This is a genomic window from Nocardioides sp. NPDC057767, assembly GCF_042798275.1.
Lineage (GTDB): Bacteria > Actinomycetota > Actinomycetes > Propionibacteriales > Nocardioidaceae > Nocardioides.
Map to the genome: position 1 here is coordinate 165,314 of NZ_JBHVKJ010000002.1, position 48,609 is coordinate 213,922.

The window sequence follows — 48,609 nt, forward strand, 5'->3', positions numbered from 1 at the left end:
CGACCAGTGACACCGAGAGCGCGCCCTTCAGATCCAGGAACGTCTCGGCGGTCGTGGACGCGAACCGGACGCGAGTGTGGCTCCGGAAGGTCTCGGGGCCGGTGAGGTCGAGATCGAGGGTGTAGGAGAGAGAGCTGATCACGCCGGCCCGTGCGCGGGCCTCGTCGAGTGTGAGGGACACGACCTCCAACGTACGTCCTCGCAGGTCAGCACGCGCGCGCATTTCGCTGTGAGCGTGATCCGGGGATAGTCTGTGGCAGTTGCCTCGGCGAGGGAGCGCCTCGCGCTCCGTGATCGACAAGGTGGACGTCTCCTCACAGGGACGCCGTGCCTTCGTCGCACGGCCTTCGTTGGACCAGCCGGGCGCCATTGACGTCAGCACCACTCATCGAGGAGTTCAACGCATGTCCAGCGAGAAGATCGTCGCCGAGAAGCGCACCGAGTTCGGCAAGGGTGCCGCTCGCCGCATCCGCCGTGAGAACAAGATCCCGGCGGTCGTCTACGGCCACGGCGCCGACCCGATCCACCTGACCCTGCCGGGCCACGCCACCATGATGGCGCTCAAGCACCACGGTGCCAACGCGCTTCTGGAGCTGGACATCGACGGCAAGACCCAGCTCGCCCTGACCAAGCAGGTCCAGGTCGACGACGTCCGCCGCGTCATCGAGCACGTCGACTTCGTCGCCGTCCGCGCGGGCGAGAAGGTCACCGTCGACATCGTCGTCAACGTCGTGGGTGACGCCGCCTCCGGCACCATGGTCGTCACCGACGCCAACACCCTGACCGTCGAGGCCGAGGCCACCCACGTGCCGGAGAGCCTCGAGGTCAGCATCGAGGGTCTCGAGATCGGCACCCAGATCCTGGCCGGCCAGGTCGAGCTGCCCAAGGGCACCACCCTGGTGACCGACCCGGAGACCCTGGTCGTCAACATCACCGAGGCCCGCACCATCGAGGAGCCCGTCTCCGAGGAGGCCGCCGAGGGCGAGGCCGCCGAGGGTGAGGCCGCTGAGGCCACCGACGCCGAGTGACTTCTGACTCGGTGACCGACGGCGTCTGGCTGGTCGTCGGCCTGGGCAACCCCGGGCCGACGTACGCCGGACACCGTCACAACATCGGCTACCTCGTCACCGACGAGCTGGCCAACCGGCTGGGCAGCAAGTGGCGTGCCCACAAGTCCGGCCGTGCTGACGTCGTGGAAGGGCGCCTCGGGGGGAACACCCCCGGGGTGCCCGGCCCACGCGTCGTGCTCGCCCGCTCCCGGACCTACATGAACGAGTCCGGCGGGCCGGTCAAGGCGCTCGCGACCTTCTACAAGGTCCAGCCCGACCACGTGATCGCCATCCATGACGAGCTCGACATCGCCTTCGACACGATGCGGGTCAAGCTGGGCGGCGGCGACAACGGCCACAACGGGCTCAAGTCGATGCGGTCCTCTCTCGGGACCGGCGACTTCCACCGGGTGCGCGTCGGCATCGGCCGCCCGCCCGGTCGCCAGGAGGTGCACGACTTCGTGCTCTCCAACTTCTCCACCACCGAGCGCAAGGTGCTGCCTTTCGTGGTCGACACGGCCGCCGACGCCATCGAGACGCTGATCACCGAGGGCCTGGAGAAGACCCAGCAACGGTTCAACTCCTAGGGTCAGCTCCTCGGCGGCCGCAGATACCGGTCGTACGCCGCGACCGCGGCCAGCTGGGACCCGACCCCGAACTTGCGCAGGATCGACTTCACCTGGGTCCGCACCGTCGTCTGCGCCACTCCGAAGCGTTCCGCGATCTGGGCGACGGGCGTCCCGTCGTACAGCAGCTCGAGCACCTCGCGCTCGCGCATCGTCAGCGAGCCGACGAGCCCGCGCATCCTCTCCAGCCCGTCCCGCATCAGGTGCCACTGCGCGACCAGGCCCTCGACCTCTGCCGGGGAGTGTCCCGGGCGACCCTCGGCGGCGTCGCGCAGCGAGCACTCGATCGTGTCCGAGTCGGAGGCGGCAGGCAGCACCTCGACCGCCCCGGCCTCGATCAGCGCACCCCACAGCCCGCCGCGGGGAGCGGTGGTGAGCGCCACCCCCGGCAGACGTACGCCACGCACCAGCGTGCACACCCGGTCGAGCTGCGCCCAGTTGTCGATGTCGGTGACGACCAGCCAGGCCGCGGGGTCCCCCAGGAGAAGGGAGGCCGGGTCCGCGTCGGTGGCAGCGGTCGCCGTCACGATGATGCCGCGCTCGTCGAGCGTGACCCTCACCGCGTCAAGGGTCATCGTCTCGTCGGCGGAGACAGCCACCCTGAGTCGTACGGTCGTGCCTGCCATGTCTGGTGTGCCGTTCGGTCGTCTCGGGCCCGGCCAGATATCCCTGGGGGTATACCCATTCTGGTGGTCGGGCGAACCGTATCGGGAACCTGTTCTACGATCCCCCAAGTTTGGGGATGACCTGGGACAACGCTTCCCGCACTGTAGATTGCGGACGACCCCGGAAATCTATGACTCCTCAATTCTCGGTATTGGCCCGAAATGCGGTCGCGCGACGATAACGTGCTGATTACGTTTCCTTCAGCGAAGGATTCGGTCACAACATTCATATTGGGACGGCCCGACAAACTCGGGCTGGGGGAGCAGGGCCTGCACAAGGCCGATCCGGGACTCATACCTCACTGGCCGACCCGTCCTGGGGAGCAGTATGTCTACGTCCATTTTCAAGCGGATCAACTCGGGTTGGTTAACCACCGCGTACGCAACCACGACCGCCGTCTTCATCGGCGTCCAGAGCTTTCTCATCGCCGTCCTCCAGGGCCCCTGGGTCTCCTTCCACACCCACGGAGCGCTCCTCTGGGTCCTGCTCACCGCCATCGTCGTCGCCACGTCGCTGGCGGCGTCCGCGGGCCTCCTGCACGGTGCCGTCCGCATCTACCGGCGCGTGTGCGCGGCGGAGGCGAAGGCGGCCGACGAGATCTACCTCGACCTGCTCAGCGCCCGGGAGACGCAGCGCCTCCAGCGGGCCCGGATGCACGAGGTGACCTCGACCCTCGCCGGTGTCCGCTCGGCCAGTGAGCTGCTGTGCAACTCCGAGACGCTCGACCCGGAGCGCCGGGTCGCGATGCTGACCATGATGGGCAGCGAGCTCAGGCGCCTGGAACGCCTCGTCCGGGCCCACCGCGGCGGTGCCGACACGGTGCCGGTCGACAACGGCGTGATCGATGTCGACGCGGTGATCCACAACCTCGCCCTGGCTCACGAGGCCAGCGGCACCACAATCGTCCACCATCCCAGCAACGCGCTCGCCGCCGGCAGCTCGGACGCGGCGGCGGAGATCGTCAACATTCTTCTCGACAACGCGGCCAAGCACGGCTCCGGCGCTGTCGAGGTCGTGGTCCGGCACGAGCCGGGCGGGTCCGGCCAGATGGTCGTCGTCGAGGTCTCCGACGACGGCCCCGGAGTCGCCCCCGAGGTTCGCGACCGGATCTTCGAGTGGGGTGTCCGTGGTCCGGACTCGGCCGGCCAGGGAATCGGGCTCAACGAAGCCCGCACCGTTGCCGAGCGGATGGGTGGGTCGCTCCGCCTCGCCGCCGGGGAACGCACGACCTTCGTGGTCACCCTTCCCAGTGCAGTGATCGAACGCTCCGGGGTCGGAGCAGAGAACGAAGGTGCCTCCGATGGCGTTGTCGCCGCGTAGCCAGTACCGAGTCGTCATCGTCGAGGACCACGTCCTCTTCGCCGAGTCGCTCGAGCTCGCCGTCTCGATGGAGGGATACGACGTACGCCGCATCCCGATGCCCAGCGAGCCCGTCTCCACCGCCACGATGGTCTCCGTCGTGCTCCGCAACAAGCCGAAGGTCGTGCTCCTCGACCTCGACCTGGGCCGCTACGGCGACGGTGTGCGTCTCATCGAGCCGCTCGCCAAGGCCGGCGTCGACGTGGTCGTGGTGACCGGCGCGATCGAGGAGGCGCGCTGGGGGCAGGCGCTGCGCAACGGCGCCCGCACGGTGCTGTCCAAGTCCCGCCCGCTCGGCGAGATCCTGGGCACCGTCAGGCGCCTCTACCAGGGCGCCTGCGTGCTCGCGGTCAGCGACCGCGAGCGGCTGATCCGGATCTGGTTCGAGCGCCAGCACGAGGTCGCCGAGCTGAGTCGCCGCATCGAGCTGCTCACCAAGCGCGAGTCGCAGGTGCTCGGTCACCTGATGCTCGGCCGCACCGTCCACGAGATCGCTGTCATCGGTGTCGTCTCCGAGGCGACCGTGCGTACGCAGGTGAAATCCATCCTCGCCAAGCTCCAGGTCACCTCCCAGATCGCCGCGGTCGGTCTCGCCCACCGCCTCGGCTGGCGCTCGCCCCAGTCCGTGGAGTGAGTCGACTGGTCTGGACCAGTGGGTTCCGGTTCCCTCATTTGGTCTAACCGGACCCCCATCGGCCCCCACCGACCGCTTTCGTCCCGCATTGTTCTGGCATGAAGTAGCGTTCGGGCGCCCAGCACCATGGGGGAGATGAATGACGATAGAGCTGGCGTCGGTGGAGACAGTAGTCCCGCTCGACATCAACCGCCGGAGGGTGTCCGCGAAGGCACCCTCTCTTCGGTTGCAGGCCTCGATGCTCGACGGGCTCGCATTGATGGTCCTGGCGCCGCTTCTCGTGGGACAGGAGATCGTCCACGCGCTCGTGTGGGGGTTGGTCTGGGGTCTGGTCACCAGGATCACCGCGCCGAAGATCCTGCCCGGTGCCGAGCGCCTGCGCGCGACGGTCTCCGGAGTCTTCAAGGCGTTCATGGCCATGAGCATGGCCACCTGGCTGCTCGGTGCGCTGGTCGAGCTGCCGCAGGCGCAGCTGGTCGTGCAGACGATCCTGGGGCTGGTGACCGCGCTCGCGTTCCGGGTGGGGGGCTACATCTTCAGCTCCCGGCCACGCAACCCGTTGCGGGTCGTCGTGGTGGAGGCCGCGCATGACCACGGCCCGATCCCGGAGTGGACCCACCGGCTCAGCGGCGGACTGATGGAGGCGGCGGCGGTCTGCCGCGCCGACGGGCTCTCCGGGGCGATCGCCTCGGTCGCGCCCGACGCCGTGCTGGTCGTCCCCGGGCCCGACCTGGCCGGCCGGGAGATCCAGCGGCTGGCCTGGACGAGCGAGTCCTTCGGGCTCCCGCTGCTGGTCAGCACCCGGATGCAGGACGTGACCCCGCAGCGTACGTCCTCGATGAGGCTCGGCTCGATGACCCTTCTCTATGTCGACGAGGCCCTGCGAGCCCGGCTGACCCGGGTCGCCAAGTACGTGTGGGAGTGGCTGGCCGCGGTCGCCGCCGCCACCCTGCTCCTCCCGGTCTTCCTGGCCATGGCGGCCGTGATCAAGCTCGACTCACCGGGGCCGGTCTTCTTCCGGCAGGTGCGCGTGGGCCGCAACGGCAAGCAGTTCCGGATCTGGAAGTTCCGCACCATGGTCGTCGACGCGGAGTCGCTGCTCCGCACCCTCGACCACCGCCCTGGACACGTGCTCTTCAAGCTCCGCGCCGACCCGCGGGTGACCCGGGTGGGGAGGGTGCTGCGGAAGTACTCCCTGGACGAGCTGCCCCAGCTGTTCAACATCGTGCTGGGCCAGATGTCGCTGGTGGGGCCGAGGCCTGGACTGCCGAGCGAGGTGGCCATGTACGATCGGGACTCTCATCGCCGACTCGCAGTTGCTCCCGGTCTGACCGGGCTGTGGCAGGTCTCGGGGCGTTCGGACCTCTCCTGGGAGGACACGGTCCGGCTCGACTTGGACTATGTCGACAACTGGACACTTCTGCGGGACTTCGGGATCGTCGTTCGTACGGTAAAAGCCGTTGTGCGTGGCTCTGGCGCCTACTAGTGAGTGTCCCCTAAACTCCCTGGCCGTTGTGTGAGCAACCCAACACGAATGAACAACTGGATCCTCGACGGGAACGTCCCCCATGCAAACCTCCCCCCACCCCAAGATTGCCGGCCGATATGAGCTGCACCGCCTGATCGGGCGTGGCGGTATGGGCGAGGTATGGCAGGCGATGGACCTCACCCTGCAACGCTGGGTCGCGGTCAAGGTCGTGAGGACGTCGGCCGACCCGACCATGATCGAGCGTTTCCGTCGCGAGTCGCTCTCGACCGCCGCCGCCAGCCACCCCGGCACCGTGCAGGTCCACGACGCCGGGATCGAGCGCACCGGCAACGGGCCGATGGCCTTCCTCGTCATGGAGCTCCTGACCGGTCCCGACCTCGGCGAACGCCTGCGCTCGCACGGCCCGCTGATCGCCCGGGAGGCCGGCGAGGTCATCGTCCAGGCCGCGCGTACGCTCGCCGCGGTCCACGGCCAGGGGATCGTCCACCGCGACATCAAGCCGTCCAACCTCGTCTATGACAGCGACCGCCGGATCAGGATCGTCGATTTCGGGATCGCTCAGCTCGCCCGGCTGGGCGACCAGCGGCTGACCTCCACCCACGATGTCGTGGGCAGTCTCGGCTATCTCTCGCCCGAGCGCGGCTCGGGCGGTGAGGTCGGGCCGGCGAGTGACATCTACTCGCTGGGCTGTCTCTTCTACGAGATGCTCACCGGGCGCACCCCCTACTCCGGCGGTGCCCCGGCGACGATGGTCTACCAGCACGCCACCGCGCCGATCCCGCGGGTCAGCAGCATGGTGCAGGTGCCGGGGATCATCGACGACCTGGTCGCGATGATGATGGCCAAGGAGCCCCAGCAGCGGCCGAGCGCGCAGGACGTGGTCGCGGTGCTCACCGGCTCCGGTCCGCTCCCCGTCTTCGACGCGCAGATGCCCCGGCCACGCGCGACGCACGCGTCCGGCCCGATCAGCACCTCCGGTGCCTTCGAGGCGTACGCCGGCAGCGGCTCGTTCCCGGCCGCAGCCGCTACCGGGTCGACCGGTGGGTTCTCCACGATCGGCGCGAGCGGCCCGATCCCGACCGGCGCGGCGGCGCGCGCGGAAGAGCGCCCCGGTGGTGCCCGCCGGGCGGTGAGCATCCTGCTGGCGATCGCCCTGCTCGGTGTGGCCGTCGGCGGCTGGGCGACGTTCGCCGCCTTCCAGAACGCCTCGGAGACGGGCCGGGCGGCCGCGCTCAGCGAGTCGCTCCCGGAGACCATCGAGCTGGCCGTCGACGTGATCTTCGAGCGGGACGCGCTGCAGCCGGTCTCGCAGGCGCCGGTCAACGTGCGCTCCACCTACCTGCACACCACCGACATCGCGGTCGAGAAGTGGCAGACCGCGTCGGCCGAGATCGACGTCGACGGCGACGCCGAGCTGCGCACGCTCCACCACGACATCAACGAGGTGCTCACCGACTTCGAGCTCTACCGGGTCGAGATGCAGGAGGGCGACAAGGCCAGTCAGGACGCCGCCCGCGAGGTCTACACGGGCCTGGCCAGCAACCTGCTGATGCTCGCCGCGCAGCTGCCCGAGCTCGAGGACGACGAGACCGCCGACCAGATCCGCAACCTCAGCAACCTGACGGCGGCGGCAGAGGCGTTCAGCATCGAGCGCGAGCTCATGGTCGTGGCGCTGTCCGAGAACGAGATCAGCACCAAGTCGGTCAAGGACCTCACCGACGCCGAGGCCGAGTGGGTCAAGGCGTCCTCGGCGTTCTACTCGGGTGCCTCGCCAGAGCTGCAGGCCGAGCTCGACCAGGTCTCCGACGGCACCTTCGACAAGGGCTCGGGTGCGATGATGGTGCAGCGTACGGTCCGCGACGTCGCCGCCAAGGGCGGCATCGACGGGGTCGCCAAGGAGATGCGGGCGGCGTCGAAGGGAGAGCCGATCGTACGCACCTGGTCCGACGGTGCCGTCGAATACATCCAGAGCCTGCGCGAGGTCATCCTGAAGTCGACCGAGACCATGGCCGACGCGGTCACCGACGAGCACGAGCGTGCCAAGACCGGGCTGATCCTGCGCGCGGTGCTCACCGGAGTGGCGCTGGTCGCCGCGATCGGGCTCGGCTTGGGCCTGTACCGGGCTCAGTATCGGGCCGGTCGCAGGTCTCGCTAGAGTGCCGCGGGTGACCTTTGATGCGCCCATGCCCGAGATCCTCGCCTCCGACCACCTGCTGGCCGCCTGGCTGGCCGAGACCGCCGGCCGGCGACTGCTCGAGGTGCGCGCCACCTCCGGCCTCGAGGGCAAGGCGCTCAAGGACGCGGGCGACCTGGCCGCCCACGAGCTGCTGATGAAGCTCGTCGCCGAGTACCGTCCGGAGGACGCGGTCCTGTCCGAGGAGGGCAAGGACTCCAAGGAGCGGCTCACCAAGGACCGGGTGTGGATCATCGACCCGCTCGACGGGACCCGCGAGTTCTCCGAGCCGCCGCGCGACGACTGGGCCGTGCACGTGGCGCTGTGGGGCTCCTCCAACGGCGGTGAGCTGATCGCGGGCGCGGTCGCGCAGCCGGCGCTCGCGGACGCATCCGTCCAGAGCACCTTCCACACCGGCGCGGCCCCGGTCGTGCCGCCCTCGACCTCGCCCCGTCCCCGGATCGCCGTCTCCCGCAGCCGCCCGCCGGCATTCGTCGAGGCGCTGGCCGAGGAGCTCGGCGCCGAGCTGGTGCCGATGGGATCGGCCGGCGTGAAGATGATGTCCGTCGTGCGCGACATCTCCGACGCGTACGTCCACGCCGGTGGGCAGTACGAGTGGGACTCCGCCGCTCCGGTGGCCGTCGCCGCCGCTGCCGGCCTGTTCACCTCGCGCATCGACGGCTCGCCGCTGCGCTACAACCAGGACGATGTCTATCTGCCTGATGTGATCGTGTGCCGGCCGGAGCTCTCGGAGCAGATTCTCTCGTTCATCAAGCGGCACGGGGTGGAGTGAGGCGGTTCCGGCGGTCGGTTTTCGCCGCCGGTTCGCGACTGTGTTTTGGTCGGCTGTGGGCCGCCGACCCTGTCGTCGAGTGTTTCTCGACCTGCCCCGGAGTCAAGGAGGGCCTGCGGCCGCCGGCTTCGCCGGTCGCCTTCGGCGATCCTTGACACCGGACCATGTCGAGAAAGATTTGGCTGGCTATCAGGGGCGGCGGCCCCAGTGTGGCCGCGGCACAATCACCTACGGGAGAGGGCTGCTCCACGCCGATAGCACCCCCGGGTCTCCCGGTGAAAGAAAAGTTTCTTTCACCGGCGCCCACCCCCTTTTGGCGAGGGCTGCAAGCCGGGGCGAACGAAAATTCGTTCACCCCGCCGGTAGTCCCAGCGACGGCCCCAGATCGACGACCCCAGATCCCAAGCCCCCACCTAACCCGGATCGACGCGCCAAACCCCTGCCGCCGACCCGATAACCAGCCAAAATTCTCAGCGACGGCCGGTGTCAAGGACCGCGAAGCGGCCGGCGAAGCCGGCGGCCGAAGGCCGTCCTTGACTCCGGACGCCGCTGAGAACACCCTCCCGTAACGGGTCGGCGGCAAACAGTCCCCCGAAAACACAGCAGCCAATGCGCGCCGAAAGAAGAAGCCGCGCAAAAAGATCAGGCGCCGACCAACAACCCCTCGAGCGCCTCCAGGCTCTGCCGCGCGTACCCCTTCCACATCCACCCGAAAACAGGCATCGCGAACGAGGCGGCAGACGAGGTGGGAGTGACGTCCCAGGACCAGGCGACCCGGGTGCCGGTGCCCGCCGGGGCGAAGGACCAGCGGCCGGCGACATGGCCGACCAGGAGCTTGAGGGGACCGGAGAGCGGCGTGATCTCGTAGGAGAACGACGTCGGGGCGTCGACGGCGGTCAGGGTCTCGCGCATCGTGGCACCGTCGGAGAGGACGATCGTGCGGGTCTCGCCGGCGGAGTCCCAGCCGCCGGCCTGATCGCGGACCTCGGCGATCGGGCCGATCGCGGCGTACCGGCGACCGAAGATCTGCGGTAGGGGAGCCGGTGGGACGCGGGCGAGGGCGGTCTCGTAGGCGATCGGGATCGCACGGGAGGACTCGAGGTGCAGCGCTTCAAGGTGCTGGGTCATGACTACGAGCATGGCAGTAGCGTGAGTGGCGTGGTTGAGCAGATCGAGATCCAGACTCCCGACGGCACCGCCGAGGCCTACCTCGCCCGGCCCGAGAGCGCCCCCAAGGGTGGTGTGCTCGTCTACATGGATGCCATCGGCCTACGGCCGCGGCTGGCCGAGATGATCGAGCAGGTCGCGTCCTGGGGCTATGTCGTGCTCGCGCCCAACGTGTTCTACCGCGACGGCGGCGTGGCCGAGTTGGCGCCGACCGCCGACCTCCGCGATCCGGCGGCCCGGGACGCGTTCTTCGGGAACGGTGCGATGGCGCGGGTTCGGAGCCTCACCGTTGCCCGGCTGGCGGTCGACATCCCGGCGTACGTCCAGAAGCTCCGGACCTACGTCGCCGGCCCGCTGGCGACGCACGGCTACTGCATGGGAGCGCGGATCGCGGTGCGGACCGCGGGACGGTTCCCCGACGAGTTCGTCGCGGTCGGCGGGTTCCACGGCGGCGGGCTGGTGACCGCGGACGAGGCCTCGCCGCACACCTGCATCGCCGGGACGAGGGCGGAGTACTACTTCGGGCATGCCGACCACGACCGCTCGATGACTCCGGAGAACGTCGCCGATCTCGGCCGGGCGCTCGACGACGCCGGGGTGACCTACACCAACCTGATCTACCCGGACGCCCCGCACGGCTACACGATGGCGGACACCTCGTCCTACCAGGAGGCGGGGACGCATCGGCACTTCACCGACCTCGAGCTCCTCTACGCCCGTACGATGGCCTGATGGCGAAACCGGTGCTGGTCGTGATGGGTGTCTCGGGTTCGGGGAAGTCGACCATCGGTGCGGCGATCGCAGGCAGGCTGCGGGTGCCGTTCGAGGATGCCGACGACCTGCATCCGCCGGCGAACATCGAGAAGATGACCGCCGGGATCGCGCTCGACGACGATGACCGCTTCCCCTGGCTGGAGGCCGTGGGGGAGTGGCTCGCCGGGCATGAGGAGCGCGGCGGCGTGATGAGCTGCTCGGCGCTGAAGCGGAAGTACCGGGATCAGCTCCGCCGGCACAGCGCCGGAGTGACCTTCCTCCACCTGGAGGGCACCCGCGAGGTGATCGCGAGGCGCCAGGCGAGCCGGCCCGGCCATTTCATGCCGGCCTCGCTCCTGGACAGCCAGTTCCGCACGCTCGAGCCGCTCGAGCCGGACGAGGCCGGGTTCGCCATCGACGTCGATCAGCCGGTCGACGCGATCGTCGAGGAGTACGCGCGCCGCATCGGTGCCTAGCGCCGAGAGGCGGCCGACACGCGCCCATCTCGGGTTAGGCGTTGCGTGCCGGCCGCGGCCACACCCGGGTGAGGGACCAGCGGGCGGGCCCACTTTCGACGGTAACTCAGGATCCCCCGGCACAACAGAGGGTTTGCGGCTATCGCTGCAGGTCAGAGCGTAAAAAGACGTCCGGGACCTCGGACGCTTTCGAGGTGAACTCCGGGGCCCGCTTCTCCAGGAATGCGGCGACTCCCTCCTTGCCGTCGCCGACAGAGGCGTAGAACATCGCCAGCGAGTCGCTCAGGTGCGCCTCGAGCGGGTGGCGCACGGAGGCGTTGCGGGTGATCAGCTGGCGTACGAGCGCGGTGCCGACCGGCGACCGGTTCTGGGTGAACCTCCGGGCCAGCTCGAAGGCGGCGGGCAGGAGCTCGTCGGGCAGGTGGATGCTGCGGACCAGCCCGCCGTCGAGCGCCTGGTCGGGGTCGAGGATCTCCGCGGTGTAGAGCCACTCCAGGGCCCGTGGTACGCCCACGACGCGCGGCAGGAAGTAGGACGAGCAGGCCTCGGGGACGATGCCGAGCTTGCCGAAGACGAAGCCGATCTTCGCCTTGGAGGAGGCCAGCCGCGCGTCCATCGCGCACAGCATGGTGGCTCCGATCCCGACCGCCGGGCCGTTGACCGCGGCGATCACCGGCTTCGGGAGCGCGTGGATGGCGAGGGTGACCTTGCCGCCCGTGTCGCGTACGCCCTCGGCGTACTCGGGGTGCTTGGCCGGGTCGGCCAGGTGCTCGGCGAGCTTCTCGGGCGTCGGGTGCAGCGACTCGTCGAGGCCGAAGACGTTGCCCTCGGCCGAGAGGTCCATGCCCGCGCAGAAGGCCCGCCCCGCACCGGTCACGATCACCGCGCGCACCTCGTCGGCCATCGCGTCGGTGGTGAACACCTCCTCCAGCTCGCGTGCCATCGTCACCGTGAACGAGTTGAGCGCGTCCGGTCGGTTGAGGGTCAGGAGCGCGATGCCGTCGGCGTCCACGTCGAAGGTCAGGGTCTCGTAAGCCATGGGTCACAGTCTGCACCGGTGGTCGAGCTTGTCGAGACCCCCGGTCGTGGATTGCCTCTGTTCAGCCGCGTAAGGGCCGGTCTGCCTACTGACGAAAGTCGGTACAGCCGAGGTGAGACGGCAACTACGGTGATGAGCGTGAGTCTGCTGCGCGTGCCCCGGGTCTGGGAGCCGATCCTCTCGGCACTGCTGATCGCCGCGGTCGCGGCCGAGCACCTCTACATGAGCGGCGCCGGCCATCCGCAGTGGTCGGGCTGGTCGGCGGTGGCAGGCGTCGTCGGAGTGGCGCTCGCCATGTGGCTGCGGCGGCCGTATCCGGCGGTCTCGGTGGCGCTGGTGTGCGTGCTGGTCGGCGGCACGGTGGTGGCGAACGACGGCTGGATCCTGATCAACTACGTCGCGTTCGCGGCCCTGGTGAGCTTCCTCGTCGGCAGGTGGGCCGATCAGGCGTGGCCGTCGATGGCGGTGGTGGGCGTGGCCGTGGTGGCGTTGACCGTGCTCGACGCCACCGTCAACGGCGGCGGGGTGCAGGTCGCGATGGCCGGCAACATGATCATCTTCATGGCGCTGCCGTGGCTCAGCGGCCGCTACCTGCGCCAGGTTGCCCGCCACCACTCGACGGCGATCGAGCAGGCCCAGCTGACCGAGCGGGCCCGGATCGCTCAGGAGATGCACGACTCCCTGGGCCACGAGCTGAGCCTGATCGCGCTGCGCGCCGGGGCGCTCGAGGTGGCGCCGGGGCTCACCGCGACCCACCAGAAGGCGGCCGGGGACATCCGCGCGGCCGCCGCCGGGGCCACCGAGCGGCTCGGCGAGATCGTCGGCGTCCTCCGTCCCGCCGATGAGGAGGCGCCGCTGACCCCCGCTGCGACCGGGATCGCCGACCTGGTCGAGCGCGCGCGTGAGTCGGGGATGGACGTACGTCTGGTCGGCTCGCTCACCGAGGGCACCGCACCGGTCCGGGACACCGCTGCGCACCGGATCGTGCAGGAGGCGCTCACCAACGCCGCTCGGCACGCTCCGGGGTCGTCGGTGACGGTCTCGGTGGAGGAGCGCGAACCCGAGGGCGTACGCCTCTCGGTGAGCAACGGCCGAGCGACCCTGCCGCCGGGTGCCGGAGCGACGACCGGACTGGGCCTGGCCGGGCTGGAGGCGGCGGCCCGTGCCGCCGGCGGCACGCTGCGCCACGGCCCCGTCCCTGGCGGAGGCTTCGAGGTGGTCGCCGACCTGCCTGCCCATCAGCGGCGAGAGGCTGTGCTGTGATCCGGGTGCTGCTCGCTGACGACGAGGCGATGGTGCGCGCCGGCGTACGCGCGATCCTGGAGACCGACGAGGCGATCGAGGTGGTCGCGGAGGCCGCCGACGGGCGCGAGGCGGTCGACGCCGCCCAGCGCCACCGACCCGACGTGGCGCTGCTCGACGTCAGGATGCCGCGGATGGACGGCCTGGCGGCCGCGGCAGAGATCGCCCGGACCGCCCCGGAGACCGCGCGGGTCATACTGACCACGTTCTCCGAGGACGCCTACATCGCCCGGGCGCTCGGCGACGGGGCCAGCGGCTTCCTGCTCAAGTCGGGTGACCCCCGCGAGCTGCTCGCGGGAGTGCACGCGGTCGCCGACGGCGCCGCCTTCCTCTCGCCGCGGGTGGCCCAGCGGGTCATTGCCGAGCTCGGCGCCGGGGCGGGTGATCGGATGTCGCGGGCCGCCGACGCCCGGGCGAAGGTCGCCACCCTCACCGACCGTGAGCGCGACGTGATGGCACTGGTCGGCGCGGGGCTCTCCAACGCCGAGATCGGCCGCCGTCTCCATCTCGTGGAGGGCACCGTGAAGGCCTATCTGAGCAGCGCCTTCGGTCGTCTCGGCGTACGCAACCGGGTGCAGGCGGCGGTCCTCGCCCACGAGGCAGGGCTGGTGGCGCCATCGGTGGTCGAGCTTGTCGAGACCTCCAGGACCGAGAGCTCGACCACCGACGGGGATCAGGCGTCGCGCCGGCGCAACACCAGGTAGCCCGCCACCAGCGTGACCACCGACCACGCGGCGAGGAGCCCGAGCCCGCCGTTGCGGCCGTAGGGGAGCCCGTCATCGAGCCCGAAGAGGGTCGCGATCCCGATGCCGAGATACTCCGTGCCACCGGTGCCCGGCAGGTAGTAGGACACCTCCGTCATCAGGTCCATCCCGCTCATCATCAGCACCATCGGCAGCAGGAAGAGCGCCAGGAAGGCCACGACCAGCGCCCCCGCGGTGCTGCGCAGCGCGACCGCGAGCCCGATGGCCAGCGCGACGACCACGCCCAGGTAGACGCTGATCTTGCCGGCCACCGTGGCCACGGCGGAGGCGTCGAAGACGCCGTAGTCACCTGCAGTCAGATAGCCGAGACCGGCCCCCAGGAGCGCGAGGAGCGCGCCGGCGACCAGTGCGACCACCTCGACCACGACGAGCTTCGCGACCAGCACCCGGCCGCGCCGGGGCTCGCACTGCAGCGTCGTACGCATACTGCCGGAGGCGTACTCCGAGGTCACCGTCAGCAGCGCCAGTGCGATCAGCGCGAACTGGGTGAACAGCAGGCCCGCGGTGGCGACGTCCTCGACGTGGAGCAACTGGTCGGCGTGGGACAGGTCCGGGTTGGGCTCGGCCGCGTCGAAGCCCAGCGGGACCGAGTAGAGCGCCATCAGCGCGGCCGCGCCGATCAGGCACCACCAGGTCGAGCGGACCGACCAGAGCTTGATCCACTCGGACGAGATCGTGGCCAGGAACGGGCTCAGCATCAGGCCACCTCCCCGGAGTACTCGACGCTTCCCGCCGTCAGCTGGAAGTAGGCCTCTTCCAGCGAGGAGTGCCCGGCGACGAACGAGGCCAACGGGGAATCCGCGAGCAGCCGCCCACGACCCAGCACGACCAGATGGTCGGCGGTCTGCTGCATCTCGCTCATCAGATGGCTGGAGACCAGGACCGTACGCCCCTCCGCGGCGAGCGACCTCAGTAGCTTCCGGATCCACAGCACCCCGTCGGGGTCGAGCCCGTTGACCGGCTCGTCGAAGAGCATCACCCGCGGGTCGCCGAGCAGCACCCCCGCGATCCCGAGCCGCTGGCTCATCCCGAGCGACAGGCTCCCCGCCCTCCGCCGGCCGACCCCGGTCAGGCCGACCCGTTCGAGCACCTCGTCGACCCGGGCCACCGGGATCGAGTTGCTCCGCGCCATCGCCACCAGATGCGTACGCACCCGGCGACCGGGGTGCACCGCCTTGGCGTCCAGCAGCGCACCGACCTCGCGCAGCGGGCGGCGCAGCGAGGCGTACGGGCGCCCGTCGATGGTGGCGGTCCCCGACGTCGGCCGGTCCAGGCCGAGGATCATCCGCATCGTGGTCGACTTCCCGGCACCGTTGGGGCCGAGGAACCCGGTGACCCGGCCGGGCTGTATTCGCAGGGTGAGATCGTCGACCGCGGTGGTCGCGCCGTATCTCTTGGTCAGGTGGTCCAGTGTGATCATGCGTCGAACCTAGGGACGTACGCAGCCCGGGAGAGTGGACGAAAAGCAGCCGTCCCTACCGACGAAAGTCAGTAGGGACGGCTACGGATGGTTCGGACTACCCGGGCAGACCGGTCGGCGTGCAGATGTCCGCCGGGATCTGGTCGACGGTGTCCGCCTTGATGTGGCCGAACATCGTCAGCGCGTCGTCCTTGCGCCAGTTGACCGCGAAGTCCTTGATCGGGACGCCGCAGGTCATCGCGGAGCCGCCCGCGAGCGCCTTGAACGCCCACAGGAACTTCGCGCCGCCGATGACGCTCATGCCCTTGCCGACCTTGAGCCCCTCGGCGCCGCTGCCCATCTCGGCCAGCTTGGCGGGGTTCAGCAGGGTGCCCACGCTGGTGGCCTTCTTGCCGATCGCCGAGATGACCTCGGTCTGGTTGGCGCCACGGCCGAGGTCGCCGTTCTCGGCCGCGTAGCGGGAGCGGGAGTAGGCGAGCGCGGTCACGCCATCTACCTCCTGGCAGCCCTTCTTGATGTTCAACCCCGCCTTGGGGTCCTTCATGTCCTTCTTCGGGCAGATCTCGATGCCGCCGACGCCGTCGACGAGGCGGGCCAGGCCGCCCATGCCGATCTCGACGTAGCCGTCGATGCGCACGCCGGTGTTCTGCTCGATCGTCTGCACCAGCAGCTCGGGCCCGCCGTAGGCGAAGGCCGCGTTGATCTTGGTCGTGCCGTGGCCCGGGATCGGGACCAGCGAGTCACGGGGGAGGGTCACCACGATCGTCTTGCCGGCGCCGGTGTGCAGCAGCTTGATGGTGTCGGTGCGGCTGCCCGCGGCGTCACCGGTGGAGAGCTTCTTCTTCTCCTCGGCGGTCAGGCCTTCGCGGGAGTCGCTGGCGACGATGAGGTACGTCGTGCCCGGCTGGTCCGCCGGCCGCTCGCCCGCGGTCGGCTCGTAGGCGACCTTGTCGACCTTGTTCCAGGCCGAGATGCCGATCCAGGCCACCGAGCCGACCAGGATCAGGATCGGGATCATCACGATGATGACGAACTTGCGGAACGGGTGGCGCTTCTTCGGCCGGGACTGACGGCCCCCGCGACCGCCGCCGTAGCCGTTGCCCGGGCCCCCGTAGCCGCCGCCGTTGCCGCCGCCGTACTCGCTCGGCTGGCTCCAGCCCTGGTTGTAGCCCTGGTTGTAACCCTGGTTGCCGTAGCCGCCCTGCCCGGGCGTCGGCGCGATCTCGCCCGGCTGGGGCAGCGGCCGGTCATAGCCGCCACGCGGCGGCGCCTGGGGAGGCGAGCCGGCGGGAGGCCGACGGACGGTGGGCATGACGTTGGTCGGCTCCGGGCCCGAGTTCTGGGCAGGCTGGCCACCGCCGTACGCCCAGCCGTACTGCTGCGACCGGGGATCGTTCGGGTTGCCAGGGTTGCGGGGGTTTGGCATGGGCTCAAACGTACCGTGCCCGGCGACTAGAGTTGGTCGGCGCGTCGCGTCACTCTGTTACGTGTGTGACTAGTGATACTGGCGATGCAAACTCTTCACCCGAGGGACCGAGATGGCTGACCAGAACTACCGGCCGCAGCGTACGGCCGCCGAGCGCGCCTCCCGCGTGCGGTTCCGCCGCGCGATGGCGTTGCTGCTGATCACGCTGCTCCTGCCCGGGTCGGCCCAGCTCGTCGCCGGCAACCGCCGGGTCGGCCGGATCGCGATCTGGACCGTCATCGGTCTCGCGGTCACCGCCGGGCTGGTCTTCGTGATCTCCCTGTTCTGGCACGGCCTGATCTTCCAGCTCGGCACCAGGCCCTGGCTGCTCGGCCTCTTCCGGATCGCGCTCATCGCGGGTGCGATCGCCTGGGCCGCACTGTTCATCGACGCCTGGCGGCTGGGCCGCCCGCTCGAGCTCGACCTCAAGCAGCGCCGGGTCGTGGTCGCGATCGGCGGCGCACTGGCCTTCTCCGTGGGCGCGACCCTGATCTTCGGCGCCCACCTGGTCGGTGTCCACAAGGGCATGGTCGAGGCGATCTTCGCCGGCGCGGAGGCCGCCGAGGCCCACAACGGCCGCTTCAACGTCCTGCTCGCCGGTGCCGACTCCGACGGCGGGAAGACCCGCTGGGGCCTGCGGCCCGACTCTCTGACGGTCGCCTCGATCGACGCGGTCACGGGTCGCACCGTCCTCATCGGCCTGCCCCGCAACATGCAGAACTTCACCTTCGACGACGGCTCCCCGATGGACAAGGAGTTCCCGCGCGGCTTCGACTGCGACGGCTGCTACCTCAACGGCGTCAGCACCTGGGCCGGAGAGCACAAGGAGCTCTACAAGGGTGAGAAGGACCCCGGGATGGCCGCCACCGTCGACGCCGTCGAGGGCATCACCGACCTGCAGATCAGCTACTACGCGATCGTCGACCTCAACGGCTTCCAGGAGATCGTCGACGCCATCGGCGGCGTCACCCTGAAGGTCCGCCAGCCGATCCCGGTCGGCATCCCCTCCGACAGCTTCTACACCCACATCCAGCCCGGCACCAGGAAGCTCGACGGCTGGGAGACCCTCTGGTACGCCCGGGCCCGTCACGACTCCGACGACTACTCCCGGATGGCCCGTCAGAAGTGCGTCCTGAACGCGATCCTGCAGCAGACCAGCCCGGCCGACGTCGTACGCCACTACCAGGATGTCGCGAAGGCGACCGGATCCACGATCACGACCTCCGTCCCGCCGAGTGAGATCGAGCGGTTCTCGGCGCTGGCGCTCAAGGCGAAGTCGCAGAAGATCTCGACGCTCTCGCTGGTGCCGCCGCTGGTCGACACCGCCGACCCCGACATGTCCGACATCCACGCCGAGGTTCGCAAGGCGGTGAAGAAGGCGACCCCGAAGAAGGAGGAGGTCTTCGCGTCCCCGAGCACCGGCGACGACGGCGAGACCAAGGCGCCCGCCCCGAAGAGCAAGCCCAAGGCCTCCGGCGACTCCGACAAGGGCGGCCCCGTCACCGGCGGTTCGCTGGGCTCGCGCAACAAGGGCTACCAGGCCAACGAGACCGACGACCTCGCCTCCGCGTGCTGAGCCACCGTCGGTCGAGCCGCGAGCGTCAGCGAGCGTGTCGAGACCAACACAGCACGTACGCGACCGTGTTGGTCTCGACACGCCCCCGCCCAGCGGCTCCGGCGGCTCGGCCAGCGGGGTCCTGCTCGAGCGTGTTGAACAACGCGTTAACGGGGCGTCACGACGACTCGCTGATTCCCGGGATACCCCGCGGTCGCGGCTAGTCTGGATCCGTGCCAGGGAGTAATCGTGTCGCCGCCGTGGTGGTGACCTTCAACCGTCTCGAGCTGCTGCAGCGACTGCTGGAGCGGCTCGACGTGGTCGACGGGCTCGACGAGGTGATCGTCGTCGACAACGCCTCCACGGACGGCACGTCGCAGTGGCTCGCCGAGCTCGACGGCGCCGATGGGGTCTCGACAGGCTCGGCCACCAGAAGCGCGGTTCCGGTGGTCGCGCGCACCCTGCAGCGCAACAGCGGTGGTGCCGGCGGCTTCCACGACGGCCTGGAGCTGGCGATCGAGCGCGGCGCGGACCTGGTCTGGCTGATGGACGACGACGGCCTGCCCGATCCAGACTGCCTGGCGCTTCTCCTCAAGCAGACCGACCTCGACTTCTGGGGGCCGCTCGTCGTCGACGAGGGCGACCCCGGCCGCCTGGTCTTCCCGATCCGGCTCCCGGGCCGTTCGAAGGTCGTGCACCAGCTCGCCGACGTCGAGGCGGCGGCCACCGATGGCCTGATCAAGGACATCGTGATCCCGTTCAACGGGGTCCTGGTCACCCGCGACCTGGTGGAGCGGATCGGCTACCCCCGGGCGGAGTACTTCATCTGGGGCGACGACCACGAATACCGCCTCCGGGCCGAGAAGGCCGGGGCCCGGATCGCCACCGTCGTCGGGGCTCAGGTGCGCCACCCGGCCGTCGGTGACCTCGGCACCCCGATGGCGTGGGGGAGGGCGACGTACAACCACACGCCCAGCGACCTGAAGCACTACTGCATGGCGCGCAACAACCTGCTCAACCTGCGCGACTACCGAGGGTGGCCCTTCGCTTTGGCTTTCGTGGCCAAGACTCTATGGTTCTACCTGCTCACCAAGCCGCAGCCGAGCCGCATCCGGCTGTCGGTGCAGGCGTGGTGGGCGGCTGTCCGGGGGGACTTCAGTGGACACGAGAGGTTCCTTCGTTGAGCACCACCCGTGAGACGGTCGCGATCGTCGTCGTCACCTACAACCGCGCCGACATGCTGCGTGGGCTGCTCGACGGGCTCACCAAGCTCGACCAGCCCGCCGACGCCGTGATCGTCGTCGACAACGCCTCCACGGACCACACCGCGCAGGTCCTCGCCGAGGCGGTCACGCCCAACCTCCAGGTCATCGACAGCCCCGAGAACCTCGGTGGCGCCGGCGGCTTCCACCTCGGCGCCAAGGCCGCGGTCGAGCAGGGCTGGGACCGGCTCTACCTGATCGACGACGACGTCGTCCCGGCCCACGACTGCCTCGAGGTGCTGCTCGCCCAGGACGAGGACTGCCTCTTCTCGGTGCGCGAGGACCGCAACGGCAAGCTGATCGAGCTGGCCGCGCTGAAGTTCGACCTGCGCAACCCGCTCGCGATCAAGCCCAAGACCGCCGCGGTCATGGACACCTACCCGACCCGCGACGCCATGCCCGAGCGGGTCCCGGTGGAGAACGTCGCCTTCGAGGGCTTCATGATCCGCCGCACCGTCCTGGAGGAGATCGGCCTCCCCGACCCCACCTACTTCATCTTCTACGACGACGTGGACCTCGCGATCCGCGCCCGCCGCGCCGGCCGCACCATCTGGGCCGTACGCGACGCCGTGCTCGTGCGGCAGCTCGACTTCAGCCAGCAGCACGACCTGGCCGGCTGGAAGGGCTTCTACATGTACCGCAACCTCTTCGTCGTCCACTTCCGCTACGGCGAGAACGTCCTCGTACGTCTCAAGCCCTGGCTCATCACCGCGGCTGTGGTCCTCCTCAGCCCGCTGCGAGGCGGCAAGCACGAAGCCGTCAACGTGATCAAGGCCCTGCGCGCCGCGCGGGGTATGCGAACCCTGCCCACACCTTGACCCTCACCTCCTCCTGACCGACCCCTTACCCACAGAGACCTAGACTGAGCGATCGTGTCCTCCCCTGAAACCACTCCTGACCTCGTCGTCGTCGGCTCCGGCCTCTTCGGCCTCACCATCGCCGAGCGCGCCGCCTCCGAGCTGGACAAGAAGGTGCTCATCATCGAGCGCCGCCCCCACATCGGGGGCAACGCCTACTCCGAGTTCGACGAGGAGACCGGCATCGAGGTGCACAAGTACGGCACCCACCTCTTCCACACCTCCAACGAGAAGGTGTGGGACTACGTGCGGAAGTTCACCGACTTCACCGACTACAAGCACAAGGTCTTCGGCAAGTACAAGGGACAGGTCTACTCCCTGCCGATGAACCTCGCGCTGATCAACCAGTTCTTCGGGAAGTCGCACACCCCCGACGAGGCGCGCGCGCTGATCGCCGAGCAGGCCAGCGAGTTCAAGACCGAGGAGGCCCAGAACCTCGAGGAGAAGGCGATCTCGCTGATCGGCCGCCCGCTCTACGAGGCGTTCATCAAGGGCTACACCGCCAAGCAGTGGGAGAAGGACCCCAAGGAGCTGTCGCCGGACATCATCACGCGCCTCCCGGTCCGCTACACCTTCGACAACCGCTACTTCAACGACAAGTACGAGGGTCTGCCGGTCGACGGCTACACCGCGTGGCTCGAGCGGATGGCTGACCACCCGAACATCACGGTCATGCTCGACACCGACTTCTTCACGGTTGTCGACGACTACAAGGGCAAGGTCCCGATCGTCTACACCGGCCCGGTCGACGAGTACTTCGACTTCTCCGCCGGCAAGCTGTCGTGGCGCACCGTGGACCTCGAGTCCGAGATCCTCGACGTCGACGACTACCAGGGCACCGGCGTGGTCAACGCCAACGACCCCGAGGTCCCGTTCACCCGCGAGCTCGAGTTCAAGCACCTCCACCCAGAGCGTGCCGACCGCTACAAGCCGGGCAAGACCGTCGTCGTGAAGGAGTACAGCCGCTTCGCCCAGGAGGGCGACGAGCCGTACTACCCGATCAACACCGCCGACAACCGCGAGAAGATCCTGGTCTACCGCGACCTGGCCAAGAAGGAGCCGATGGTGCTCTTCGGTGGCCGCCTCGGCACCTACAAGTACCTGGACATGCACATGGCGATCGCGTCCGCGCTCACCATGTTCGAGAACAAGCTCCGTCCCCACTTCGAGGACGGCACCCCGCTCACCTCCGGAGGCGTTGACGAATGAGCGTGACCCGACTGCTCCAGCGGCAGATCCTGCCCCTGGACCGTGACTCCGACGTACTCCCGCTCTACGTCGATAACCAGGCTGCCATCCTCGACGCCGACAAGTACGAGGTCGGCTCCGACAAGACGGCCCAGGCGCTGAACAACGCCCAGATCCGCCAGTCGATCAACGACGGGACCCAGATCCACCCCGACCAGATCGAGTCGCGTACGGCGCTGCGGATCCTGAAGAGCGAGCGGCTCTCGCTCGGCACCTACTTCAACGCGTTCCCGGCCAGCTACTGGCGCCGGCACACCGTGGTCGACAGCGTGAAGCTGACCGTCGCTCTCCAGGGCCGTGGTGCGAGCGTCATCGTCTACAAGTCGATGGCCAACGGCCGCTCGCAGCGCGTCGATGCCGCCGACACCGGCACCAACCCCGAGGGCACCTTCACCTTCGACCTGCCGCTGAAGCCGTTCGTCGACGGCGGCTGGTACTGGTACGACGTGGTCGCCTCCGACGAGGACGCCGTCATCACCTCGGCCGAGTGGACCGCGGAGGTCCCCGACGACCGTGCCGAGCACGGCACCGTCGACATCTGCGTCACCACGATGAACAAGCCCGACTTCTGCGCCAAGCTGCTCGCGCAGATGGGTGAGGACGAGCAGCTGCGTCCCTACCTCGACACCGTCTTCGTGATGGAGCAGGGCACCAAGAAGGTCGTCGACGACGTCGAGTTCCCGGCGGCCGAGAAGGCTCTGGGCGACCTGCTGCACATCATCGAGCAGGGCAACCTGGGCGGCTCCGGCGGCTACGCGCGCGGTCAGCTCGAGTCGCTGCGCAAGGGCACCGCGACGTACGCTCTGATGATGGACGACGACGTCGTCTGCGAGCCCGAGGGCATCATCCGCGCGGTCACCTTCGGTGACCTGGCCAAGCGGCCGACCATCGTCGGCGGCCACATGTTCTCGCTCTACGCCAAGTCCCGCCTGCACTCCTACGGCGAGATCGTCCAGCCGTGGCGGTTCTGGTGGCAGTCGGCCCCGGGCGTCTTCGGCGACTGGGACTTCGGTGCCCGCAACCTGCGCTCGACCCGCTGGCTGCACAAGCGCGTCGACGTGGACTTCAACGGCTGGTTCATGTGCCTGATCCCGCGCAAGGTGATCGAGGAGATCGGGCTCTCGCTGCCGGTCTTCATCAAGTGGGACGACTCCGAGTACGGCCTGCGCGCCAAGGCGGCCGGTTTCCCGACCGTGTCGTTCCCGGGGGCGGCCGTGTGGCACGTCCCGTGGACCGACAAGAACGACGCGCTCGACTGGCAGTCCTACTTCCACCAGCGCAACCGCTTCGTCGCCGCGCTGCTGCACTCGATCTACGACGACGGCGGCCGGATGGTCACCGAGTCGTTCTCCCACCAGATCAAGCACCTGGTCTCGATGCAGTACTCGACCGTCCTGCTGCGCCACCAGGCACTGCTCGACGTGCTCGCCGGCCCTTCGATGCTCCACGAGACCCTCGCGACCCAGCTTCCCGCCGTACGTCAGATGGTCAAGGACTTCCCGGACGCGCAGCTCAAGGCCGACCGTGACGAGTTCCCGCCCGTGCGTCGCCACAAGCCGCCGCGCAAGGGCAAGGACGACACCGACGTGCCGACCAACCGCGAGGTCAAGCTGGCTGCGCTCAAGGCGCCGATCCGGCAGCTGATGAAGCCGCGCAAGCTCTCCACGGAGTTCCCCGAGGCCGAGCTCGCCGCGATGGACAACCAGTGGTACCGGATCACCAAGTACGACAGCGCCATCGTGTCGATGAACGACCAGCAGGGCGCTGCCTTCTACCGCCGCGACAAGAAGCTCTTCAACCAGATGCTGCGTGACACCATCAAGGTGCACCGTCAGCTCAAGCGTCGCTGGCCCAAGCTGGCCGAGGAGTACCGCTCCAAGCTGAGCGAGTTCACCTCGCCGGAGGCATGGGAGAAGACCTTCGAGCCGTGGAAGGTCGCTGAGGAGAAGGGGACCGATGGCAACCGGAGTTGATGAACGTCCCGTACGGATCGTGGACGCGCCGCTGGCACCGCCGGCGGAGAACCTCGGGCTGCTGTCGGTCTTCAAGCGCCGCTATCTGCTCAAGCTGCTGGTGCAGCGGGAGATCAGCGGCCGCTACTCCAACTCGATCCTCGGCGTCTTCTGGTCCTACATCAACCCGCTGACGCAGTTCTGCGTCTACTGGCTCTTCATGGGCAAGATCATGGGCGCGGACAAGGGGATGGAGTACTACCCGATCCACCTGTTCGCCGGGCTCGTCATCGTCCACTTCTTCACCGAGACCTTCGGTGCCGGCACTCGATCCCTGCTCGGCAACAAGGGTCTGCTGAAGAAGATGGCGATGCCGAAGGAGATGTTCCCGGTCGCCTCGATGCTGGTATCGCTCTACCACCTGGTGCCGGCGACCCTGATCCTGGTGGTCGTCTGCCTGCTGAGCGGGTGGACCCCGACGTGGGAGATGGTCCCGTCGTTCCTGCTCGCGCTCGGCATCGTGATGGCGCTCGGCACCGCTCTGGCGCTGGTCTTCAGCCTCGCGAACGTCTTCTTCCGGGACTTCGGCAGCGCGGTCAACATTCTCACCAACTACATCCGGTTCGGTGTGCCGATGATGTACCCGTTCTCCATGATCGAGGAGTTCCTCGGAGAGAAGTCCTGGATCTACCTGCTCAACCCGATCTCGGAGGCCGTCCTGCTCTTCCAGCAGGCGTTCTGGATCGGGGTGACGGACAACCCCGAGGCGACGGCCGCCAAGCATCTGCCCGAGAATCTGTGGACGTGGGGCTTGGGAGCGTTCGGGGGATCGTTGGTGCTGCTGGTGATCGCGCAGCTGATCTTCAGCAAGTACGAGAACAAGATTCCGGAGCGACTGACATGACCGCCGACTCGATCGTGGTGGACGGGGTCACCAAGAACTTCACGCTCCGCTACCACCGCAGCATCAAGGACATCACCGTCGCCAAGATCAAGGGGCAGGCGGTCTCCAACACCTTCAAGGCGCTGGACGACGTCACCTTCACGATCAAGCAGGGCGAGTCGGTCGGCCTGATGGGCCTCAACGGCTCCGGCAAGTCGACGCTGCTCAAGCTGATCAGCGGCGTGATGCGCCCAGACCAGGGCGTCGTGAAGACGCGTGGCCAGATCGCCGGCCTGATCGCGACAGGGGCGGGCTTCCACCCGCAGCTGTCGGGTCGGGAGAACATCTTCCTCAATGCGGCGATCTACGGGCTCTCCGCCGAGGAGACCGCCGAGATCTACGACGACGTGGTGCGCTTCGCCGAGCTCGGTGACCACCTCAACTCGCCGGTCGGCAACTACTCCTCGGGGCAGTACTCCCGGCTGGGGTTCTCCGTCGCCGTCCACATCGACTCCGACATCTTCCTCGCCGACGAGGTCCTCGCCGTCGGTGACAAGCCCTTCAAGAAGAAGTGCATGGAGAAGATGGAGGAGATCCGCGACAGCGGCCGCACCGTGGTCTACGTCAGCCACGCCGCCGGCTCGGTCAAGCGGATGTGCGACCGCGTCATCTGCCTGGAGAAGGGCCGCCTGGTCTTCGACGGCGACGTCGACGAGGGCATCGAATACCTCCACTACGGTGAGGACGACGCCAAAGGGTCGGCCAAGCTGAAGCAGCTCGAGGCCGCCGACAGTGCCCTGGGGGCCGAAGTCTGATCCTGCGACCAAGTCGCAGGGTCGCAACGCGAAGAGATCGAACCCGCGAAGCGGGTCGAGATCCCATTGCCCGGCACATGAGCCCGCGAGGAATTACAGACATGTAGTTCCTCGCGGGCTCTTCCGTCCTCTGTTGCTGATGTGAAAGATGTTCCCTGGTGTTACGGAACCAGGGGGATCCACGCATGATTTCGCAGGCTGAACAGGACGAGTCGAACGACGCTCAGCGTGCTCGGTCCCGCTACGTGGCCTCGACCCAGCAGTTGCTCGTGCTCGGGGTCGTCCTGGCCGCCCTGGTCCCGGCGAGCACCGTCGTCGACCTGAAGGTGGTCCGTCCTGGCGACGCCCCGGTCTCGGACAGCACGGTCGTGTCGGCCGCGGCCGAGGTGCCCGCGGACCCGGTCGATGCCCGCCTGAAGGAGATCTCGTTGACCGCGCCGCTGGCCAAGGGTCGTGAGTCCGGCCGTGGTGTGACCGGCCGGATCACCACGCAGGCCAGGAGGGCAGCCTCCGCCGCCGATGCGGTGACCGTCACCAGTCTCCCGCAGCCCGTGAACGGCTTCGGCACGGTCGGGCTCACCTGGGCGCCCGGCGCGGTCGTCCCGGAGGAGTCGGTCGGGGCGGACGTACGCACGTCGGTGGACGGGACGTGGAGCGACTGGCAGGCGTTGGACGTCCACGTCGACGACCACGCTCCTGACCCCGCGTCCGCAGAGGCCGCGGGGGCGCGGCCTGGAACCATGGAGGCGATCGTCGGCGAGGTCGAGCAGGTCCAGGCACGACTGCGTCTCAGCGGCGCCGAGGTCCCCGCCGACCTCCGGCTGGCGGTGATCACCCCTGGCGAGGCGAGCTCGACGCGCAGCGAGTCGCCCGAGATCGAGACCGGGGCCGACGACGCCCCGGAGGCGGCTGAGGAAGCCAGGGACGTCGAGGGTGCCGAGGGTGCTGAAGAGGGCGACGCGACGCTCTCGGCGGCTGCGTACACGCCCAAACCCAGCATCTACAGCCGTCGCCAGTGGGGCGCCGACGAGAGCGTGCGCGAGGCCGGCCCGCCCGACTATCACGAGGTGCGCGGTGGGTTCGTTCATCACACCGTCAACACCAACTCCTACACCAGGGACCAGGTGCCCGGAATCATCCGGAGCATCTACACCTTCCACGTGCAGAGCCGCGGCTGGCGCGACATCGGCTACAACTTCCTGGTCGACAAGTTCGGCCGGATCTGGGAAGGCCGCTACGGCGGCGTCGACCGCCCCGTGGTCGGGGCCCACACGTCGGGCTACAACAGCTACAGCTTCGGGGCCTCCGCGATCGGCAACTTCGACAACGTCGCGCCCCCGAGCGCACTGGTGAACGCCTTCGGCACCCTCTTCGCGTGGAAGCTCTCGCTGCACGGCGTACGCGGCAACAAGGGCTCCACCAGGATCGGCGACCGCACCTTCGCGCACGCGATCATGGGACACCGCGACGCCGGCTCCACCGCATGCCCGGGGCGCTACCTCTACGCCCAGCTGAGCACGATCCGCTCGCAGGCGGGCTCGAAGCAGGCGAGCTGGGCCGCACGGGAGCTGCAGTCGCAGATCAGCGGCCGTGGTTACCCCGACCTGGTCGCGCGGAGGGCCTCCGACAAGCGGATCGTGGTGATCCGCACCGACGGCAACGCCCGCTTCGGTACGCCGCGGGCGACCAACCTGATCGGCGGCAGCTCGGCCACGCTGATGAATGCCGGTGACTGGGACCGCGACGGCGACGGCGACATCCTGATCCGGCACACCGACGGGACGATCCGGGTCTACCGGGGCAACGGCACCGAGACCTTCGCCGCGGGCGTCATCATCGGGCGCAACTTCGACTCGCTCGCGGTACTCGATGTCGTCGGCGACATCACCGGCGACGGCTGGCCCGACCTCCTGGGCAAGCACCCCACCGGCGAGATCCGGGTCTGGCCCGGGCACGGCACCGGTGCGCTGGGTGGCTCCTACCGGATGCGCAGCGCGGTGAGCGGTTCGACCCAAGTCATCGGAGCGGGCCGCTTCTACGCCGACGACGGCTCACCGGAGGCGATCTTCAGGGTCTCGAACAAGCTGCTGATCTTCCGCACCAACGGTCCCGGTGGCCTGACCACCTACTCCGACCCCGGCATCGACACCAGCGCCTTCGACTTCATCCTCGCGACCAAGGACCTGCGCGGTGCCTCCACGGGCGGCGACCTGCTGCTGCGTCGCAAGTCCGACGGGATGTGGTTCGCCTACGAGCACAACCAGAGCGGTGGCTGGGACCGGAAGTCACAGATGGGCGTCATGCGGGGCTACGACCAGGTCGGATAGCGCATGTCACGGACGTTATCGCGGAAATTCCGAGCATTTCATGGACAGCGTCCGTTAGATGTGTCTAACGTGTTTTTCAGCGAGTTTGCGGCAGGGAGGACGCAACACGCTTCTCTGCCGATCACCGGCTCGCATTTCTAGGGTTTCTCGGGAACTTGGAAAGGAGTCTGCTCATGTCTGATCCCGGCATCATCGAGGCGATCATCCAGGCGGTGATCGATTTTCTGAACAGCCTGTGACCCGCCCAAGATGCCTCGCAGCGCGGCGGGCGGCGCCTTCGATCGACTACGGAGTCCCAGGACAGCTCACCCCTTCCTCGAGTCCGTAGGGCGCCGCACCACCGCACTTGTCGGGCGTCCTGTCGGTGCCGGCCCGGATTACGAATCCAGGGCTGGCGCCGATTCATCGTTGTCGGGGCAGCCTGAATTCAGCGGAGGATATCCGCGTGAGAAATGGCGTTATCGAGTGCCGATAACCATGCGGTGTGGAGAGATCACGCGCGCTCCGGGAAATGCGTTGCGCGCTCGTTCGAGGCGAGGGCATCGAGCCGGTCCTCGGTCGCGTTGGCGACCAGCACCAGCGAACCGCCTCCCGCAAGCAGGCCGGCCAGGAGGTCGGTGCCGGGCGGTGAGGCCGGAGGGACGGTCGTGAGCAGTCGCGCGCCGCTCCCGTCGCCCCCGAGCAGGTCCGCGTGGCTCGTCTCGACGCCGGCCCACGAGGTGGCGGCGTCGTCCGCGGCCGGCGGGTCCCAGGGCGTGAAGGCGTCGGGCTGCCCCCAGACCTCGATGCCGACGTCGTGCACGCCCTGCGGGAGCGGGTCGGCGAAACGTACGCCGAACGGCAGCAGGGAGCAGGCCAGCGTCGGCCGCTTCCCGGCGCTGTCCGCCCAGGCCGGCAAGGTGTCGGGGCCGCAGACGACGGCATCGGGACTCTCGGAGTCGGTGACGACGAGCCCGGTGTTCCAGGCGGCACCGAGGAACACCGCGGCCAGCCAGTGGGTGGGCAGGTCGATACGGATGCTGTCGCCCCGCTCGAGGCCGTGCTCGTCGAGGAGCAGGCCGGAGGCCTTGGCCACCCAGTTGGCGTACGTCGCCGTCGACAGCTCCTGGCGCTCGCCACTGGCCTCGTCGTAGAAGGTCACCAGTGGACCGCCGGGGTTGTTCCGCAGGGCTCGGGCGAGGGTCTCGGGAAAGCTGGTCACGTCGAAACTCTAAGGTGTGCGGCATGACGTTCTGGGCAGTGATCCCCGCCGGCGGTGCAGGCACCCGGCTGTGGCCGCTCTCGCGGTCCTCGGAGCCGAAGTTCCTGCGTGACCTGACCGGCCACGGACGTACGCTCCTGCAGGAGACCTACGACCGTCTCGAGCCCGTCTGCGACGGCATCATGGTGGTGACCGGCGCGGTCCACGAGCGGGCGGTGTGCGAGCAGCTGCCGGAGGTGCCGCACGACGCGATCCTGGCCGAGCCGAGCGGGCGTGACTCGATGGCCGCGATCGGCCTGGCCGCGGCCTTCCTGGAGCGGCGCGACCCGGACGCGGTCATGGGCTCCTTCGCCGCCGACCACGTGATCCGCAACGTCGACAACTTCCACGAGACCGTACGCAGCGCCGCGGCCGTCGCCGCGGACGGCTGGCTGGTGACGATCGGGATCTCACCGACCTTCGCCTCGACCGCGTTCGGCTACATCGCCGAGGGCGAGCAGCTGGACGGCCACCCGGGCGCCTACCTGGTCGACGAGTTCGTCGAGAAGCCGTCGGCAGAGGTCGCCGCCGGCTATCTCGCGACCGGTCGCTACCGGTGGAACGCCGGGATGTTCGTGGTCCGCCCCACCGTGCTCCTCGACCTGCTCGCAGAGTCGGACCCCGGCTTCACCGACCGGCTGCGGGCCATCGCCGCCGAGCCGTCGAGACTCGAGGAGCTGTGGGAGACGCTGCCGAAGATCGCGGTCGACCACGCGGTCGCGGAGCCGGCCGCGGCTGCGGGGAAGGTCGCGACGGTCCCCGCCGACCTCGGCTGGGACGACATCGGCGACTTCGACTCGCTCGCGACGCTGCTCCAGGCTGCGACCACCGCCTCACCCGAGGGCCCCACGATCCTGGGTGACGACACCCTCGTCCACGCCTTCGACTCCACCGGACTGGTCGTGCCTCACTCCGGCCGCACGATCGCCCTCATCGGCCTCGAGGACATCGTCGTGGTCGACACCGAGGATGCCGTCCTGGTCACCACCCGTGCTCACGCCCAGCAGGTCAAGAAGATCGTCGCCGCCCTCAAGGACTCCGACCGCACCGACCTCACCTGAGCGGCGACTCCGTCGGTCGACACGGATTCGTTCGTTCCTCACGAATCCGGCTCGACCAGCGGCGGCTCGACCAGCGGGAACGAGAGACGGCCGCCTCCCCGAAGGGAGACGGCCGTTTCGTACGTCCTGGGGACGGGATCACATGGCCTGGGCCTCAGGGCTGGAGGTGTAGGGGTACTTCTGCATGAAGTCCTTGATCGCCTCGCCGGAGACGCTCTCGCAGTACTGGAAGACACCCTTCTGGGTGGAGGCCTCGGTCGGGTTGGCCGGGTCGGCGGACCAGTGGGTGAGGGCGATGTGGGTGCCCGAGGGGAACTCGGTCTTCTTGTCGCCGGCGACCGCGGTCTCCTTGGCGTCCGCAGCAGTCCACGGAGCCGCGATGAACTTGTAGCGGAAGTTGGAGGTGCCGGCGAACTTGTCACCGATCGCGCGGAGCGTGTTCAGCTCGTCCTCGGAGACGGTGTCGTCGTACCACACGATCGTGTAGCCGTGCTCGAGGTTGTGCACCAGCGCCTCGAGGTCGGGACGGTCGGCCGCGGTGTAGAACTTGCGCGACATGTCGGCCGGCGCGACGTTGGCCTCGTTCCAGTGCGGGCCGAAGGCCGGGGGAGCAGTGGTGTAGGTCTGCTCGGTGCCGGTGGCGATGTGGTTCTGGTTGCCGTCGGCGGCCATCTCGGTGACCTTCTGGCAGCCGGCGGCCTTGGTGCTCTTGCCGATGTCCTGCAGTGCGACGTCGTCGTACTTGCTGGTCTTGAAGAAGTCCGTGATCGGACCCCACGCGGCGGCACCCACGATCACGAGGGCGATGACTACGCAGACACCGACGATCGCCGCACCACGGACGCGCTCGGCGCGGCCCTGCTTCTTGCGGATGTCGTTGATGACCGCACGGCGGTCTTTGTTGAGCGACTTGTTGGCCACTGTTCGGCGTACCTCGGGTCTTTTGTCGGGACGCGCAGATTCTAGGTGGTCAGTGGTAGCAGAAGGGAAGTTGCCCCGTGATTAATCTTCGCGCGCTCGCATCGCCAGCCGTGCGCGAAGGCGAGCGCGGCGACCACCGCAGGGTCGCCGCCCTCCACCCGGAGCCCGTCCCCGTGCGCCACAGGAGCGGTCCCGGTGACCTCGGTGACGGCCGCGGAGAGCTCCTCGACGCTCGCCGGAGCACCGAACGGTGCCTGGTCCTCGGCGGCACCCTTCAGGGCGCGTACGACGGCTTCCCTGGCCCCGAAGCCGAAGAAGTCGGACCCCTCGGGGCGGATGAGCGCGCTCGCTCCCGGCCCGTCGTCACCGGGCTCACGGACCAGGTCGGCGCGGCCGCGCAGGACCGCGAACGGCCGCGCGCCCAGCTTGCCCTGGGAGATCTCGGCCGCCGAGGCGATCTCGTCCACGACGGCCGGTGCGGTGACGACGAGGTCGTTGCCGTAGGCGTCGACCTGGCCGGCGAAGCTCTCCAGCACCTCGAGCCCGGCGGCACCGATCGCGATGTCGGTCTGACCGTCGCGCCAGGCCCGCCCGGCGGTGTCGGTGATGATCACGCCGACGTTCGCGCCGGTGCGGTCGCGGAGCGTGGCGCGCAGGGCACGAGCGGACGCGTCCGGGTCCAGCGGCAGCAGCACGATGTGGCCGGCCTCGACGTTGGAGGCGTCGATCCCGGCGGCGGCCATCGTCAGTCCGAGCCGGCTGCGTACGATCTGGGTCGGCCCGCGCCGGGCCACCACGCGGGTCGTCTCGCCGGGGAGCGCGTCGTCGCGGATCCCCTCCCGCACCTGCCCCTCGGCCTTGGAGACCACCTTCGAGGTGACCACCACGATGTCGCCGTCGGCCAGGTCGGAGTCGAGGGCGTCGAGAAGCAGCGCAGCGAGGTCGTCGCCCTTCCGCACCTCGGGGACGCCGTCGGGCGCGGTGACGGTGATTCCCCTTCCGGACATGGGCCCCGTCACCGGGCCACCAGCTCGACCGCGGCGGCAGCGATGTCGGCGGTCGCGTCCTCGGACGACATCCACAGCGGCACGGCGGCCGTCTTCAGCCCGGAGTCGGTGAGGGCGGGGAGCGCGGCGGCGTCGGCGGTGTCGACCAGCCAGCCGTCGAGAATCCCGCCGGAGCCCCGCGTCCCATAGTGCAGACCGACTCCGGCGGCGGTCGCGTCGACTCCGATGGCGGCCAGCATCTGCTCCGCCATGCCGCGTACGTGGTGACCACTGATGATCGGCGAGATCCCCACGACCGGGGCAGAGGTGGCGACCAGGCCCTCCCGGATCCCGGGCACTCCGAGGATCGTCCCGACGGAGACGACCGGGTTGGACGGGGGCAGGATCACCAGGTCGGACTTCAGCAGCGCGTCCATCACCCCGGGACCCGGCTTCGACTCGTCCTGACCCACGAAGATCAGCTTCTCGACGGGGACGCCGGCCCGGAGGCGCACCCAGTATTCCTGGAAGTGAACGACCGAGAGACCGCTGGGTGAATTCTCGTCCTTGACCGCCACATGGGTCTCGACACGGTCGTCGGTCATCGGTAGCAGCCGCACCCGCTCGTCCCATACAGGCTTCAGCCAGCGTTCGCACAACGCGGCGGTGACCTGCGACAACGGAAACCCGGCCTCGAGCATCTGGGTGCGCACGAGGTGGGTGGCGATGTCACGGTCGCCGAGGCCGAACCAGGTGCCGGGCACGCCGTAGGCCTCGAGCTCCTCCTTGATCGACCAGGTCTCGGCCTTGCGGCCCCAGCCGCGCTCGTGGTCGAATCCGTTGCCAAGGGTGTACATCACCGTGTCGAGGTCGGGGCAGACCTTGACACCGTGCATCCAGAGATCGTCGGCGGTATTGGCGATCACGGTGACCCGGGCATCTTCCCTAATGCCTGGGACGCGGCCGGCAGAGATGCCGTGGAGGAGCCCGGAGATGAACTTCGAGCCACCATGGCCGCCGGAGAGAACGGTGATGTCACGCATGGTCCTAGCCTCTCAGACGAGGGCCAGCACCCCTGCTCCAGCCGGTGCGGAAAGCCTGTGTTAGTGCAGCCCTAGCAGATTTGAGGGTTGACTTGTGGCACCGACAGGCATGTAATTTCATCAGTGTGATTCGAAACTGAACCGGGGACCGTCAGCGCTGGAGACAGCGCCAGGAAATCTCGGGAAAATTTCGAACAGGAACTGCATCAAAACCTCGACCTCGGTCGTAACAGAGGCAGTTCCCGCAAAAAACGGGGGGATCGGTTACCTGCCGATGGCGTGAGGTGACTGGCCCGAATTGGGGTCACGGTCCCGAAAACAAGCTGAATAGGGTCGAAAGGTCGGAAAGACGATGAGAGAGCTGTTTCTCCTCGAGCCGGACACCGACGAAGGGGGCTGGCAGGAGCGCGCCCTGTGCGCGCAGACGGATCCGGAGGCGTTCTTCCCTGAGAAGGGTGGATCGACTCGGGAGGCCAAGAAGGTCTGCCAGACCTGCGAGGTGCGCCAGGACTGCCTTGAGTCTGCTCTGGGCAACGACGAGCGCTTCGGAATCTGGGGTGGACTCTCCGAGCGGGAGCGCCGCAAGCTGAAGAAGCGCGCAGTCTGAGGCAATAACCAAGCACGAGCCAGCAAGGCCCGGACCGTCAAGGTCCGGGCCTGCTGTCTTGTTCTGCCCATTGCTCCGCAATCCACGTCGCAGAGCCCATCGGGGCGCCGATCATGCCCAGGGGGAGATGGCCGATCGCTCGACAGGTCCATTCGGTCTATCACCAGATGGGCACTAGGGTTGCCGATCGTGCAAGCGTCGGTCGCCCTCGTCCTCGTCTCTCATAACGGCGCCGGCTGGCTTCCGACCGTCATCGACGGGATCCGGAACCAGCAGGCTCCGGTGAGCTTTGCCGTCACGATCGACACCGGCTCGACCGACAGGTCGGTGGAGATCCTCGAGGAGACCTTCGCCCAGGTCGTCCAGATGCCCGCGTCGACCACCTTCGCGGACGCGGCGAACGAGGCGCTGGCGATCCTGCACCAGGCGGCCCAGCCGCCGGAGTGGATCTGGTTCCTCCACGACGACTCGACCCCCGACCCGCATGCCCTGGCCACGTTGCTCAACGCCGCCGCGGAATACCCGGAGGCCGACATCCTCGGCCCCAAGATCCGCGAGTGGCCCTCGCTGCGGCGGATGCTCGAGCTCGGCGTCTCGATCTCCGTCACCGGAAACCGCGAGACCGGCCTGGAACGCGGCGAGTACGACCAGGGCCAGCACGACGAGGTACGCCGCGTCCTGGCCGTCAACACCGCCGGCATGCTGATCCGCCGCGAGGTCCTCGAATACCTCGGCGGCTTCGACAAGCACCTCCCGGTGCTCGGCACCGACATGGACCTCGGGTGGCGGGCCGCCAACGCCGGCTTCACGACCATCGCCGTGCCGGACGCGGTCGTCTTCCACGTGGAGGCGGCCCACCGCGGCGTACGCAAGACCCAGCTGACCGGGCGACGGATCCACTACCAGGAGCGACGGGCGGCGCTCTACACCCTGCTCGTCAACGGCCGTCCGGGCACCTTGGCGCTGTGGATGGTCAGGTTCTTCTTCCAGACCCTGTGGCGGATGCTCGGCTTCGTCCTCGTCCGTGACCCCGGGGCTGCCCTCGACGACCTGGCCGCGCTGGGCTGGATCTATGGTCACGCCGGTCAGATCGCGCTCGCCAAGCGGAGCCGCCGGAAGCAGGCGCACGCCGACAAGGAGACCGTCAAGGCGCTGCTGCCTCCGCCGTGGCTGCCCTACCGGCACGGCCTCGACTTCGTCTCCGACGTCGCCACCGCGGTCACGCTGCAGGCCTCCGACATCGCCGAACGACGCCAGATGGCACAGGCCGAGGCCGATCCCGCCTCGTTCGCCGCCAAGCGTCAGGCCGAGCGGGCCCAGCTGGAGGAGGACGAGATCCCGGCCGAGACCGGCTGGCTGGTGCGTCTGTTCACCAACCCGGTCGCGGTGCTCCTGGTCCTCGTCGGCGTCCTCGGCGTGATCGGGGCCCGCGCGGCGCTCGGCGGGGTCGCCGGCAGCGGCCTCGGCCCCACGCCCCAGAACGTGGGCGACTGGTGGCAGCTGCAGTTCCAGTCCTGGCACGCGATCTCGCAGGGCACCGGCGTGCCGGCACCGCCGCACGTCTTCCCGCTGGCGGTGCTCGCCACGTTCCTCGGTGGCAACCCGAGCCTGGCGGTCACTGCCGTGATGCTGCTCAGCTTCCCGATCGCGCTCGGCGGCGCCTGGCGGCTGCTGCGGGTCGCGGGCCGGCTGATCAGCCACCTCGGCGCCCCGCGCTGGCTGCTGCTGTGGGGTGCGACTGCCTACGCGCTGGTTCCCTACGTCAGCGGTGCCTTCGGCGACGGCCGCATCGGTGCGGTCGTGGTCGGCGCGCTGCTGCCCTGGCTGGCCCACGCTGCGCTCGGGTTCAGCGACCCCGTCGCCGACCGCCGCTGGCGGGCCGGCTGGCGCACCGGTCTGCTGCTGACCATCATCACCGCGTTCGCGCCGATGGCCTTCCTCGTCGCGGCGGTCTTCGCGGCCGTCATCTTCATCGCCGTACGCCAGCTGATGCCCGCCGTGCTCAGCGACCGCGACCAGTGGGGGCCGCCGACCGCGGCCATCGCGACACCGGTCGCCCTGCTGATCCCGTGGTGGCTGCCGCTGATCTTCTCCGGCGGGTGGGCCGGGCTGCTGCTCGACCCGGGCCGGCTGCCGGCCCCGGCCGCGGGCGGCTTCGACCTGCTCGTGGGCCGTCTGACCGGACTCGACGGCGCGGACCTCGGTGCCCCGTGGTGGCTGGGTCTGGCGCTGCCGCTGCTGGCGGTGCTTGCGCTGATCCCCAGCCGCACCCGTATCCCGGTCCTGGTCTGCTGGATCGGCGCGGTCGCGACGGCCGTCGTGACGATGCTGCTGTCCTGGATCCCGGTCCAGCTCGACGCCGGCATCGCCCGGGTCGGCTGGGGCTTCCCACTGGTCGCCATCCAGGGCTTCGCCGTGGTGGCTGCCGTGCTCGGGGCCCAGGGCGCCATCCTCGACGGGCTGAGCGGGCTGCGGAAGATCATGGTCGGCGCGGCTGCCGCGGTTGCCGGGGTGGCTGTCGTCGGCAGCCTCGGCTGGTTCGTCTACGCCGGTTCCGGGGACCTCACCGACAACACCCGGGCCCTCGGCCACACGGGCGTGCCTTCCTACATGCTCGACCCGACCTCGACCACGCTCGGACCCGAGGACGGCGTCCTCGTGCTGCGCGGCTCGGTCGACGAGGGCATCCGCTATGCCGTGCTGCGCAACGACGGGATCACCCTCGGCGAGGACGAGATCGCTCAGGTCGCCGGCGGCTCCGACGAGCTCACCGGGGTCGTACGCCGCCTGGCCGCCGATCCCGACGACGCGGTGATCGGCGACCTGGCCGCGCAAGGTGTGGCCTACATCGTGATGCCCGGTCCGGCCGACTCCTCGGTCGCCGAGGGGATCGATGCCTCCGGCTCGGTGACCCAGGCGAGCACCGTCGAGCGCTCGACGCGTGCCTGGCTGCTCGACTCCGAGCCGAGCGACCCGGGTGTGACCGAGTCGCCGTCCATCATCCGTACGATCCTGTTGGTCCTGGCCGGGATCGGGCTGTTCGTGGTCCTGGTCCTGTGCCTGCCGACGCTGATCCAGAGGAGGGAGTCGGCATGAGCCATTCACGTGAGCCCTACGACCGCTCGCACGAGCCGCAGGCCGACGACGTCCACGGCCAGGAGCCGTGGATGCTGGACCCCTACGCCGACCCCTACGCAGTGGGCCAGCCGGCGCCGGAGGGATACACCCCGGAGCAGCTCTACGCCCAGGAGCCCTACGTGCCCGGCCCGGAGACGGGACAGATGCTCGCCCAGACGGGCTACCCACCGGCGTACGAGGGCGAGTATCAGACCGGTGACTACCAGACCGGCGGCTACCAGACCGATGATCTCCAGGGTGCCTTCGAGCCGGAGTTCGAGGCCTGGCCGACCGCCGACGAGATGCGGATGGGCGAGCCGGAGCCGGAGCGCGCGAAGGGCGGTCGGATGGCGGCTGCTGCCGCCGCAGCGGCCGCTGCGCGACCTCGGCTGCGCCGCGTACGCAGGCAGCGCGGGCGACGCCTCGACAACACCGCTCTGGTGGCTCTCGGCCTGATCGGCGCGATGGCCGTGGCGCTGCTGCTCAACCGTCCCCACCAGTGGGAGCAGCCGACGCTCGCCGCAGACAGCAGCGCGCCGAAGGCGGCCACCGTGGTGTGTCCCGGCAAGCCGAAGTCGGGACAGGATCAGCTCTCGGTCACCAACGCCGCCGACGGCTCCGGTGAGGTCTCGCTCAGCGGCCCGGGCGCGGGCAAGGGTGCCCAGACCGCCGCGGCCCCGGGCAAGGTGACCGCCGCATCCGTCAAGCCCGGCTCGGTCGTCATCAAGGCGGGCAAGGAGGTCGCCCCCGGCCTGGTCGCCGGACGCTCGACGGCCAAGCCGCTCGCGGCGACCGGCTGCGTCGCTCCGCAGGCCGAGGCATGGTTCCCCGGCGTCGGCGCCGGCGCCACCCACAACTCGGTCCTCGAGCTCACCAACCCCAACAGCGGCGCCGCCACCGTTGACATCTCGCTCTACGACGAGAAGGGCGTGGTGGCGGTCCCCGAGGACCTGCGCGGCGTGGCGATCCCCGGCAACACCACCCGCACCTTCGACCTGCTGCACGTGATCCCGCGCAAGGGCGAGCTGTCCCTGAAGACCACGGTCGTACGCGGCCAGGCCGGCGTGATGGTGCGTGACCGCGCCGTCGCGCTCGAGACAGGCGCCACGAAGGAGGACTACTTCCCGGGGCAGTCGACGCCGGCCGAGACCAACCTGCTGGTCGGCTACCCCAACAACTCCGCGAGCCGCACGCTCACCGTCGTCAACCCGGGTGACGCCCAGGTCAGCGCCGAGCTGCGCCTGCTCACGCCGAAGAACGTGCTCACCCCGGAGGGTGCTCCGGAGATCAGCGTGCCGCCCAACGGACAGGCGCAGGTCGACCTGACCAAGCTGCTCGGCAAGGACAGCGCCGACGACGCCTACGGCGTGGAGATCGTCGCCACCGGCCCGGTCACCACCGCGATGCGCTCGGTCGACCGCGGCGACGTCGCGATCACCACGGCCACCGAGACCATCTCGAAGGCGACCGCGGTGGTCGTCCCGGCCGGCCCCGGCGTCGGTAAGAAGCGGGTCGTGATCGCCGGCCCGGTCGCCAAGACCGGGGGCAGCGGCACCGTCAAGGTCGTCCCGATGACCGCGAAGGGCAAGGCCCTCAAGGCCAAGTCCGTCGAGGTCGGCCCCGGGCTGGGTGCCGAGATCGACGTGCCCGCGGAGGCCGCGCTGATCCAGCTCGTACCCGAGGGTGTCGAGGTCAATGCCGCCGTCGTGATGAGCGGGGAGGGCGATGCGGTCGTACCGTTCCGTCCGCTGCGCTCGGAGGTACGCACCGCCGGGGTTGCTCCTGGGTTGCCGTTGCCGTTGAATCCCTGAGGTCTTCTTTCGGCTCGCAGTTGGCTGCTGTGTGTTGTGGTGGGTGTTTGCCGCCGACCCTTTCGGGGAGGGTGTTCTCAGCGGCGTCCGGAGTAGGTGAACGAAGTTTCGTTCGCTACGGTTGCCGTCGCCCGGGGGTGGCTCGGTGCGTGAAAGAAATCTTTCTTTCACCGGGGGAGCGCCTACTTGTCCTGGGGAATGAATTTTCGTTCACCGTGGTGCGTCCGCCTCTCGAGGAGCGACTGGCACGCGGCCACACTGGCCGCCGCCCCTGATAGCCAGCCAAATCTTTCTCGACATGGTCCGGTGTCAAGGACCGCGCAAGCGGCCGGCGAAGCCGGCGGCCGCAGGCCGTCCTTGACTCCGGGGCAGGTCGAGAAACACTGTGAGGACAGGGTCGGCGGCCCAGACCAGCCCCAGAATCTCAGCACCTATGGGCGGCCGGTTAGAACGGGACGGCTCGCCCGCGCCCTCAGGGCTGATAACGCGGATCGACATCCTCGGCATCGATCCCGAGCAGGTCCGCGACCTGCTCGACCACGACCATGAGCACCATCGCCTCGACCTCGGACCGGGTCTGGCAGCGGTGCTCGATCGGCCGCCGGTAGATCACCAGGCGCGCCGGGTCGGCGCCGGCGCCGCGCTCCAGCGACCCGAGCGGGATGTGGTCGTCGACGGTCCAGTCCTTGGGGATGTCGGGCGACTCCTCGACGGCGTACTCGATCAGGCCCAGCCGTGACTGCCAGCGACCGTCGATCTCGGTGACGATCGCGAGCGCGATGTCGTCGAAGCGCTCGCGCCGGGTGCGCAGGACCGGCACCTTCGGGTCCGTGGGGACGGCGATCGGGCCGCGGCGCCCACGGCCGTGTCGATCCCTGTGGCTGGTCATGTACGCGAGCCTAACTGCGCGGCTGGCGTCAGGGGAGTACGGTTCACTCGTGACTGCTCGTCGTTGTTCGCGTACCGCCTGCCAGCGCCAAGCCGTCTGCACGCTCACCTATGTGTACGCCGACCAGACGGCCGTTCTCGGCCCGCTGGCCACCTATGCCGAGCCGCACGCCTACGACCTGTGCGAGGAGCACGCCGAGCGCCTCTCCGCGCCCAGGGGCTGGGAGGTCGTCCGGCTGGCTCGTGAGCCCGTCGACCCGCAGCCGAAGGGCGACGATCTGCTCGCGCTGGCCGATGCCGTCCGTGAGGCCGCCCGGCCGCCCGCGCCCGCCCCGCGAAGTCCCGCCCGCGCGCCCGGGCAGGACGACGTCGAGGATCCCGGATCGGGCGACGGCCAGCCCCGCCCCGGCGGCACCCGCCGCGGCCACCTCCGCGTGCTGACGTCCGAGTAGGACGACTAGAGTTCCGGACATGCCGGAGAGAGTCGACCCCGACGTCGCCAGCGCCGTGTTCAAGGCGTACGACGTGCGTGGCACCGTCCCTGACCAGATCGACGAGAACCTCGCCCGACTCGCCGGGCGGGCCTTCGTGCACGTCGTCGGCGCCCGCGGCGGCGAGATCGTCGTCGGCCACGACATGCGCCCCAGCTCGCCGGCGCTCTCCGGAGCCTTCGCCGAGGGCGCGACCGAGGCCGGTGCCGACGTCACGATGATCGGACTGGCCTCGACCGACGAGCTCTACTTCGCCTCCGGCCACCTCGGCCTGCCGGGTGCGATGTTCACCGCCAGCCACAACCCGGCGCAGTACAACGGCATCAAGCTGTGCCGGGCCAACGCGGTCCCGGTCGGTGCCGAGAGCGGGCTCGACGAGATCCGCGACCTGGTCATCTCCGGGGCGGCCCCGGTCGCTCAGGTCGCCGGCAGCATCAGCGAGACCGACGTGCTCGAGGCGTACGCAGCCCATCTGCTCTCCCTCGCCCCGGTCAAGGGCCGCAGGCTCACGATCGTCGCCGACGCCGGCAACGGAATGGCGGGCCACACCGCGCCCGCGGTCTTCGGTCGTCTGGGTGAGGAAGCCGTTGAGCTGATCCCGATGTACTTCGAGCTCGACGGCACCTTCCCCAACCACGACGCCAATCCGCTCGACTCGACCACGCTGGTCGACCTGCAGGCCAAGGTGCGCGAGACCGGCGCCGACGCCGGCCTGGCCTTCGACGGCGACGCCGACCGCTGCTTCCTGGTCGACGAGCGGGGCGAGGTGGTCAGCCCGAGCGCGATCACCGCCCTGATCGCCGAGCGTGCCCTCGCTCAGGAGCCGGGCGCCACCATCATCCACAACCTGATCACCTCCCGCGCGGTCCCCGAGATCGTGACCGAGCTCGGCGGCACCCCGGTACGCACCCGGGTCGGCCACTCCTACATCAAGGCCGTGATGGCCGAGTCCGGCGCCGCCTTCGGGGGTGAGCACAGCGGTCACTTCTACTTCCGCGACTTCTGGCGCGCCGACTCCGGCATGCTCGCCGCGCTGCACGTCCTCGGTGCCCTCGCCGAGACCGGCGAGCCGCTGAGCGAGCTGCTGGCTGCGTACGCCCGCTACCCGATGAGCGGCGAGATCAACTCCACCGTCCCCGACCAGGCCGCCACCGTGGCCGAGATCGAGAGAGCGTACGCCGGCCGCGACGGTGTCACCCTCGACAAGCTCGACGGGCTGACCCTCTCCCACGCCGACTGGTCCTTCAACGTCCGCGCCTCCAACACCGAGCCGCTGCTGCGGCTCAACGTCGAGGGCAAGGACACACTCACCATGGAGCGCGTGCGCGACGAGGCGCTCGCGATCATTCGAAAGGAATCTGACTGATGAGCGCCCTAGGCCTGAGCGAGAAGCTGCTCGAGATCATCGTCTGCCCGCAGTGCCACGGCGATCTGCTGCCCGTCGAGGCTGACAGCGAGCTGGTCTGCCAGGGGGAGTGCGGCCTGGCCTATCCCGTACGCGACGGCATCCCCGTCCTGCTCATCGACGAGGCCCGACCGACCAAGAGCGAGTGAGGCAGCGATGACCTGGTTCGACGAGTCGAGGCTGGACGACGAGCGGGCGCTGGCCGGGATCGATCTGCTGCTGCGTTCGCTGGCCGAGTCCGGAGCCCGGGTCCGCCGCGAGGCTGCGGGCGCCGCAGAGCCGCTGCAGGAGGCCGTACGCCGCGCGGCAGAGTCCGGTCGACCCCGGGCCGTCGTCGCAGCGGGTCCCGACTCGCGCCTGCTGCGCGCCGTCCTCGAGCCGTACTGCCCGGTGCCCTTCGTCGCCTGGCCGGCTCCGGGCCTTCCGGGCTGGGCCGGGAGTCTCGACCTCGTGGTCGTGCTGGCGCCGACCGGGGCCGACCCGGGGGAGGCCTCGGCCGCCGCCGAGGCCGTCCGCCGTGGCGCCCAGCTGGTCGTGGCCGCGCCGGAGAAGTCGCTGGTCGCCCAGCACGCCGAGGGCCGCGACAGCACCCTGCTCCCGGTCGAGGGCGGCGACACGCTCGCGATGGCGATCCTCATGCTCACCTATCTCAACTCGATCGGTCTCGGTCCTGAGGCCGACGCGGACACGGTGGCCGATGCGCTCGACGACGTCGCCACCGCCTGCTCACCGCATCGCGACATCTCGGTCAACCCGGGCAAGATCCTGGCGATCTCGCTGGCCGACTCGCTCCCGGTCGTGTGGGGCGGCTCCGTCCTGGCCGCCCGCGCCGCCCGACGGGTCGCGGAGAGCCTGCGCCGCGCGAGCGGGCGAGGTGCGATCGCGGGCGACGCCGACGACCTGCTCCCGGTCCTCGAGGCGGCCCGGCCGCGCAACGTCTTCGACGACCCCTTCGCCGAGGAGCAGCCGTCCGCACGTCCCGTCCTGGTCATCCTCGACGACGGTGCGACCGATCCGATCATGGTCGAGCAGCGGCGCTCGCTCACGGAGGCGGCGGATGCGCGCGGCGTACGGGTGGAGGTCGTCGAGGCGAACGCGAGCACGGAGGTGGCCCGCTACGCGTCCCTGCTGCTCCAGGGAACATACTCCGCGGAGTATCTTCGTTTGGGTTTGGTTAACGATGTTTAATTCCGCATGACGGACGGATCCCTGTGATCTGCGTCATGTCTTGCGGTCAGGTCGGTTGGCGGAGCTTCGCCATCATGTGAGATCCCTGGACGCCGGAGAGTGGGCCGTTGTTTGATTTGGCAACAAATCGGTCACATCAAGGCCGCATCCCCCTCCCTGGAACAGGATCCCCCTCCCATGAACCAGACCAAGTTCGTCGTTGCCGGTGCCCTGGTGCTCCTGGGCGCCATCGTCGTCAGTGGCCGGCTCTCCGATCCCGCCCCGTCCGCGAGCGACAAGGCGAGCGCCGCGGTCGGCGGCACCCTCCGCATCGGCGTCGACAGCGCCGAGCCCGCCTACTACAAGGTCGACGGCGTGACCAAGGGCTTCGACTACCAGATGGCGCGCAGCGTTGCGGACGGCATGGGCGCCGAGGCGGAGTTCGTGGAGATGGAGTTCAGCGAGCTCTACCCGGCCCTCCGGGCTGGCAAGATCGACATGATCGGCGCCCAGGTCACCAAGACCGAGGAGGGGGAGCGGGAGTTCGACTTCAGCGCTCCCTACTTCGTGACGTACGTGTCCTTCCTTGCCCCCGAGGGCTCCGCCATCCGGACCCGCGACGACGTCGACGGAAAGAGCATCGCGGTCGTCGAGGGCACCGTCCACGAGCGTTATCTCCGGGAGCAGTACGAGGACGTCGACATCATCAGGACCCCGGACGCGGCGGCAGCGGTCGCGTCGATGCGGAGCGGTGAGGCCGATGCGTTCTTCTACGGCGCTCCCTACGCCGAGTCGATCATCAAGGGTGCGCCCATCCCGCTGACCGAGCCGATCGTCTACCAGGCCGAAGATGCTCCGATCGGGTTCGTGGTCCGGGAGGGCGACGAGCGTAAGGAGCAGATCGACGGGGTCATCGAGGACATGGTCCTCAGTGGGGAGTGGATGAAGATCAAGACGGACTACTTCGAGGAGGATCCGCTGTCCGAGGTCTTCCGAGAAAAGGGCGTCTGAGGTCGTGAGCCTGAGTTTGAGTCCGTTCGCCTGGGCCGAGCTTGTTTGGGTGAACATCGTTCGTGATCTGGGTCACGTGCCACGGTGGAAGTTCGGTCTCGGAACGTGGTGATGATGTCCCAAAGCCTGGACGTAGGGGACTGGACAGGTGTTTGATGCAACATCGTCCGGCCACTCCTGGCCAGCACGTCTTGGATTCTCGGCGCCGACGTGACGGGCATGCCCCCACCATCCCGGAAAAACACAGGACTTTCGCATGAACCACATCAAGTTTGTCGTCGCCGGCGCCCTGGCCCTCTTGGGGGTCCTGGTCATCGGCGGCTATTTCGCCGACCCGGCCCCGAAAGCGACCGAACAGGAGAGTGCCGCGGCTGGTGGCACCCTGCGGATCGGCGTGGACGGCACCGAACCGGCGTACTACAAGATCGACGGCGTGACCAAGGGCTTCGACTACGAGATGGCTCTCGGTGTCGCCGAAGGCATGGGTGCCAAGCCGGAGTTCGTCGTCATGGATTTCAGCGACCTCTTCACCGCACTCGAGGCCGGTGACATCGACATGATCGGCGCCCAGGTCACCGAGACCGCGGAGCGGAAGCAGGACTTCGACTTCACCGCGCCCTACTTCGTGACCTACCTGTCCTTCCTCACCCCGGAGGACTCGACGATCAAGACGCGCGAGGACGTCGACGGCAAGAGCATCGCGGTCGTCGAGGGCACCATCCACGAGCGCTACCTCGACGAGCAGTACGAGAACGTCAACGTCGTCAAGGCCAAGGACGAGGACTCCGCGGTCAAGGCGATCCAGGACGGGAAGGCGGACGCCTTCTTCTACGACGCTCCCTACACGGCGCCGATCATCAACCGCGCGCCGATCCCGTTGAAGGAGGCGATCGTCTACCCGGCGGACGACGCCCCGATCGGCTTCGTCATGCAGAAGGGTGACGGCCGCAAGGACCAGGTCGACGAGGTCCTCGAGCAGATGATCCTCGACGGGGAGTGGCTGAAGATCAAGAAGGAGTACTTCAAGGAGTACCCGCTCTCGGAGGTCTTCAAGGACAAGGGCGCCTGAGCCTGACGCCGCTCGCCCCGCTTTGGGGCGCCTGAAGTCCAGTAGCCTACGATGCCCGCTGGCCCGGCTCGCCCCGGACCGCGTGTCTCGGCGCACCCCTCCCCCAAACCAGGACGTCGTATGAAATCCCTGAAGTTCATCCTTGCGGGCGCGGTCACCCTTCTGGTGATCCTGATCGTGGTCTCCAACACGGTGGAGACGACCGGCCCGTCCTCCGCCAGGCGCAGCAGCGCTGCCGACGACGGAGCCCTGAAGATCGGCGTGCTCGACAGCGCGCCGGTGTACTACCACGAAGGTTCCTCGGCCAAGGGCTTCGACTACGAGATGGCCCTCGGCGTCACGAAGTCCCTCGGCATCAAGCCCGAGTTCATCGCGATGGACTTCGCTGATCTGTTCACCGCGCTCGACGCGGGCGAGATCGACATGATCGCGTCCCAGGTGAGCGTGACCGAGGAGCGCGAGGAGGCCTACGACTTCTCGCACCCCTACTTCGTCACCTACCTGTCCTTCACGACCCCGAAGAACTCGCCGATCAAGAAGCTCAAGGACGTCAACGGCACCCGGGTCGCCATCGTCGACGGCACCGCGCAGGAGAGCATCCTCAAGGCGCGCTTCCCCAAGGCCGAGATCGTGAAGCGGAAGAACGAGGCGGCTGCGCTCGAGGCCGTCGCCTCGGGCAAGGCGGACTCGTTCTTCTACGACGCGCCGTTCACCGACGGGCTGATCAAGAGCGCCCCGATCCCGATGGAGGAGCGGATCGTCTACCCCTCCGACAAGGCCCCGATCGCCTTCGTCTTCCGCAAGGGCGACGGGCTCAAGGACCAGGCCGACGACGCGATCGACGAGATGATCGTCGACGGCACCTGGCTGCGGATCAAGACGGACTACTTCCGGGAGTACCCGCTCTCTGAGCTGTTCCGGGAGCAGGGCGTCGAGTAGCACGGCCCACCCGCTAAGGTTCCGGTCATGAGCGAGCGTCAGCGAGCGACAGTGAGCCTCAGGCCGTCGCCTCCGTATTATTCGCCCTTGGTTACGGAGGCGACGGTATGAGCGCCGGACTCTTCGCACTTCTCGACGACGTGGCCGCCATCGCCAAGCTGGCGGCTGCGTCTGTTGACGACGTCGGCGCCGCGGCCGGCAAGGCCTCGGCCAAGGCCGCCGGTGTCGTCATCGACGACACCGCGGTGACGCCGCAGTACGTCCACGGCATCGCCGCCGAGCGCGAGGTGCCGATCATCAAGAAGATCGCCTTCGGCTCGCTGCGCAACAAGCTGCTGATCATTCTCCCGGTGGCACTGATCCTGGCGCAGTGGGCGCCGTGGGCGATCACCCCGATCCTGATGGTCGGGGGTGCCTTCCTCGCCTTCGAGGGTGTCGAGAAGGTGCTGGAGTGGGTCCGGCCGCACGCGGAGACGCACGAGACGCCGGTCGTCCTGGAAGGCCCTGAGGCCGAGAAGTCGATGATCGCCGGTGCCGTACGCACCGACCTGATCCTCTCGACCGAGATCATGGTGATCGCGCTCAACGAGGTCATCGAACAAGGCTTCTGGATGCGCCTTGGCGCGCTGGTCGCGGTCGCCTTCCTGATCACGATCGTGGTCTACGGCGTGGTCGCCCTCATCGTGAAGATGGACGATGTCGGCCTCTCGCTCTCCCAGCGCTCGGGTGCCTTCGCCCAGCGGTTCGGCCTCGGCATGGTCTCGGCCATGCCGAAGGTGCTCACCGTGATCTCGATCGTCGGCACCGTGGCGATGCTCTGGGTCGGTGGCCACCTGATCCTGGTCGGTCTCCACGACGTCAACGGCCTCGCCGCCGGCCACCCCGGCTGGTCGTGGCCCTATGACACCGTGCACCACCTCGAGGAAGAGGTACACCACGCCCTCGGTGCCGTCGGTGCGGCCGCCGGCTGGCTGGTCAACACCTTCTTCTCCGCGGTCGTCGGGCTCATCGTCGGTGCGATCGTGGTCGGCGTACTCCATCTGCTGCCGTTCCCGAAGAAGCACTGAGCGCGGTCGGGTCACCTGCCGCTGGTCCATGGATGTTGGCCTGGCGTTTGCCGTCCAGGATTACCGCGGACGCCGAGGGCCGCTTGTAGTCTGGGTAGACCCTGCGTGGGAGATCCCGCTGGTGCGCAGATGCGCGACGCAGGCCCGCATTACCTTCGGTAAGGAATAACCATGGACTACAAGGTTGCCGACCTGAGCCTGGCCGAGTTCGGCCGCAAGGAGCTCTCCCTCGCCGAGCACGAGATGCCGGGCCTGATGGCCATGCGCGAGCGCTACGGCAAGGACCAGCCGCTCAAGGGCGCCCGCATCGCCGGCTCGCTGCACATGACCATCCAGACCGGCGTGCTGATCGAGACGCTGACCGCGCTCGGCGCCGACGTGCGCTGGGCCACCTGCAACATCTTCTCCACCCAGGACCACGCCGCCGCGGCCGTCGTCGTCGGCAAGGGCACCCCGGAGGACCCGCAGGGCACCCCGGTCTTCGCCTGGAAGGGCGAGACCCTGGCGGAGTACTGGGACGAGGCCGAGAAGGTCTTCGACTTCACCGACGAGGCCGGCAACAAGATCGGCCCCAACATGCTCCTCGACGACGGCGGTGACATCACCCTGCTCGTCCACAAGGGCGTCGAGTTCGAGAAGGCCGGCGCCGTGCCGGGCCAGGACTCCACGGACAACGAGGAGTTCAAGGAGGTCCTCCGGGTCCTCGACCGGTCGCTGAAGAACGACCCGCAGCGCTGGACCAACATCGCCAACGGCATCAAGGGCGTCACCGAGGAGACCACCACCGGTGTCCTGCGTCTGTACGACCGGTTCAAGGAGGGCTCGCTCCTCTTCCCGGCGATCAACGTCAACGACTCGGTCACCAAGTCGAAGTTCGACAACAAGTACGGCTGCCGCCACTCGCTCATCGACGGCATCAACCGCGCCACCGACGTGATGATCGGCGGCAAGGTCGCGGTCGTGTGCGGCTACGGCGATGTCGGCAAGGGCTCCGCGGAGTCGCTGCGCGGTCAGGGCGCTCGCGTCATCGTCACCGAGATCGACCCGATCTGCGCGCTGCAGGCTGCGATGGACGGCTACGAGGTCCGCCGCCTCGAGTCGGTCATCGAGACCGCCGACATCTTCATCACCACGACCGGCAACTTCGACATCATCCGGGTCGAGCACTTCGAGAAGATGAAGAACCAGGCCATCGTCGGCAACATCGGCCACTTCGACAACGAGATCGACATGGCCGGCCTCGCGAAGATCCCGGGCGTCGTCAAGGACGAGATCAAGCCGCAGGTCCACCAGTGGATCTTCCCCGACGGCAAGAAGATCATCGTGCTCTCCGAGGGCCGCCTGCTCAACCTGGGCAACGCCACCGGTCACCCGAGCTTCGTGATGTCCAACTCCTTCACCAACCAGACGCTGGCCCAGATCGAGCTCTTCACCAAGACCGACGACTACCCGATCGGCGTCTACGTGCTGCCCAAGGCGCTCGACGAGGAGGTCGCCCGCCTTCACCTCGACGCGCTCGGTGTCGAGCTCACCGAGCTCAACCAGGCGCAGGCCGACTACCTCGGCGTCCCGGTCGAGGGCCCCTACAAGTCGGATCACTACCGCTACTGATCACCATCTGAACCCTGGCCGAGTCGGCTCGTTCTGACCGAAAACTCTGCCGAGTCGGCTCGTCATGACGAGCCGACTCGGCAGGGAATCGGGTCAGAACC

At 68.8% G+C, this 48,609-nt stretch carries 43 protein-coding genes and 1 pseudogene (1 of these 44 running past the window's edge); 32 read left to right on the forward strand and 12 right to left on the reverse strand.

Annotated elements, in window-relative coordinates:
- On the reverse strand, positions 1-181 hold the 5' end (the start) of the coding sequence (gene pepN / locus ACFVDI_RS02135; protein WP_378899773.1) for an aminopeptidase N. The gene continues 2,249 nt to the left of window position 1, outside the view; only the first 181 of its 2,430 coding nucleotides appear in the window; its start codon is at positions 179-181; its stop codon lies off the left edge, out of view.
- A 223-nt stretch (positions 182-404) separates the two neighbouring features.
- Here pepN and ACFVDI_RS02140 point away from each other — a divergent pair, with 223 nt between their 5' ends.
- Positions 405-1,028 carry a 50S ribosomal protein L25/general stress protein Ctc gene (locus tag ACFVDI_RS02140; protein WP_378899776.1) on the forward strand — a complete coding sequence of 208 codons (624 nt, stop codon included), beginning with the start codon at positions 405-407 and terminating at the stop codon, positions 1,026-1,028.
- Positions 1,025-1,636 carry an aminoacyl-tRNA hydrolase gene (gene pth, locus ACFVDI_RS02145; protein ID WP_378899779.1) on the forward strand — a complete coding sequence of 204 codons (612 nt, stop codon included), beginning with the start codon at positions 1,025-1,027 and terminating at the stop codon, positions 1,634-1,636. The genes ACFVDI_RS02140 and pth overlap by 4 nt, the downstream gene beginning before the upstream one ends.
- Positions 1,637-1,638: 2 nt before the next feature.
- Here pth and ACFVDI_RS02150 read toward each other — a convergent pair whose 3' ends face one another.
- Complete coding sequence (locus tag ACFVDI_RS02150) at positions 1,639-2,274, reverse strand: response regulator transcription factor (RefSeq protein ID WP_378899782.1); 636 nt, start codon at positions 2,272-2,274, stop codon at positions 1,639-1,641.
- Positions 2,275-2,668: 394 nt separating this feature from the next.
- On the opposite strand from ACFVDI_RS02150, the gene ACFVDI_RS02155 reads away from it, so the two are divergent.
- The 5 genes from ACFVDI_RS02155 (at position 2,669) to ACFVDI_RS02175 (ending at position 8,789) form a co-directional block, all read left to right on the forward strand.
- Positions 2,669-3,661 carry a sensor histidine kinase gene (locus ACFVDI_RS02155; RefSeq protein ID WP_378899785.1) on the forward strand — a complete coding sequence of 331 codons (993 nt, stop codon included), beginning with the start codon at positions 2,669-2,671 and terminating at the stop codon, positions 3,659-3,661.
- The gene (locus ACFVDI_RS02160; RefSeq protein ID WP_378899788.1) at positions 3,642-4,334 is read left to right on the forward strand and encodes a response regulator; all 693 of its coding nucleotides are present in this window, start codon (positions 3,642-3,644) and stop codon (positions 4,332-4,334) included. Before ACFVDI_RS02155 ends, ACFVDI_RS02160 begins: the two co-directional genes overlap by 20 nt.
- 139 nt (positions 4,335-4,473) lie before the next feature.
- Positions 4,474-5,820: an exopolysaccharide biosynthesis polyprenyl glycosylphosphotransferase gene (locus tag ACFVDI_RS02165; protein ID WP_378899791.1), complete on the forward strand. Its 1,347-nt coding sequence runs from the start codon at positions 4,474-4,476 to the stop codon at positions 5,818-5,820.
- An 82-nt stretch (positions 5,821-5,902) separates the two neighbouring features.
- Positions 5,903-7,978 carry a protein kinase gene (locus ACFVDI_RS02170; protein WP_378899794.1) on the forward strand — a complete coding sequence of 692 codons (2,076 nt, stop codon included), beginning with the start codon at positions 5,903-5,905 and terminating at the stop codon, positions 7,976-7,978.
- 10 nt (positions 7,979-7,988) lie between these two features.
- Positions 7,989-8,789, forward strand: a complete 801-nt coding sequence (locus tag ACFVDI_RS02175) for a 3'(2'),5'-bisphosphate nucleotidase CysQ (protein WP_378899797.1) — start codon at positions 7,989-7,991, stop codon at positions 8,787-8,789.
- A 642-nt stretch (positions 8,790-9,431) separates the two neighbouring features.
- Here the strand turns inward: ACFVDI_RS02175 and ACFVDI_RS02180 are convergent.
- Positions 9,432-9,917, reverse strand: a complete 486-nt coding sequence (locus tag ACFVDI_RS02180) for an SRPBCC family protein (RefSeq protein ID WP_378899800.1) — start codon at positions 9,915-9,917, stop codon at positions 9,432-9,434.
- 30 nt (positions 9,918-9,947) lie between these two features.
- On the opposite strand from ACFVDI_RS02180, the gene ACFVDI_RS02185 reads away from it, so the two are divergent.
- The gene (locus ACFVDI_RS02185) at positions 9,948-10,688 is read left to right on the forward strand and encodes a dienelactone hydrolase family protein (RefSeq protein WP_378899803.1); all 741 of its coding nucleotides are present in this window, start codon (positions 9,948-9,950) and stop codon (positions 10,686-10,688) included.
- The gene (locus ACFVDI_RS02190; protein WP_378899806.1) at positions 10,688-11,185 is read left to right on the forward strand and encodes a gluconokinase; all 498 of its coding nucleotides are present in this window, start codon (positions 10,688-10,690) and stop codon (positions 11,183-11,185) included. Before ACFVDI_RS02185 ends, ACFVDI_RS02190 begins: the two co-directional genes overlap by 1 nt.
- Before the next feature lie 139 nt (positions 11,186-11,324).
- On the opposite strand, the gene ACFVDI_RS02195 is transcribed toward ACFVDI_RS02190, so the two are convergent.
- On the reverse strand, positions 11,325-12,224 hold the full coding sequence (locus ACFVDI_RS02195) for a crotonase/enoyl-CoA hydratase family protein (RefSeq protein WP_378899808.1): 900 nt from the start codon (positions 12,222-12,224) through the stop codon (positions 11,325-11,327).
- A gap of 138 nt (positions 12,225-12,362) precedes the next feature.
- On the opposite strand from ACFVDI_RS02195, the gene ACFVDI_RS02200 reads away from it, so the two are divergent.
- Positions 12,363-13,487: a sensor histidine kinase gene (locus ACFVDI_RS02200; protein ID WP_378899811.1), complete on the forward strand. Its 1,125-nt coding sequence runs from the start codon at positions 12,363-12,365 to the stop codon at positions 13,485-13,487.
- Positions 13,484-14,230 (forward strand): response regulator, encoded by a 747-nt coding sequence (locus tag ACFVDI_RS02205; RefSeq protein WP_378899814.1) that lies wholly within the window; start codon positions 13,484-13,486, stop codon positions 14,228-14,230. The genes ACFVDI_RS02200 and ACFVDI_RS02205 overlap by 4 nt, the downstream gene beginning before the upstream one ends.
- Here the strand turns inward: ACFVDI_RS02205 and ACFVDI_RS02210 are convergent.
- The 3 genes and pseudogenes from ACFVDI_RS02210 to ACFVDI_RS02220 form a co-directional block, all read right to left on the reverse strand.
- Positions 14,200-14,988, reverse strand: a complete 789-nt coding sequence (locus ACFVDI_RS02210; protein ID WP_378899817.1) for a hypothetical protein — start codon at positions 14,986-14,988, stop codon at positions 14,200-14,202. The two genes, ACFVDI_RS02205 and ACFVDI_RS02210, sit on opposite strands and share 31 nt — an antisense overlap.
- Positions 14,989-15,053: 65 nt before the next feature.
- Positions 15,054-15,710 (reverse strand): annotated as a pseudogene (locus tag ACFVDI_RS02215) (ABC transporter ATP-binding protein); the annotation flags it as partial.
- 97 nt (positions 15,711-15,807) lie between these two features.
- The gene (locus tag ACFVDI_RS02220; protein WP_378899820.1) at positions 15,808-17,136 is read right to left on the reverse strand and encodes an LCP family protein; all 1,329 of its coding nucleotides are present in this window, start codon (positions 17,134-17,136) and stop codon (positions 15,808-15,810) included.
- A gap of 112 nt (positions 17,137-17,248) precedes the next feature.
- On the opposite strand from ACFVDI_RS02220, the gene ACFVDI_RS02225 reads away from it, so the two are divergent.
- The 8 genes from ACFVDI_RS02225 to ACFVDI_RS02260 all read left to right on the forward strand — a co-directional run bounded on the left by ACFVDI_RS02225 (position 17,249) and on the right by ACFVDI_RS02260 (position 28,074).
- Positions 17,249-18,751 (forward strand): LCP family protein, encoded by a 1,503-nt coding sequence (locus ACFVDI_RS02225; protein ID WP_378899823.1) that lies wholly within the window; start codon positions 17,249-17,251, stop codon positions 18,749-18,751.
- A 212-nt stretch (positions 18,752-18,963) separates the two neighbouring features.
- On the forward strand, positions 18,964-19,914 hold the full coding sequence (locus ACFVDI_RS02230; protein ID WP_378899826.1) for a glycosyltransferase family 2 protein: 951 nt from the start codon (positions 18,964-18,966) through the stop codon (positions 19,912-19,914).
- The gene (locus ACFVDI_RS02235; RefSeq protein WP_378899829.1) at positions 19,911-20,810 is read left to right on the forward strand and encodes a glycosyltransferase; all 900 of its coding nucleotides are present in this window, start codon (positions 19,911-19,913) and stop codon (positions 20,808-20,810) included. The genes ACFVDI_RS02230 and ACFVDI_RS02235 overlap by 4 nt, the downstream gene beginning before the upstream one ends.
- A 54-nt stretch (positions 20,811-20,864) precedes the next feature.
- A complete protein-coding gene (gene glf, locus ACFVDI_RS02240) occupies positions 20,865-22,058 on the forward strand; it encodes a UDP-galactopyranose mutase (RefSeq protein ID WP_378899832.1) in 1,194 nt (397 codons plus the stop codon).
- Positions 22,055-24,070 carry a glycosyltransferase gene (locus tag ACFVDI_RS02245; protein ID WP_378899835.1) on the forward strand — a complete coding sequence of 672 codons (2,016 nt, stop codon included), beginning with the start codon at positions 22,055-22,057 and terminating at the stop codon, positions 24,068-24,070. Before glf ends, ACFVDI_RS02245 begins: the two co-directional genes overlap by 4 nt.
- Entirely contained in the window at positions 24,054-24,953 is a 900-nt protein-coding gene (locus tag ACFVDI_RS02250) for an ABC transporter permease (protein ID WP_378899838.1), read from the forward strand. The genes ACFVDI_RS02245 and ACFVDI_RS02250 overlap by 17 nt, the downstream gene beginning before the upstream one ends.
- Positions 24,950-25,747 carry an ABC transporter ATP-binding protein gene (locus tag ACFVDI_RS02255; RefSeq protein WP_378899841.1) on the forward strand — a complete coding sequence of 266 codons (798 nt, stop codon included), beginning with the start codon at positions 24,950-24,952 and terminating at the stop codon, positions 25,745-25,747. The genes ACFVDI_RS02250 and ACFVDI_RS02255 overlap by 4 nt, the downstream gene beginning before the upstream one ends.
- 185 nt (positions 25,748-25,932) lie before the next feature.
- Positions 25,933-28,074, forward strand: a complete 2,142-nt coding sequence (locus tag ACFVDI_RS02260) for an N-acetylmuramoyl-L-alanine amidase (protein WP_378899844.1) — start codon at positions 25,933-25,935, stop codon at positions 28,072-28,074.
- A 493-nt stretch (positions 28,075-28,567) separates the two neighbouring features.
- Here the strand turns inward: ACFVDI_RS02260 and ACFVDI_RS02265 are convergent, their stop codons facing one another.
- Positions 28,568-29,275 carry a TIGR03089 family protein gene (locus tag ACFVDI_RS02265; protein ID WP_378899847.1) on the reverse strand — a complete coding sequence of 236 codons (708 nt, stop codon included), beginning with the start codon at positions 29,273-29,275 and terminating at the stop codon, positions 28,568-28,570.
- Positions 29,276-29,298: 23 nt separating this feature from the next.
- Here ACFVDI_RS02265 and ACFVDI_RS02270 point away from each other — a divergent pair, with 23 nt between their 5' ends.
- A complete protein-coding gene (locus ACFVDI_RS02270) occupies positions 29,299-30,375 on the forward strand; it encodes a mannose-1-phosphate guanylyltransferase (protein ID WP_378899850.1) in 1,077 nt (358 codons plus the stop codon).
- Positions 30,376-30,513: 138 nt separating this feature from the next.
- Here the strand turns inward: ACFVDI_RS02270 and ACFVDI_RS02275 are convergent, their stop codons facing one another.
- From ACFVDI_RS02275 to cofD, 3 genes are read right to left on the reverse strand one after another with little or no spacing between them, the layout of a single operon-like run.
- Entirely contained in the window at positions 30,514-31,296 is a 783-nt protein-coding gene (locus tag ACFVDI_RS02275) for a DUF3105 domain-containing protein (RefSeq protein ID WP_378899853.1), read from the reverse strand.
- A 41-nt stretch (positions 31,297-31,337) separates the two neighbouring features.
- Positions 31,338-32,303: a coenzyme F420-0:L-glutamate ligase gene (gene cofE / locus ACFVDI_RS02280; RefSeq protein ID WP_378899856.1), complete on the reverse strand. Its 966-nt coding sequence runs from the start codon at positions 32,301-32,303 to the stop codon at positions 31,338-31,340.
- 8 nt (positions 32,304-32,311) lie between these two features.
- Entirely contained in the window at positions 32,312-33,325 is a 1,014-nt protein-coding gene (gene cofD, locus ACFVDI_RS02285; protein ID WP_378899859.1) for a 2-phospho-L-lactate transferase, read from the reverse strand.
- 352 nt (positions 33,326-33,677) lie between these two features.
- Between cofD and ACFVDI_RS02290 the strand changes: the two genes are divergently transcribed.
- The 3 genes from ACFVDI_RS02290 (at position 33,678) to ACFVDI_RS02300 (ending at position 38,860) form a co-directional block, all read left to right on the forward strand.
- Positions 33,678-33,932 (forward strand): WhiB family transcriptional regulator, encoded by a 255-nt coding sequence (locus ACFVDI_RS02290; RefSeq protein ID WP_008361238.1) that lies wholly within the window; start codon positions 33,678-33,680, stop codon positions 33,930-33,932.
- Between the two features lie 189 nt (positions 33,933-34,121).
- A complete protein-coding gene (locus ACFVDI_RS02295; protein WP_378899862.1) occupies positions 34,122-37,028 on the forward strand; it encodes a glycosyltransferase in 2,907 nt (968 codons plus the stop codon).
- Positions 37,025-38,860, forward strand: a complete 1,836-nt coding sequence (locus ACFVDI_RS02300) for a DUF5719 family protein (RefSeq protein WP_378899865.1) — start codon at positions 37,025-37,027, stop codon at positions 38,858-38,860. Before ACFVDI_RS02295 ends, ACFVDI_RS02300 begins: the two co-directional genes overlap by 4 nt.
- 472 nt (positions 38,861-39,332) lie before the next feature.
- On the opposite strand, the gene ACFVDI_RS02305 is transcribed toward ACFVDI_RS02300, so the two are convergent.
- Positions 39,333-39,749, reverse strand: a complete 417-nt coding sequence (locus tag ACFVDI_RS02305; protein WP_378899868.1) for a metallopeptidase family protein — start codon at positions 39,747-39,749, stop codon at positions 39,333-39,335.
- Between ACFVDI_RS02305 and ACFVDI_RS02310 the strand changes: the two genes are divergently transcribed.
- The 9 genes from ACFVDI_RS02310 (at position 39,748) to ahcY (ending at position 48,508) form a co-directional block, all read left to right on the forward strand.
- Positions 39,748-40,200 (forward strand): DUF3499 domain-containing protein, encoded by a 453-nt coding sequence (locus tag ACFVDI_RS02310; protein WP_378899871.1) that lies wholly within the window; start codon positions 39,748-39,750, stop codon positions 40,198-40,200. The two genes, ACFVDI_RS02305 and ACFVDI_RS02310, sit on opposite strands and share 2 nt — an antisense overlap.
- A 19-nt stretch (positions 40,201-40,219) precedes the next feature.
- A complete protein-coding gene (locus ACFVDI_RS02315; RefSeq protein WP_378899874.1) occupies positions 40,220-41,605 on the forward strand; it encodes a phosphomannomutase/phosphoglucomutase in 1,386 nt (461 codons plus the stop codon).
- Entirely contained in the window at positions 41,605-41,793 is a 189-nt protein-coding gene (locus ACFVDI_RS02320; protein ID WP_141795265.1) for a Trm112 family protein, read from the forward strand. Before ACFVDI_RS02315 ends, ACFVDI_RS02320 begins: the two co-directional genes overlap by 1 nt.
- Before the next feature lie 7 nt (positions 41,794-41,800).
- Entirely contained in the window at positions 41,801-42,832 is a 1,032-nt protein-coding gene (locus ACFVDI_RS02325) for an SIS domain-containing protein (RefSeq protein WP_378899877.1), read from the forward strand.
- Positions 42,833-43,009: 177 nt separating this feature from the next.
- Positions 43,010-43,822: a substrate-binding periplasmic protein gene (locus ACFVDI_RS02330; protein WP_378899880.1), complete on the forward strand. Its 813-nt coding sequence runs from the start codon at positions 43,010-43,012 to the stop codon at positions 43,820-43,822.
- Positions 43,823-44,078: 256 nt separating this feature from the next.
- Positions 44,079-44,891, forward strand: a complete 813-nt coding sequence (locus ACFVDI_RS02335; RefSeq protein ID WP_378899883.1) for a substrate-binding periplasmic protein — start codon at positions 44,079-44,081, stop codon at positions 44,889-44,891.
- A gap of 120 nt (positions 44,892-45,011) precedes the next feature.
- A complete protein-coding gene (locus ACFVDI_RS02340) occupies positions 45,012-45,830 on the forward strand; it encodes a substrate-binding periplasmic protein (protein WP_378899886.1) in 819 nt (272 codons plus the stop codon).
- 107 nt (positions 45,831-45,937) lie between these two features.
- Entirely contained in the window at positions 45,938-46,897 is a 960-nt protein-coding gene (locus ACFVDI_RS02345; protein WP_378899889.1) for a DUF808 domain-containing protein, read from the forward strand.
- 171 nt (positions 46,898-47,068) lie between these two features.
- A complete protein-coding gene (gene ahcY / locus ACFVDI_RS02350; protein WP_378899892.1) occupies positions 47,069-48,508 on the forward strand; it encodes an adenosylhomocysteinase in 1,440 nt (479 codons plus the stop codon).
- Positions 48,509-48,609 lie beyond the last annotated feature (101 nt).

Coding starts and splice junctions, on each gene's coding strand:
- ACFVDI_RS02140 (WP_378899776.1), top strand. CDS start 405: ATGTCCAGCGAGAAGATCGTCGCCGAGAAGCGCACCGAGTTCGGCAAG.
- ACFVDI_RS02155 (WP_378899785.1), top strand. CDS start 2,669: ATGTCTACGTCCATTTTCAAGCGGATCAACTCGGGTTGGTTAACCACC.
- ACFVDI_RS02160 (WP_378899788.1), top strand. CDS start 3,642: ATGGCGTTGTCGCCGCGTAGCCAGTACCGAGTCGTCATCGTCGAGGAC.
- ACFVDI_RS02165 (WP_378899791.1), top strand. CDS start 4,474: ATGACGATAGAGCTGGCGTCGGTGGAGACAGTAGTCCCGCTCGACATC.
- ACFVDI_RS02170 (WP_378899794.1), top strand. CDS start 5,903: ATGCAAACCTCCCCCCACCCCAAGATTGCCGGCCGATATGAGCTGCAC.
- ACFVDI_RS02180 (WP_378899800.1), bottom strand. CDS start 9,917: ATGACCCAGCACCTTGAAGCGCTGCACCTCGAGTCCTCCCGTGCGATC.
- ACFVDI_RS02190 (WP_378899806.1), top strand. CDS start 10,688: ATGGCGAAACCGGTGCTGGTCGTGATGGGTGTCTCGGGTTCGGGGAAG.
- ACFVDI_RS02195 (WP_378899808.1), bottom strand. CDS start 12,224: ATGGCTTACGAGACCCTGACCTTCGACGTGGACGCCGACGGCATCGCG.
- ACFVDI_RS02210 (WP_378899817.1), bottom strand. CDS start 14,988: ATGCTGAGCCCGTTCCTGGCCACGATCTCGTCCGAGTGGATCAAGCTC.
- ACFVDI_RS02220 (WP_378899820.1), bottom strand. CDS start 17,136: ATGCCAAACCCCCGCAACCCTGGCAACCCGAACGATCCCCGGTCGCAG.
- ACFVDI_RS02225 (WP_378899823.1), top strand. CDS start 17,249: ATGGCTGACCAGAACTACCGGCCGCAGCGTACGGCCGCCGAGCGCGCC.
- ACFVDI_RS02245 (WP_378899835.1), top strand. CDS start 22,055: ATGAGCGTGACCCGACTGCTCCAGCGGCAGATCCTGCCCCTGGACCGT.
- ACFVDI_RS02250 (WP_378899838.1), top strand. CDS start 24,054: ATGGCAACCGGAGTTGATGAACGTCCCGTACGGATCGTGGACGCGCCG.
- ACFVDI_RS02255 (WP_378899841.1), top strand. CDS start 24,950: ATGACCGCCGACTCGATCGTGGTGGACGGGGTCACCAAGAACTTCACG.
- ACFVDI_RS02260 (WP_378899844.1), top strand. CDS start 25,933: ATGATTTCGCAGGCTGAACAGGACGAGTCGAACGACGCTCAGCGTGCT.
- ACFVDI_RS02270 (WP_378899850.1), top strand. CDS start 29,299: ATGACGTTCTGGGCAGTGATCCCCGCCGGCGGTGCAGGCACCCGGCTG.
- cofE (WP_378899856.1), bottom strand. CDS start 32,303: ATGTCCGGAAGGGGAATCACCGTCACCGCGCCCGACGGCGTCCCCGAG.
- cofD (WP_378899859.1), bottom strand. CDS start 33,325: ATGCGTGACATCACCGTTCTCTCCGGCGGCCATGGTGGCTCGAAGTTC.
- ACFVDI_RS02290 (WP_008361238.1), top strand. CDS start 33,678: ATGAGAGAGCTGTTTCTCCTCGAGCCGGACACCGACGAAGGGGGCTGG.
- ACFVDI_RS02300 (WP_378899865.1), top strand. CDS start 37,025: ATGAGCCATTCACGTGAGCCCTACGACCGCTCGCACGAGCCGCAGGCC.
- ACFVDI_RS02310 (WP_378899871.1), top strand. CDS start 39,748: ATGTACGCGAGCCTAACTGCGCGGCTGGCGTCAGGGGAGTACGGTTCA.
- ACFVDI_RS02305 (WP_378899868.1), bottom strand. CDS start 39,749: ATGACCAGCCACAGGGATCGACACGGCCGTGGGCGCCGCGGCCCGATC.
- ACFVDI_RS02315 (WP_378899874.1), top strand. CDS start 40,220: ATGCCGGAGAGAGTCGACCCCGACGTCGCCAGCGCCGTGTTCAAGGCG.
- ACFVDI_RS02320 (WP_141795265.1), top strand. CDS start 41,605: ATGAGCGCCCTAGGCCTGAGCGAGAAGCTGCTCGAGATCATCGTCTGC.
- ACFVDI_RS02325 (WP_378899877.1), top strand. CDS start 41,801: ATGACCTGGTTCGACGAGTCGAGGCTGGACGACGAGCGGGCGCTGGCC.
- ACFVDI_RS02330 (WP_378899880.1), top strand. CDS start 43,010: ATGAACCAGACCAAGTTCGTCGTTGCCGGTGCCCTGGTGCTCCTGGGC.
- ACFVDI_RS02335 (WP_378899883.1), top strand. CDS start 44,079: ATGAACCACATCAAGTTTGTCGTCGCCGGCGCCCTGGCCCTCTTGGGG.
- ACFVDI_RS02340 (WP_378899886.1), top strand. CDS start 45,012: ATGAAATCCCTGAAGTTCATCCTTGCGGGCGCGGTCACCCTTCTGGTG.
- ACFVDI_RS02345 (WP_378899889.1), top strand. CDS start 45,938: ATGAGCGCCGGACTCTTCGCACTTCTCGACGACGTGGCCGCCATCGCC.
- ahcY (WP_378899892.1), top strand. CDS start 47,069: ATGGACTACAAGGTTGCCGACCTGAGCCTGGCCGAGTTCGGCCGCAAG.